This window comes from Pedobacter punctiformis, from assembly GCF_027213715.1.
Classification (GTDB): Bacteria; Bacteroidota; Bacteroidia; order Sphingobacteriales; family Sphingobacteriaceae; genus Pedobacter; species Pedobacter punctiformis.
In genome coordinates, this window is the sequence record NZ_JAPWGM010000001.1 from 692,058 (window position 1) to 749,728 (window position 57,671).

Consider the following 57,671-nt stretch of genomic DNA (forward strand, 5'->3'; position numbering starts at 1 on the left):
TAGAGCTATATAATGCCCGCTTAAATAAAGGTGGCAAGGCAACGCTTAGTTTTCCGGCTAATTTTAATACAGGCTTCGTTATTATTGAAGGCACAGTAAAAATTAATGATGAACAGGAAGTAAAGGTTAATGATTTTGTTCATTTTAAAAATGAAGGAGAAGAAATTACCATTGAAGCCTTAGAAGATAGCATTATTTTGGTTTTAAGCGGTGAGCCTATTAATGAACCCATCAAACAATATGGTCCATTTTTAATGAATACCGAAGCAGAAATTCATCAGGCAATTTCTGATTATAACCAGGGCAAATTTGGATACCTGGAAGAATAAGGAAGGTTTAATAAATTATATATTTTCAGCCGGCATGTTTTTAATGTGCCGGCTTTTTTTATTTCCCTATATGATGAGTTGACATTTAGATTGTGCGTTAACCAGAACATCGGTTTAAAACCCAAGCAAACCAATGCTTCATTCAATCTTCATCTGGTTTATTCAATTTTGTTAAATAAAATCAGATCAGAAAAAATGTCCGGAAAACAAATCTTTCAAACTGAGACTAAAAGACGCTGGCATACTTTTACCTGGGTAAGCAGAACTTTATTTTTAGTCTTCATTATCGCCATCATTTGCGTTGCTTATACCCTATCTTCTGTACAAGCCCCGAATTTACCTTTTATCAATACCAATACACCGCTTACTCAAAAGCAATTAGACCGCTTAAAGAAATCGCAACAGTATAAAGATTTTAGCATTCTAAAATCTAAGCTACAGAAGATCAAAAAAGATCGTGAACATAGAATACTGACTAAACACGGCGACAATAAACGCATTAACATGGCCTTTTACGTAAGCTGGGCTGGAATTAAAGATAAATCTTTGTCTAACCTAAAGCGCAACATCGGTCATTTGGATATGGTTGCAACAGAATCTTTTTTCCTAAACGGCGATTCTATTGTAGATAAAGCCGACACTGCGGCATTAAGGGTTATTAAAGAAGGAAAAAAAGCTGCAATTGCGGTTGTATCCAACTACCATACAGATCACTGGGATGGTGAAGCAGTTAGAAGACTTTTAAATAATTCAACAGCCCAACAGCAACTCATTAGCAACCTGATTAAAATTACAAAGAAACATGGTTTTAAAGGTATAAACATTGATTTTGAAGAACTAAATCTTGAAAACAGTAATGCCTTTAACAACTTTATGAAAAATCTGTACACACAGTTTCATAACGAAAAGCTAATTGTTTCTCAGGATATTTCACCAGAAAACGATGATTATAAGCCGGAAATACTACAGCATTACAATGATTATATTGTTTTAATGGCTTATGATCAGCACAATGATCAAAGCAATGCCGGCGATATCTCTCATCAGGAATGGGTTGAAGATAAACTGGATGACATTTGCAGTAAGGTAGATGCCAGCAAAGTTATTCTGGCACTGGCTTGTTATGGCTATGACTGGCCAAATAAGAGCGTTGGCGTCCCTGTTACTTATGAAGAGGCCATAACCAATGCTGTTAACTATAAAAGTACGATCAATTACGATCCTGCTTCGGCAAATTTAAATTACAATTATAAAGATGCCAGCGGAATAAGGCATGATGTTTATTTTACTGATGCTGCAACAAATTTTAATTTAATCCGTAAAGCAGATGACTGGGGTATTGCCGGTATTGCATTATGGCGCCTGGGATCAGAGGATAAACGATTGTGGCAGTTTATTTCTGACGATTTAAGTTTAGATTCTTTAAAAAAGAAACCTGTTGATTTACGCAAAATTTCGGCTTTGGTTATGGGTGGTATATCTTACGTCGGTAATGGAGAAATTCTTGATCTGGTATCCACACCAGCTCCGGGTAGTGTTAAGTTTACTTTAGATAAAAGCAATTTTACTATCGCAGATCAGAAATACACCCGCCTGCCTTCACAATATGTAATTAAACGTTTTGGTGAAGCAGATAAAAAAATTGCCTTAACCTTTGATGATGGACCCGATCCGGTTTATACGCCGCAGGTATTGGATATATTAAAAAGAGAAAAAGTACCCGGCTGTTTCTTCGTAGTGGGCATTATGGCCGAAAAAAACATGGAACTGCTCAGACAGGAATATAACGATGGTTATGAAATTGGAAACCATACTTTTTTCCATCCTGACATGTCGGCAATTGGCCCGCACAGGGTTAAGTTTGAATTGAATGCCACACGCCGCATCATTGAGTGCGTAACCGGACATAGTACTATTTTATTCAGAGCACCTTTTAATGCGGACGCCGAGCCACAAAATATTTCAGAAATTTTACCGGTAGCACAAAGCAGAAAGGAAAACTACATCAATATTGGGGAATATATAGATCCTGAAGATTGGGAACCGGGAAAAACAGCGGATCAAATCTTTAATGAGGTTGTGAAACAGCAAGATAACGGTAATATTTTATTATTGCATGACGCTGGTGGAAACCGCGAAGCGACTGTTGAAGCTTTACCAAGAATTATAAAATTCTTTAAACAAAAGGGTTATACTTTCACTACTGTTGGTGATTTAATGGGTAAAAAAAGATCTGAGTTAATGCCTGCGGTTAAATCAAGCGCCAACACCGGTTTTACAGGTTCGAGCGATTACCTGTTTCTTAGTTTTTTTTATTATGCCAATATCTTTTTAAATATTGTTTTTACCATTGCAATTGTACTGGCTATACTGCGTACCATTTTCATTGCCTACCTGGCAATCAGGCAAAAAAGAAAAGCTAAATTGAATGCACATTTGCTTGTTAAAAACCCATCAGAGAAAGTGAGTATCATTATTCCAGCCTATAACGAAGAAGTAACCGCTATCCAAACTATAAGAAGTTTATTAAAAACAACTTATTCTAATTTCGAATTAATTTTTGTTGATGACGGATCTAAGGACAGCACATTTGAAATGGTGAACAACGAGTATGGAAACCATCCTCAGGTAAAGGTTTTCCGCAAAGAAAACGGCGGCAAGGCTTCGGCTTTAAACTATGGTATAACTCAGGCCAGCGCCGATTATATTGTTTGTATTGATGCCGATACTCAGCTTAAAACCGATGCCGTTACCGAGCTGATGCGTTATTTTTACGATGAAAAAATTGCCGCCGTTGCAGGTACCGTTAAAGTTGGTAATGCGCACAATATCATTACCAGATGGCAGTCTATCGAATATATTACTGCTCAGAATATGGATAGAAGAGCATTCGACCTGTTAAACACCATTACGGTAGTTCCGGGTGCAATTGGTGCTTTCAGAAAATCCATGGTACTGGAAATTGGTGGTTTTACCATCGATACCCTTGCTGAAGACTGTGATTTAACCATGCGTGTTTTAAGAGCAGGTTATACTGTTAAAAACTGCTCAACAGCTGTGGCTTATACCGAAGCACCCGAAACGGTAAACATGCTTTTAAAACAACGTTTCCGCTGGAGTTTTGGGGTAATGCAAAGTTTCTGGAAAAACAGAAAAACATTGCTGAATAAAAAATATGGTTATTTTGGAATGATAGGAATGCCGAATATATTGATCTATCAAATTATTCTGCCGCTATTTTCGCCATTGGCAGATTTCTTTATGCTCATTTCTTTAATTAGTGGTCTGTTTTCACTTGGCGCAATTAATAACCTAACGCTGACTGGTTTCTCCGGAATACTCAGCCTTCATAATGGTTTTGGGCAGGTATTATTTTATTACATCATCTTCATTATTGTAGATATGGTGTTTGCTGCCATTGCTTTTAAAATGGAAAATGAAAAGTATAAAAATTTGCTTTACATCTTTCCGCAAAGGTTTTTCTGGAGACAATTGATGTATATCGTTTTATTCCGCTCGTTCCGTAAAGCGATAAAAGGAGAACTGGAAACCTGGGGAACTTTAAAAAGAACAGGAAATGTAAAAGAAGCTGTAGCCTGATCTGTAAAAGAATTATTCCTGATGAAAATCGGGATAAGTAACCTAAACGGATAAGTATTGATTAAGTCTTTTTGTGAAGCAGGGCCTGGCTTTCTTTTGAAAGTCAGGCCCCGCTTTATGCTATATCCCCGAAGAAAAATCGGGGGATGCCGCTTCAATCGTGTTTAAATAACGTTGGGTAGTACAAAAACATTAAAGCGGTCGTCATTGCGAGGCACGAAGCAATCTTAAAGCGGTTGTTTGTAAAGCAGCAACATTGTTTATAAACCCGATCTGAGTGGATGTACCGATTCTTCCATCGGGACAGAAACGGGAGCGGGACTACATTAAGCGAAAAGCTAGTGTCTGTTCATTTCCTAGTTATTATTTAAATTGGAATTGTCAAACAGTTTTTCCGTCCATAAACTCCTTCAACAAGCATCAGGATAACCAATCTATATTTACGAGAGTACTTTGATTCTAATTTATGGCCGCTCTATCAGGCAAACTGCATAAGCAACTACACCTTCTTCCCGCCCGATAAAACCCATTTGCTCATTAGTGGTCGCTTTGATGGAAATATCTTCTGTAGAAATGCCAATCGCATCTGCAATGTGTTGTTGCATTGCCGGAATATGCGGATTAATTTTTGGCGCTTCCAAACAAAGCATTGCATCTATATTACCCACCTGCCAGTTTTTCTCGGTCAATAATTTTACAGTCTCTTTTAATAAAACCAGGCTGCTGATTCCTTTCCAGCGGTCATCCGTATTTTTAAAATGAAAACCGATATCACGCAGGTTTGCGGCTCCTAAAAGGGCATCACAGATGGCGTGCAGTAAAACATCGGCATCAGAATGACCAAATGCACCTTTATGATGTTCTAACGTTACTCCGCCAACCACAAAAGGGTGCTGATCTTTTAATTGATGGACATCAAATCCAAAACCGACTCTAATTTTCATAAATAAATATTATTTGTGGTCAATAAGCTTAATAATTAAGCTCGCCAAAACCACTGGAACTTACTTTTTTAATTCCTTTTTGTCGCCAAAGTTAAACAAAAGACTAAAACGTAAGGTATTGGCCAAAGGACTTGTTTGTGAATTTGCTACGAGATAGGCAAAATCGATATTAAAAACATTGTATTTTAAACCTGCGCCTAAAGTAAAATAGCGGCTATCGCCCTTCATTGGGTTCTGATAATTATAACCAGCCCTTAATGCAAATTGCTGATTATACCAGTACTCTAAACCTGTAGAAATACCTACTTCTTTTAATTCTTCATTAAAGCCGCCCGGCGCATCACTAAATGAACCAAAAATACCGGCAGGAACTGATCTGTTTGGATCTTTTCCACTTATAATGTTATTATTCGAATCGTATATAGGTTGCGTGGGTACCAGCAGTTTATTAAAATCAAGTGCTAAAGTAAAGGTACTCAAATCGTCAATAGCAATGGTTGATGCCCCGCCAAGTTTAAAATTTGTTGGCAAAAAGAAATTTGCCCCCCCATCAGAATAACTCATTTTGGTGCCAATATTTGAAATATTTGCCCCGGCAGATAAGATCATATTCTTACCGAACATCATGGTCGATGTTTTGTATAATCCGGCAATATCTACCGCAAGCGCATTGCCGGCATGAACCTGCCCGGTGGAGGAGAATTGTCCGCTGGCGAGGTTAGAATATATGTACCTTACAGAACTGCCCAGTGAAAACTCCTTTCCAAAAGTTCGTGCAAAGGTTACATCAAAAGCCAGTTCATTGGGACTCGAAATACCCAAATCCTGCTGATTAATATCTGTTAGCTGAATTTGCCCTAAAGAAAAATACCTTAAAGAAGCGCCTATTGTATTGCGGTCATCTAGTTTATAAAAACCACCTAAATAAGCAAGGTTAATATCCGGAACCAAACTTTTTAACCAGGGACTGTATGAAATAGAGAAACCGTAAGGCTTATCTAAAAACGCAAGTTTGGCAGGATTGATACTTGCGGAATTTACATCACCCGGTACCGCAACACCTGCATCGCCCATTGCACCTGCCCGCGCATCAGGTGTGATGAGCATAAAAGGTACGGCTGTAATGATGTTATTTGATTCACTCCCATTGGTTTGGGTACCTCCAATAGTAACTTGTGCATTTGATTTACCAAACACCAAAACCATTGAGATTGCAGAAAAAGCAAGTTTACTGAGGTACTTGAGATTCATCCTTGAAGGTACGTATATTTTAGATCTTGGTATTAGTATTAATTGGGGATTATTTAAGAAACGTAAATTAATAATTAATATTTTAATTTGCGTTTACAATTCGTAAAAAAACACTAACTAAACCTACAACTGAAACTAACCTGCTGAATGAGTGGTAATTACAGCCGACCATGCATTTAAAAGATTAAGCGTAATTAGTTTATAGTCATTTCAGGAATGCGATTATAAATACAAATCGTTACACCGCATAAACAATCACATTCCTGAAAAGGATCAGATTAATTCTTTTTTCTAAACAAGCCGTTCAGTTTATCCGCTATTGCATCTTTCACTTTCTCAGTAGCTTTAGCTTTTAGAGTATCTGCTTTGGCCTGTCCTTTAGCCTGAAGTTCGGCTTTCTTATCTGCAATTATGCTATTCACAGCATCTTTAGCTGCTGTTTTTGTATCACCCGCACCATATTTCAAATTAATGGTAGGCTTTAAAAAAGTTCCGCCTAAAACCGCATTTACTTTAATCGTTTCGCTCATGGATACATTGGTACCTGCCTTGCTGTTTAATTTGGCAATCATAGCATTCGCCGTTTCATTTGCTTTTGCACCCAGCATGGCACGTGGTAAATTTAAGCCCAGGTTATAATCCATCGTTTGATCCAATCCGTTAGAACCTTGTACATTCATCACTACGCCATCTTTTTTAATATCAAACGGGGCAACATTTAAACGGCCATCTTTTATTTTAAACTTAGTGATTACATTATTCAGTTCCAGTTTTTTAAATTTATCTGAGCTCAGTGTTGAAGCCAGTTTATTTAAAGGTTCAAAACCATCAACAACGGCCTGGATAATATTGGTTAATCCATCTGCATTAATTGTAGAATAAACCGGCATCATATGCTGATCCAAATCTGAATTAAATTTAAGGTTTGTAGAGAAAACCCCTTTAGCAAATTTGGCTACCGGAGCAAGCAATTTTACCGTATTGAAAGCACCAAATGCTTTTTGAATATCCATTTTCTCAATACCAAAATTAATATCAACCTTTGGCGATTTAGGATTAACGGTGGCATACGAGCCATTCATTTTCACGGTACCATCTAACATATTCATAGACATGTTTTCAAAATGAACTGTTTTATTTTTTACCAGCAAAGTACCTCTGGCGTTAGAAATATCATAGTTATCATATAAAATTCTACCCGCATTAGCAGCCATAGTAAAATCTATATTGCCCGGTACTTCAAATACTGAAAGTTGAGATGAAGTTTTCGAATCTGTCTTTTCTGTTGCGGCCTTAGGACCAACCAACTCATTAACATCAAGCAAATTAGATCTTAAATTAAAATTACCCTGCAGCGGTTGGTTCTTTTTAAAGAAATAACTTAAATAATTATTAAGTGATCCATTGGCTGCAAAATCACTTTTACCCACTTTAGCGGTCAAATTGCTTAAAGTAATGTTTTTAGGGCTAAAAACCATTTTTGCTGTTGGTACACTTACGGGCATTGGTACATTTTTACCTGAATAATTAAAATTACTAGCCAAAACTTGTCCTGAAGCTTTAAAAGCATCATACTGTCCTTTATCTATCGATGATTTTCTTCCGGCCGCTTGCACATCAGCATCTAAAATTCCGCTCAAAGTCATATCTTTCATCGGAAAAATAGTGGTTAATTGCTTTAAATCTAATTTTCCTTTTAAAGCCATATCCACAAAAGGATCTGTTACCGGGTTTTTCACCAACAACCTCCCATCTACCGGAACCTGCCCAAATTCTAAGTGAAATGCGGGTACGTTAACAACAGTGTGATCGATTACCCCATCAGGATTACTGATTTGAGATTTTACCTGGATATTATTAATTGCCGAAGGCAAAGAAGGGTATTTTATTTTACCATTTTCGATAGACAAATTCACATCGAACGCCGGCAGCGACTTATCATTATAAATACCTTTTGCCGTTCCGTTCATGGCAAACTTTCCGGTAGCCTCCATATCTTTGAAATTGGCTGCATAAATTGCCGGAATTAAAGAAAGGAAGTTTTTTAGCTCAGATTGCTTGGCGTCAAATTTAAAATCCATCACCATATCTTTTTCATTTGGCATAGCCAGATAACCCACAGCAGATAAGATGAGTTCATTCAGTTTAATTTTATTTTCAGCAAAAGTAAACTTCATGTTTTTCATATCCATTTCAATCGGCAAGTCAGCGTCAAGCTTTACTTTGTTTAAATATGGAATACCACCATATTTAACCGTTAATTTTTCAATATCTGATTGCGTTTTTAGAGTGAAAAGATCCTGAGTAAAATCTCCTTTTCCGGTATGGTTTAAATTATTCAGTTCCATAAAGAAACCCATAGAAGCATCGTCATAAATTACATTTCCGTTTTCGATGGCATATTTTTGTAAAGCAACCTTAAAAGCCGTTGCAGCAGTGTCCGTTTTAGCGGTAACACTATCTTTCTTCATAATGTCCCAATTGGCTTTACCACTTTTTAAAACCTTTGCTAAAATATTAGGTTCATCCAGATTAATGGATTTAATCTGATAAGTTTTTCCGCTTAACACGCTTAATAAATTAACATTTAATTGCAATTGTTTAACATTTGCCAATGTATCTTTAGCAAAACTATCTACACCAACAATGGTGAGGTTGTTGATTTTAATGCCCAGATTGGGGAAAGAAGTAATCAAACTTAAATCAAGATCTTTAAAATCGACCTTAGCATTTACGCGATTATTGATAGAAGATTTGATTTTAGCATCTATTTCCTTTTTAAAAAACATTGGAATAGCGGCTGCAACAATGAAAAGGAGCGCAAATAAGGTGATAAGTACGATGGAAACTTTTTTAAGCATGATATAATCTTTATACGAAATTAATATTTGGATGTAGATCAACACAATAAACGAACCAAAACATATAAGCCTTATTATTAAAAGGTTATAAAAAAACACATAAAGAACGGCCTTAACACAATACCGGATAAAATATTACGTTATGGGTTAAAAATTATATTCAATATTTTGTTATCGCAAAGTTTATTAAAATCGTATAAATTTGCTTAATTTTATCAATTGATTGCCTACAGGCAATATTCCATAGTATCATATGAAAAAACTATTACTATATTCTTTTACTTGTTTATCGCTTATCGGCATGCTTTCGGGTTGCAGTAACTCTAAAAATGCAAATAGGTCCAGTAAAACGGGTATTCCTTATGCAGATAAGAAAAACAAAACCTATGGCAGCTTTGCTGTTGCTACGAAATACAAACGTGCTCCCGGACCTGGATTAATTCCGATTGAAGGTGGTGTGTTAGTTGTAGGTGGTAGTGCAATTGAGGTTGCAGGTGTAGAGCCAAGCATTTACAATTACAAAAGACAGGTTACGGTTCCTTCATTTTATATGGATGAAACGGAAGTTTCAAATACCGATTGGTTAGAATATTTACACTGGATTAGAGTAAGTTACCCTGAAGACCGTGAGTATTATTATAATGAATTACCGGATACTTTGGTATGGCGCAGAGCTTTATCTTATAATGAACCTTATGTTGAAAATTATTTAAGACACCCTGCGTATCGTGATTATCCGGTAGTTGGTGTTTCCTGGGAGCAGGCTTCGCGTTTCTGCGAATGGAGAACTTCTCAGGCAAATGAGTTTATTTTACGTGAAAAAGGCATCTTAACAGACTATAAAACACTTGCAGGTGGCAATACCGGTCGTGGAAATAACAGCACTACCGCTGCAACCACCAGACCAGATAAACCTTTCAATACTGACGCGTACTTAAACGGTCAGTATGATGACAGAGGTAAAAATGCCCCTAAAGATTATAATGCCGCTGCCGGTGCTTCAATTGGAGCAGCAGGAGGCCGTGGAGGTGCAGTTCCTACCAGAAATGCAACTTTAGAAGATGGTGTAATTATGCAACCTTACCGTTTGCCAACGGAGGCTGAATGGGAGTATGCTGCTTTAGGTTTAATTGGTAATACGGAATATGAAAACATCAACCAAAATAAAATTTACCCATGGAATGGCTTGGGCGTTAGTTCTCCTAAGAAGAAAACCAGAGGTTTGATTCAGGCCAACTTTAAAAGAGCATCAGGAGATTACATGGGTGTTGGAGGCTCTTTAAATGATAAGGGAGATTTAACTGTTCCGGTTATTTATTATGCTCCAAATGATTTTGGTTTATACAATATGGCTGGTAATGTTAACGAATGGGTTAATGATGTTTATCGTACGGCTACATTTACCGATGCTGACGCTTTTAACCCTTATCGTGGTAACCAGTTTCAGGATAAACAATTAGTTGATGCTGCTAACGGTAAAATTGCTTTAGATAAATATGGCAAACCGATTAAAGAAAATGCTTATTCAGGCAAAAAATTAACCTGGGCTGAGAAACAAGCACTTGCAAAAAGAGCAGATTCTATTGCTAAATCTCCGGATCCGAAAGCACCTGTTACCGCGTATCAGGCTGACGAAAGGGGTTACCGCGACAGACAAAACAAATTGTTAAACGAAGAAGGTGTTTCTTTAGTTAACGATAAATCGAGAGTTTATAAAGGTGGTTCATGGAATGACATGGCTTACTGGTTAAACCCTGCAACCCGCCGTTTCTTACAACAGGATGAATCATCAGCAGAAGTTGGTTTCCGTTGTGCAATGACAATGCTTGGTGCACCTGAAATTAGCACCAAAGGCAAAAGAGAATTTAAAAGTGCTGTGCCCAAACCTTTCAGGGTTAGCAAAAGCAGATAATATAAAAGCCCCGATTTTACGTCGGGGCTTTCTTTTTTAAACAATATTTAAAATCCGTTTTACTTGAACTGAATTAAAACCTGGTTCTTTTCTACTTTATCACCTTGTTTTACCAAAATCTTTTTAACAATACCATCCGTTGAAGATTTAAGGATATTCTCCATTTTCATGGCTTCCAGTACCAGTAAGTTATCTCCTTTTTTCACTTCTGCACCCTCTGCAACTATTACATTTAAAACCAGACCGGGCATAGGTGCCTTAATCTCCGAAACTTTGCTGGTTGCCAGATTATCAAGTCCAAGTTGTTTCAAAAGCTGATCAAATTGATCCTCTACTTTAATTTTGTAACTGTTGCCATTTACTTTAATAATGCAGGTCTTTTCAGCTCTGTCTACTGCTGTAATTTCGGTATTAAAAGATTTATTCTGATACAAAACATGAGTTAAACCATTTCCTAGTGCACTCCTATCTATTTCTATAGGTGCACCATTAATTAGTAATTCTGCAGATTTAGCTTCAACCTCAAATTGAAATTTATTGTTAACTTTTACTTTATGCATGGTATTATTGTGTTAAAGCATATTGCACTAAATTTGCGCCCATTTTAAGCGCTTTTGTCCTTGTTTCCTGCGTGTCTTCCGGATAGGTACCTAAATCTTCCCAGCCATTCCCTAGATCGCATTCAAAGGTGTAATAGCAAACTACCCGTCCTTTATAAATTAAAGCAAAACCCTGAGGCCGTTTGCCATCATGTTCGTGTATTTTAGGTAAACCTCCCGGAAATTTAAATTTTTGATTATAAATGGCATGATTAGCCGGTAATTCTACAAAGTTCAGTTCAGGAAAAACCTTTTTCATTTGAGGCCTTATAAACTTATCCAAACCATAATTATCGTCTATATGCAAAAAACCTCCGCCAATTAAATATTGTCTTAAATTTTTAACTTCCTGATCGCTAAAAACAACATTTCCATGCCCGGTCATGTAAATAAAAGGATAGTTATAAATTTCTTTACTTCCAACATCAACAATGCTTTCTTCGGGATAAAAATTGGTTTTAAGGTTAGAATTACAAAAAGCAATTAAATTCGGAAGCGCTGTTCTATCGGCATACCAATCACCTCCGCCGCTGTATTTCAATTTCGCCATGCGGTAAGTTGGCACAGAACTGAAAGCTAAAAGCAAAAAACTGAAAGTGCATAGCAAAAAACAACAAAGCAAAAGCTTTATATTTTTGTTTGAAAAATGAAAATTAAAAATTGGAAACTTCAAACTAACTACCTATTAATATAATTGACCTCAAAACAAGCACTTAAAGCCGCAGTTTCGGTTCTAAGCCTGTTATCTCCTAAAGTTATGGCTTTATAGCCTTTATTCAAAGCTAAATTAACTTCATCGGGCGTAAAATCACCTTCAGGTCCAATTAATATTAAATATTTTTGATGCGGTTTTACAAGATTTGCAATAAATTCTTTTTCACCGGTATTTATACAATGTGCAATTAGCTGATCGCCTTCAAACGGAAGTTTAAGAAAATCGTTGTAGTGTATGGCTTCATTAATTACCGGATGATAAGCCTTAATTGACTGTTTTACTGCTGAAGTGATGACCTTGCTCAGGCGATCTGTTTTAACCACCCTGCGCTCAGAACGATCACAAATTAAAGGTGTAATTTCATCAATCCCCAGTTCGGTTGCCTTTTCAAGGAACCACTCCAAGCGATCGTTATTTTTTGTTGGCGCAATTGCAATGTGTAAGTAATGGTTTTGTTTGCCATACCCCAGTTCGGCCTTAACAATATTAAGCTGTACCTTTTTAGGGTTATCAGAAATAATCTCGGCGGTATAAAAACCACCTTTTCCATCTACCAGGTAAATAAGAGCACCAATAGGTAAGCGTAAAACTTTAATGCAATGTTTACTTTCTTCTTCGTTGAGTGCGTAAACGGGTTGAGTAATATCTGGCGTATAAAAAATATGCATTGTTGAAATTAGTGATTATCAACCATATCTTCTTTATTAATAACCAATTCTAACTTGATCGTTTCGATATTTTGTTCGGTCTTTTTAAGGATTGTAAACAGATAACCATAAGACTCATTGTTTTCTCCAACCTCTGGAATGCGGCCGAAAATGTGGGACACCAAACCTCCTACGGTATCGAAATCTTCATCTTCAGGCAAATCATGTGGTAAATGCTCATTTACATCATAAACCGTTGCAAAAGCATTTACGATAAATTCGTTGTCAGAAACTTTTTCTACCAAAGGTTTTTCCTCGTCGTACTCATCCTGAATTTCACCAACCAATTCTTCTACAATATCTTCTAAGGTTACCATTCCGGCAGTTCCCCCAAATTCATCCAAAACAATAGCAATTTGAATGCGGTTTAACTGCAACTCGCTCATCAAATCGTTAATTTTTTTGGTTTCCGTTACGAAGTAAGGTTTACGGATAATGTCGCTAACTGTCCAATGCTGATTACCGGAAGCCACCAAAGGCAAAATATCTTTAGCGTGGATAATACCGATAATCTTATCCATGATTTCATCATAAACAGGTAATCTCGAATACCCTTCTTTAATGATGGTATCAATCACTTCCTCTTTTGGCGAATTTAGTTCAATACCCGAAATCTTGGTTCTTGGAACCATGATATTTTTAACAACACGTTCGTTAAAATCAAAAACGTTTTTAATTAACTCGTGTTCGTTAGTATCTAAGGCTCCACTTTCTTTACCCTGATCTAATAAATATTGCAGTTCTTCGGTACTGTGCAGGGATTCGTGACCGCCCGCAGAATTAATTCCGAAGCCTTTTAAAATGATGGATGCAAAACCGTTTAGCATCCAGATAAAAGGTTTAAAAACAAAATAGAAGGCCTGTAGCGGAACGGAGATAAACAATGTTGTGGCTACAGGTCTTTGAATTGCAAATGATTTTGGTGCCAATTCACCAAAAACAATGTGCATAATCGTTATAATAGAAAAGGCAACAATGGTTGACACTGAAGTAATATAAGCTTCAGCAATACCAAGATTTGCCATTCCATCGTGAATAATTTGGTGCATTACCCTTTCTCCTACCCAACCTAAGCCAAGTGAAGCCAAAGTAATACCTAACTGAGTTGCTGCCAGGTATCCATCTAAATTGTGAATAATATTTCTGGCAATTTTACCTACCCTGCTTCCGGTCTTTGCTTTAATCTCTATTTGAGAACCACGCACTTTTACTATTGCGAACTCAGCCGCAACAAAAAACCCATTTAAAGCTACTAAAAAGAATGTCCAGAATAAGTCCCAACCCATTAAGCTAATTCTCTAAATGTTGTATTATAAAGTTCTATGCTTTCTCTAATTACCTTGTGCGCATAACGAACACCAAGTAAATGCTCGATAGTTACATTTTTACCTTCTAATGCTTTGTAGTCCTGAAAGAAACGAACAATTTCTTTCATTTGATGAGGAGGGAGTTCCTCTAAGTCGTTTATGTAATTAACAGACATATCGTGAGCTGCAACAGCGATAATTTTATCGTCCTGCTCCCCGTTGTCTACCATGTGCATTACACCAACAACTTTAGCTTCAATAAGCGTCATTGGATATACGTCAACAGAACAAAGTACCAAAATATCTAATGGATCTTTATCATCGCAATAAGTTTGCGGAATAAAGCCATAGTTAGCCGGATACATTACTGATGAGAAAAGAACCCTGTCTAATTTAATTAAACCAGAATCTTTATCTATTTCATATTTTGCTTTTGAACCTTTTGGAATTTCAATAATTGCATTAACCGTTTCTGGAAGGTTACTGCCTGGTGATACGCTATGCCACGCGTGATGATCGTCTTTGCCCATTTCTAATTTAAATCTGTTTATCCTCGTCCGGATCTTTAACCACTTTATTTTTTACAAAGGTAATTAATAATGGTATAGTTGTGATGATGATAAACCCAATAATAATATATAATAAATAATCGTTTATTTCTTTCTCAAATCTTTTGCCCAAAAAATAACCCAGCAGTGTTAATGAAGTAATCCATAAAACACCACCCACAATATTGTAAAGTGCAAATTTTTTGAAATCAAGTTTTACTACACCAGCAAAAATCGGTGCAAAAGTTCTAACTATCGGTACAAACCTGCCCATTATTAATGCAAATGCTCCTTGTTTGTTGTAATAATCTTCTGCAGCTTTTAAATATTTCTTTTTAAAGAAAAAACTGTCTTTTCTATGGTACAATACTGGTCCTGTTTTACGTCCAAACCAATAACCGGTAAAATTACCCATGATGGCCGACACGCATAAACCGGCGAGCAGCACCGCAATATTAACATCGAGCTTGCCCGTAGCCACGAACATACCCGCTAAAAACAATAAATAATCGCCGGGAAGAAAAAAGCCAAAGAACAGACCTGTTTCTGCATAGATTACAAAAAGCACTAGATAGAATCCGCCTTCCCTCAATAATTTTTCGGGATCAATTAGTTGCTGCAGGTTACTCCAAAAATCGTGCATATTTCAATTATTCATAAAACTACAAATAATTATCAATATCAACATGATGTTAAATCAGGTTTAAAATAATTGCCGGATAAATACCTATGACAATCGTAATTACTACTGAAATCAACAAAACAACCTTGTATTGAACCGGTGTGCTTAGCTCTGTTTCTGCACCATCTTTAAAATACATAGCCACAATTACCTTGAAATAGTAATAGAAGCCTACCAATGCATTTAAAATAGCGAAGGCTACCAAAAGAATCTGGTATTCTTTCATCACATTTAAAAACATTAAGTATTTACCTATAAAACCTGCAGTTAAAGGAATACCGGCTAATGACAACATGGCAACGGTTAAACATAAGGCAACTAAAGGATTACGTTTTCCTAAACCATTAAAGCTTTCAAAGCTATCGCTTCCTGTTTTTTGCTTAACCAATATTAATACGGCGAAAGCAATAATTGAAGCAAATGTATAAGCGGCCGCATAAACCAAAACATTACTGCCTGATTGCGGGGTTAAAGTAATTAGTGAAAATAAAAGATAACCTGCGTGCGAAATACTTGAATAAGCAAGCATCCGTTTGAAGTTCTTTTGGAACAAAGCCGTAACGTTACCGATAAATAAGGTTAAACAAACGATAACCAATAGTGGTGCCATCCAGAACTCGTGTAAAGGAGACAAAGCACCAGCAAATAACCTTAAGAAAGCAGCAAAACCAGCAGTTTTAACCACTGTGCTCATAAAAGCTGTAATTAAAGATGGTGATCCTTCATATACATCTGGTGTCCAGAAGTGAAAAGGTGCTGCACCCACTTTAAAACTTAATCCAATCATCATCAAAATTACTCCGGGATAAAAAATTGGAGAAATGGTTTGAGGATTTGCAATTAAATAGGCTTCGATTTTATCCAAATCAAATGATCCGGTTGCACCGTAAATCAGGGTAATACCAAATAACAGGAAGCCTGTTGAGAAGGCACCCATTAAGAAATATTTTAATGAAGCTTCATTTGAAGCAAAATCTTTTTTTCTGATTCCGGCGAGGATGTATAAACTTACCGACATGATTTCTAAGCCAACAAATAACATCGCCATGTTTTTGTAAGAAACCATCATAATCATACCCGCCAGCGCAAAAAGAATCAGGGCATAATATTCAGCGATATTATCACTTTTAGAATGAAAGTAGTTTTGGGTAAGCAGGAAAATAAATAAAGTACCTACAATACAAATACCTGAAAATGCCAGTGCAAAGTTGTCTGTCTGCATCATGCCATAATGAACGGCATTGCCACCCCAGGCACAGAAAGTAAATCCTAATGCAGTAAGTAAGCCAACAACTGTAAGCGGTAGTAATGCTTTATTTGCTTTAAACAAACCTGCATAAAGCACTAAAAAAGCTGTTATACTAATGGTTATAATAATATTCATTGCTTAATTTACTGTGTTTAGTTTTTGATTTACCTGTTCTAATAAATGTTGTACAGATGCCTCTGTTAAGTGCAATAATGGTTTAGGATATACCCCTAAAACAATAATTAATGCACAAATTATATAAAGAACTAATTTCTCAGTTCCGTTAATATCAGTAAAACTGATGGTTAATTCGTTGGTTTTGCCAAGCATTACATTTTGGTACATGCGCAACATGTAAACAGCGCCGAAAATAATGGTTAAACCTGCAATTGCTGCTGCCCAGATTCCATAATTATAAACACCCATCAGCAACAGAAATTCGCCAATAAAACCATTGGTACCCGGTAAAGCTACTGTTCCTAAAACAATAATCAGGAAAACAATTGCCAATTGCGGCGCAACTTTAGCAATACCTCCTAAATCTTCTATTTTATTTGTTTTTAAACGGGCGTAAATAATATCCAGTACAAAGAACAAACCCACCACATTAATACCATGACTTAACATTTGCACCATTGCACCTTGCATACCTTGTTGGTTCAGGGCAAAAATACCTGCTGAAATTAATCCAACGTGGGCAATAGATGAATAAGCAACCAAACGTTTTGCATCCTTCTGGGTAAAAGCAATAACTGATGCATAAACAATACCTATAATTGATAATGCGATTGCAACATTAGCCCAATCGTGTACACCTTGCGGTACAATTGGCAATAACCATCTGATTACACCATAAATACCCATTTTTAACATAATACCAGACAAAAGCATAGTTCCTTGCGTAGGTGCCGCTGTATAGGTATCTGGCTGCCAGGTGTGGAAAGGAAAAATCGGCATCTTAATCGCGAAAGCAATAAAGAAAGCCCAAAACAGCCATCCCTGCTGGTACGAGTCAAGATTTAAAGCATAAAAAGCATTGATATCAAAATTGTGTGCCGGGTTTTGTAAATACAAATAGATAATGCCCAGCAGCATAAATAAAGATCCGGCTATGGTATAAACAAAGAACTTCATGTTAATACGAATGCGATCTTTACCACCCCAAAAGGCGCAAATAAAGTAAACCGGAATTAACGCGGCCTCCCATCCAATGTAAAACAAAAATGCATCCATTGAGGTAAACACAAGCAGTAAACCACTTTGCATAAACAGAATTAAAGCGTAAAATGCAGATGGATTTTTATAGTCGTGCTTATAACTCGATAAAATGATAATCGGAATTAAAATATTCGTCAGTAAAACCACAAGCATGCTAATGCCATCAATACCCGCATGGAAACGAATACCTAAATCAGAAATCCAGGGTAAGTTGGCTTCAAATTGAGTACTTGCATCAGGAATAAAGCTGCATGCCATAAACAGAGCCAGGCCTAAAGAAATCACCGCAATTACGGTAGAAATTATTTTGGCCGACTTGCCTGAAAATGCTGTGATAACTGCACCTGCAAGCGGTAGAAATATAAGTAGTAAAAGTTGTTCCATTATTTAATTTTGAACCCTTTTTATATGTATAAAAATGTATATAACAGCAATGCGATGATACCGAATACCATCATAAAAATATAGAAACCAACGTTTCCACTTTGTAACAAACGAATCCCTTTACTTGCTTCATTTGTTCCCCAGCCTAAACCATTTACAATTCCGTCGATAAATTTACTGTCCAATATTCTGTAAAAGAATTTTGAAAGTGCATCTAAAGGTTTTGTGATTAAGAAATCATAAACTTCATCTAAATAGAATTTATGGTAAGATAATTTTGCCAATGCAGAACGCGGTGCTTCATCAGCAACCGGAACATGAGCGCCCTTAACATATTTACTATAAGCATAAATTGTAGCCGCTAAAGCAGCCAGTACAGAAACACCCATTAAAGCATACTCAGTCGCATGATCCAAACCTAATTCGTGCTGTGCTACAACTGGCGATAACCAGTGTTCTAACCAGGCATTGCCACCAAATACATGAGGAATATTGATTGCTCCACCAATTGCTGCTAAAACAGCTAAAATAATTAATGGAATAGTCATTGCTTTTGGCGATTCGTGAATGTGGCTTTCTGCATGATGTGTTCCTCTATATTTTCCGGAGAAAGTAAGGAACATCATTCTGAACATATAAAATGCTGTTAAGAATGCCGTGAATAAACCAATTGCCCAAAGTACTTTATTGTGTTCGTAGGCGTTTGCTAAAATTTCATCTTTTGAAAAGAAACCAGAGAACGGCGGTAAACCTGCAATTGCAATGGTACCAATCATCATGGTTAAAAATGTAACCGGCAGTTTTTTTCTTAATCCGCCCATGTGGCGCATATCCTGCTCATGGTGCATGGCGTGAATAACTGAACCCGCTCCTAAGAATAATAACGCTTTAAAGAATGCGTGGGTTAATACATGGAAAAAGGAACCAGTGTAAGCACCAACACCTAAACCTAAAAACATGTATCCCAATTGAGATACCGTTGAATAAGCCAGTACTTTTTTAATATCTGTTTGTGTTAAAGCAATAATTGCAGCAATTAAGGCTGTTGCTGTACCAATAATTGCAATAATATTTTGGGTAAATGGAGCAAGATCAAACAATACACTTGAACGTGCAATCATATAAATACCTGCTGTTACCATTGTTGCAGCGTGAATTAAAGCAGAAACGGGGGTTGGTCCGGCCATTGCATCGGGTAACCAGGTAAATAAAGGTAGTTGTGCGGATTTACCACAGGCACCGATAAATAATAAGATGGTAATTAAAACAATGGTATTATTGCCCGGCAACATATTAGCGGCCTGAGGGAATATTTTAGCAAACTCAACACTTCCAAAAAAGTTAAACATTAAGAAAACGCCTAGCAAAAAGCCTAAATCACCAATACGGTTCATTACGAAAGCTTTTTTAGCTGCTGATGCATAAGCGCTGTTGGTATACCAGAAACCGATTAAAAGATATGAACATAATCCAACACCTTCCCAACCGATAAACATAACGATATAGTTTGATCCTAATACCAGCAAAAGCATAAAGAAAACAAACAGATTAAGGTAACTAAAGAATTTACCAAAACCTGCATCATCGTGCATATAGCTTGTAGAATATAAGTGGATTAGAAAACCAATACCTGTTATAATTAAAAGCATTATTGAACTTAGCGGATCAACCAGAAAAGATAATGGAATGTGCAATTTACCAGCACTTATCCAATCAAATAAAAATACTTCGTGAGATTTTTGTGCATCGCCATTTAAGCTAAAAAAGATAAAAAGGCTGATGATAAAAGAGGCCAGAATTACTCCGCTTCCAATAACACCAACAAGCCCTTTTGATAAAGAGTTTCTGCCCAGTCCATTAATTACAAAACCTAAAAAAGGAAGTAATGGAACCAACCAAATCAATTGTTCTATTGTCATTCTTAGTATATATTTACCACTTAAGGCGATTTAAAACATTAATATCTATAGATTTCGTATTCCGGTAAACCATTACAATGATACTCAAACCAACAGCAACCTCCGCTGCAGCCAGTGCCATAATAAAGAATACGAAAACCTGTCCTGACGGATCGTTACTGTGCACAGAGAACGCAGTTAAAAGCAGGTTTACTGCATTTAACATTAACTCTACCGACATAAAAATTACGATCGCGTTTCTACGGGTTAATACGCCAATTACACCTATTGTGAAAATGATTGCACTTAAATAAATGTAATGGTTAAGCGGAACACCCTGAAGTTGTGTAGTTAAATTTCCCATTATGCTTCTACCTCATCTTTTTTAGATAATAAAACGGCTCCAACCATTGCTGCCAATAACAATAGCGACGACAATTCGAAAGGCAATAAGAACGGGCCAAAAAGTTCCTTTCCTAAATTTTCGACCAATCCTAATCCCGGGTTTTTCAGGATTAAAGGACTTGAAATGGTTGCTGCTTTTAACGATCCGATTAAAGTGACCACTAAGCAACAGCCTGCAATAACACCTACTATTTTAATCAGTGGCGATTTAGATGGCTCGGTTTCCTTATTCAGGTTAAGTAGCATTAACACGAATAAAAATAAAACCATGATGGCTCCCATATAAACAATGAAGTTTACCACAGCTAAAAACTGCGCATTTAACAGCACATAATGCACCGTAAATGTGAAAAAGGTAAGGATTAAGTATAGAACACTGTGTATTGGATTTTTTGCAAAAATCACCATCAGTGAAAAGATGATACTTAATGTGGCTACGAAATAGAATACTTGTGTACCCATTAATTTGTTATTTATTTACTTTGTTTCTCCATACCATATGAGGCACAGAGCAATCTTATTAATTTAACGTCTATTGCATCAGGCCCCGACCAGTCGGGAGACGGAATGGTTTTATTATTTTTTCATTTCTAATGGCGCCTCTACCAGCTTATCTTTTCCGTAAATAAAATCTTTACGTAAATAATCTGCCGGTACGATCGGACCATCAAGATAAATCGCTTCTTTAGGGCAAGCTTCTTCACATAATCCACAGAAAATGCAGCGCAGCATATTAATTTCATAGGTTGCAGCGTATTTTTCTTCACGGTATAAATCCTTCTCTTCTGGTTTACGTTCGGCAGCAATCATAGTAATCGCTTCAGCAGGACAAGAAAGTGCGCACAAACCGCAGGCTGTACAACGCTCTTTTCCGTTTTCATCACGTTTAAGTGAGTGCATACCTCTGAAGTTTGTTGAAAACTCACGCTCAACTTCCGGATATCTTACCGTAGCTTCTTTTTTAAATAAGTGGCTAATGGTGATGCCCATTCCTTTTGCAATTGCCGGAAGGTACATTCTTTCCATAAAGCTTAAAGGCTTTTGCTCCAGTACTTTTTTCTTATTACTTAATGATTCCATAATTAAAACTTCTCAATAATCGCAATCACAATTCCTGTTATTATAATGTTGGCAATTGCCAAAGGTATCAATCCTTTCCAGCCTAAGTTCATCAATTGATCGTAACGGAAACGAGGAATTGTCCAACGCACCCACATGAAGAAAAAGATGAAGGCAAATATTTTAGCAAAGAAAACTGCAGTTCCAATCAATGGTGCCCAGGTTGTACCTGCATGTGCAGCTACCCAATCCATTCCAGGATAATTGTAACCTCCCCAATATAACGCGGCCATTACTGCTGATGATACAAACATATTGATGTATTCAGCGAAAAGGTAAAAACCTAATTTCATGGATGAATACTCTGTATGGTAACCACCGATTAACTCGGTTTCGCATTCAGGTAAATCGAAAGGTGCACGGTTAGTTTCAGCAAAAGAGCATACCATGAATATTAAAAAACCTAATGGCTGATATAAAACATTCCAGTGCCAGCCATGTTGCTGATCAACAATTTCTTTTAAACTTAAGGTATTCGTCATTAAAAGCAAGGCGATGATCGATAATCCCATTGCAATTTCATAACTGATGTTTTGTGATGCCGCACGGATAGCACTCAACAATGAATACTTATTATTTGATGCCCAGCCACCAATCATTACGCCATAAACCCCTAAAGAAACTACACCAAAGATGTATAATACACCAACATTGATATCAGAAACCTGTAAAGGAATTACTCTGTCGCCAATAACCATTGGACTTCCCCACGGAATAACCGCGGTACCGATACAAGCACAAAGTAAAGCTAAACCAGGACCAGCAATAAATAACCATTTGTTTGATGTTGTAGGAATAATTTCCTCTTTCATAAACATTTTGATACCATCGGCCAACGGTTGTAAAATACCAAAGGGACCAGCACGGTCAGGCCCCAAACGATCCTGTAAAAATGCAGCCACTTTACGCTCTGCATAGGTAGAGTACATGGCAATTAATAAACTGATGCCGAAAATTACAGCTACCAGGATAAATTTTTCTATAACAAAACCGCTATCCATTAGTATTTAACTGTTTTATGTAATTCAATTTCATTCGCTGCCTGTAATGCCGCATTTGGCTTAATAACCGGAAGCGGAATTAAAGTTTCGTAGTGGTTTGATGCAATTACCGAAGTATCATCAATATGTGTCGGGTGTTCAATTGTCCAGTCGGAAGTTGCTTTTTTATCAAATCTGCATGTATTGCAAATAAATTCTTCAACCTCTCCAAACTGGTCTTTACGGGCCGTAACACGTAAAACATCTTCTCCTTTATACCAAAGTGTTACTTTACCGTTGCATTTTTCATGATCGCAGTTGCGGTGTGCATCAACGGGTTTGGTAAACCAAACACGATTTTTAAAACGGAAAGTTTTATCAGTTAAAGCGCCAACAGGACAAACATCAATTACGTTTCCTGAGAAATCGTTATCAACAGCATGCTGGATATAAGTAGAAATTTCTGAATGATCACCACGGTTTAAGATGCCATGAACGCGTTTATTGGTAATTTGATCAGCTGTAAAAACACAACGGTAGCACAAAATACAACGATTCATGTGCAATTGAATTTTATCACCAATATCGATACGTTCAAATGTACGGCGCTCAAATTCGTAACGGGTTTTTTGTAAACCATGTTCGTAACCTAAGTTTTGAAGGTCGCATTCTCCTGCCTGATCACATACCGGGCAATCCAGCGGGTGATTAATCAATAAAATCTCTACAACACCTGCACGTGCTTCCAAAACTTCCGGTGAAGTAATATTCTGCACTTCCATCCCATCCATTACTGTTGTACGGCAAGATGCAACCAATTTAGGCATTGGACGGGGATCTTTTTCAGAACCTTTGGTAACCTTAACTATACAGGTACGGCATTTACCACCACTGCCTTGTAACTTGGAATAATAGCACATGGCCGGCGGAACAATATCACCTCCTATTTGCCTTGCAGCATTCAGAATGGTGGTTCCGTTATCAACCTCTACCGTTATTCCATCTATCGTAACCTTAACTTTTTCACTCATGGTTAATGATAATCTTTATTTTTTATTTCTCTTTCGAGATTTTATAACCAATTTCTTTTCTTGGTTTTTCTTTTTGTTCTAGTAATTCATCAAAATATCTGAATATAACTTCAATATTTTTATCCTGATTATCTACTTTCTTTTTAATTTTCTCTACTTCCAATCTTATTTCTGTATTACTTAAAACCATTGTTCTAAGTTGTACAAAGACATCTATAATTTTAATACTTACCTCTACCGCCCGCTTACTTTTTAAAACGTTTGATAATTGCAAAATACCATGTTCGCTAAATGCGAACGGGAGATATTTTGAATGTTGTCCATGTTTTAAGGTCACAAATTGTGACCTTAAAACTTCATTTTCTTCTCTGCTCAATTCAAACATAAAGTGTTCCGGAAAACGCTCTATATTTCTTCTAACCTGTTGTTTAAGCTGTTTAGTTTCAACCCCAAATAGTTCTGCCAAATCAGAATCTAACATCACCTTAACTCCCCGAAAAAGATATATTTTATTAACTATTACTTCATTAGGGATGATTGCCGGCGATATTTCATCTTTCATTTACATATCTTTCTAGTGTTAAGTAAGCTGTCTAAAGTCGCAAATTGCGACCTTAAGTTCTTTATTTTTCTTCTGTTACCGGCGCTTTTTCTATTGGCACAGCATAATTTGCAATGCCATAATTTTGTTGCTGACTTTTTACCGGCTCTTTAATGTGCCATTCAAATTCATCTCTGAAATGACGGATTGCACTTGCCACTGGCCATGCTGCTGCATCCCCTAGCGGGCAAATGGTATTTCCTTCAATTTTACGTTGAATATCCCAAAGTAAATCCACATCTTCCATGCTGCCATGGCCGTGTTCGATTTTGTGTAATACTTTTTCCATCCATCCGGTACCTTCACGACAAGGTGAGCATTGACCACAGCTTTCGTGATGATAAAATCTGGAGAAATTCCAGGTATTACGAACAATACACTGGTCTTCATCAAAAGCAATAAAACCACCTGAACCCATCATAGTTCCTGTAGCAAATCCACCTTCAGATAAAGATTCGTAACTCATTAAACGGGGTTCGCCGTTTGCGTATTTCAATGTTAAGTTAGCAGGCAAAATTGGCACAGATGAACCACCTGCAACCGTTGCTTTTAAACGTTTTCCATTAGCAATACCGCCACAATATTCGTCAGAGTAGATAAATTCTTCTACTGGTAAACCCAGTTCGATTTCGTAAACACCAGGTTTAACTAAATTACCCGATGCAGATATTAATTTTGTACCTGTACTTCTACCGATACCAATTTTTGCATATTCATCCCCGCCATCGTTGATAATCGGAACAACTGCGGCAATGGATTCAACATTATTTACAACTGTTGGGCAACCATATAAACCTGCAATTGCCGGAAATGGTGGTTTTATACGAGGATTACCTCTTTTGCCTTCCAGTGATTCTAATAAAGCCGTTTCTTCACCGCAAATATAGGCTCCACCACCCGGCTGAACGTATAATTCCAAATCATAACCTGTTCCTAAAATGTTTTTACCCAACCATCCCGCAGCTTTTGCTTCAGCAATTGCTTTTTCCAGAATACGGATTTGAGGCATCATTTCCCCACGAACATAGATGTATGAAACCTTTGCACCCAGGGCAAAACTCGACACAATCATTCCTTCAATTAAAGCATGAGGAATATAGGTCATTAAATAACGGTCTTTGAATGTTCCCGGTTCAGATTCATCAGCATTACAAACCAAGTAGCGTGCAACACCTTCTGGTTTTGCCAAAAAGCTCCATTTCATCCCGGTTGGGAAACCCGCACCACCTCGACCGCGTAAGCCTGATTTCTTAACTTCTTCAACAATCTCTTCAGGTGTTAAAGTTTTAAGAGCTTTTTCCACGGCACGGTACCCGCCTTTTTGGCGATAGACTTCAAGTGTATTGATGCCTGGTACGTTTATATGCTCAAGTAACAGTTTTCGAGACATTTTAATTAGTCTATAGTCTGCAGTCTATAGTCCTTAGTCCTGAATCAAAACGACTCATGGCTTAAGACTTTGGACTTAGGACTTATTTTTCAAATCTTCAATCAATTTATCTACACTTTCGGTAGTCAGGTTTTCGTAGAAAGTATATTCCGGGCTAATTTGCAAAACCGGACCAAAACCGCAGGCGGCCAAACATTCAACTCCTCTAAAGCTGAATAAACCGTCGGCAGTAATTTCGCTTTCTTTAACACCTAACTTATTTTCTAAGTGGCTCAATATTTTTTCGGCACCAACCAGGCAACAAGGACCAGTACGGCAAACCTCCAAGGCATATTTACCTTGTGGTTTTAAAAAGTACATGGTGTAAAAAGTTGCTACTTCGTAAACTTCAATGGGCTGAATGTTTAAATATTCTGCAACTTTATCCATTGCAGGTGTGCTTACCCAAAGGTATTCTGCCTGCACCAGGTGTAAAAGTGGTAACAAAGCAGATTTGTGTTTTCCTTCCGGATAACGGCTTTTTACTTCATCAAACTTGGCAAGCAATTCTGATGAAAATTCTACAGGTGTTTGTTCTTCTACTTTAAGCATCTAATTCTCCTGCAATAATGTTCATACTACTCATGTTTATAATGGCATCAGACAATAACATGCCCTCGCTCATTGGTGCAAACATCTGGTAATTTATAAAACTTGGTCTGCGGAAGTGCAAACGATAAGGCGTACGGCCACCATCATTAATCAGATAGAAACCCAATTCTCCATTTCCGCCTTCAACCGCATGATAAACTTCTGCTTTTGGTGCATCAATTTCGCCCATCACAATTTTAAAGTGATAGATTAATGCTTCCATATTGTTGTAAACTTCTTGTTTTGGAGGAAGATAAAATTCAGGAACATCGGCATGGAAAATACCTTTTGGTTCTGATTTTAATTTCTCCAGTGCCTGTTCAATAATGCGGACACTTTGCCACATCTCTTCATTACGCACTAAATATCTGTCGTAAATATCTCCACTTGTACCTACCGGAACTTCAAAATCGAAATCCTGATAAGAAGAATACGGATCACTTACACGAACATCGTAATCTACACCGGTAGCACGTAAAAGCGGACCAGTCCAGCTGTATTCTAAAGCAGTTTCTTTTGTTACCTCAGCAACACCAGCTGTTCTGTCTATAAAAATACGGTTACGGGTTAAAAGGTTTTCAAACTCTCTTAATGCAACTGGAAATTCTTTTAAAAATTTATTGATTTTCGCAAATGCAATATCATTGAAATCTCTTTCGAAACCACCAATACGACCAATATTTGTCGTTAAACGGGCACCACAAACTTCTTCAAAGATTTCGTAAATGTGCTCACGAAACTGAAAAAGATATAAGAAAGTGGTGGTTGCTCCTGTATCCTGACCAATAATCGTGTTACAGATAATATGATCGGCAATACGTGACAATTCCATCACGATTACGCGAAGATAATCCACACGTTTTGGCAACTGGATATTCAACAACTTTTCAACCGTCATATGCCATCCCATATTATTAATGGGCGAAGAGCAATAGTTTAAACGGTCTGTTAGTGGTGTAATTTGATAAAATGGGCGATGCTCAGCAATTTTTTCGAAAGCACGGTGAATGTATCCAATGGTTGAAACACCGCTCACAATACGTTCGCCATCTAATTGCAAAACGTTTTGGAAAACGCCATGCGTAGCAGGGTGTGTTGGACCTAAATTTAAGGTTACCAGCTCACTTTGCGGGTCGTTATCTGTATATACCGGATGGTTATGATTCATATTTTACCTTCCAAAAAATTCGTCTTTTTTATCTACCCTGTTTGGGTCTTCTAATGGATATTGTTTAAGCATTGGGTGAACACCTAAATCATCCATATTTAATATTCTGCGTAAATCCGGATGACCTTCAAACTTAACTCCGAAAAAGTCATAAGTTTCACGTTCCATCCAGTTTGCACCTTTCCAAACCGTTGTTGCAGTAGGAATAGCAGGATTTTGCTCAGAAATAAAAACTTTAATCCTTATCCTTACTTTCTCCACCATGTTGTGCAGGTGATACACAACGGCAATACCATGATCCTTTCCGGGATAATGAACCGCCGTAATATCTGTTAAGAAATTAAAGTTTAAATCGTTTTTAAGAAACGAAAGTACATTTACAATAACATCTTTTGTGGTTGCAAAAGTTAATAAACCATAAGGCTCAGAAACCGCAGTTACCTTATCCCCAAACTTATCACTAAGCTTGGCTAAAATATTGCTATTTAGAGTCGTTTCTTCCATTATTTAATGCCGTATTGACCTAAAAGTTCTTTATAATAATCAGAGTTTCTTCTTCTGCCAGATTCGTTTTTAACTAAATCCTGAATGCGCTGAAAACCATCTAAAATAGCTTCCGGTCTTGGCGGACATCCCGGAACGTAAACGTCAACCGGAATAACTTCATCAATACCTTGTAAAACAGAATAAGTATCAAATATACCTCCACTACTTGCACAAGCTCCAACAGCCATTACCCAACGTGGTTCGGCCATTTGGATATACACTTGTTTTAATACCGGGGCCATCTTTTTAGCAATTGTACCCATTACCATTAAAACATCGGCCTGACGTGGGGAGAAACTTAAACGCTCTGCACCAAAACGACCTAAATCGTAGTGAGAACCCATAGTTGCCATAAATTCGATTCCACAACAAGAGGTTGCGAATGGCAGAGGCCATAAGGAGTTTGAGCGAGCCAAACCAATCACTTTATCTAAAGAGGTGGCAAAGTAGCCTGGTCCTTCAGTTCCGGGCGGCGCATCTACTATATTAATTTCACTCATGTTTATAAACAAAAAATGCTCACCCTTTTACAGAATGAGCAACAAATTTACAATATTTTAAAGGCAATCAAACTAGCTTAACCTGATTTAGAACCTTTCTAAATAATTAAATGTTTTTATAGCTAAGTGTAATTGATACACTTTAATTTTCGACGGTTAAATAGTGGTTTTAAATCCTTATAACTGCCAACTGAAAATTAACAATTGCTTAAGTCCAGTCTAAAACTTTCTTTTTAATAACGTAGATAAAGCCTAATAAAAGTGTTCCCATAAAGATGAACATTTCAATCATTCCATCCATTTTTAATGCTCTGAAGTTAACTGCCCAAGGGTACATGAAAATTACCTCCACATCAAACAAAACGAAAAGAATAGCGACCACAAAATACTTAATAGAGAATGGCTGACGGGCATTACCTACTACCTTAATACCGGCTTCAAAAGTTTCAAGTTTATCACTCGTTTTACGTTTTGGACCTAAAAAATGTGTGGCAACCAGGGTGGTAACCACAAATCCTAAAGCAACGATTACCTGAAATATAATGGGTAAGAAATCTATTGGAGCACTTTGCGCTTGCATAATCTTTTATTTTTCTCTGCAAAAGTAAAAGAAAAAGGCAGGATAACAAAATCCTGCCTTTTCTTATTCATATAATTATTTAAACTACTTGCCTTTTCCTTTTGGAGCCGGTGATTGCAAATCTTTCAATTTAGCAGCAGCGTAAGGTCCTGTTGGATCTATTTCAACACTTTTCTTTAAGTAATCAATAGCTTTTGCTTTATCCTTATCAGCATACCAACCGCCCAAAATATCATAAGCAACACTTAAATTTCCTTTATTCGAAGCTGCTTCTTCAGGCTTGATCATGCTAACATATTTCTCATAAAGAGGAATAGAAAGCCCTTTAGGATTTGTTTTATCATCAAGTAAACCATTAATTCTCGCTCTGAACAACACGCCTAAAGCAAAGGTTGAATCTTTAGTTGCAAGGAATTTTAAAGCTTCATCGGCTTCAGTTAAACCTGCTACATTTAATGGTTTATTTTCTTTTTGTAAAGCATAAGACTCAAAAAATCTTGCGTAACCAATATAATAGTAGTTGGTTAATGATCCTTTACCCAGTGGGTTATATTTTGTCGCCAGTTTATAAACTTCTGCTGCTTTAGCATATTTTTTAGCTTTAACTAAAGCCAAACCCGCTTCAGATAACGCATCTGCATTTGTAGAATCTAATTTTGCGGCTTCGATAATATTACCAACAGCTAAACTATCCTGACCTGCTTTTAATTGAGCTTTACCTAAATAAAGGTAGTCATTACCTAATGCCTTAGATTTATCTTTATTTTTTGCAAAAAACTCTGTCATATAAGTCAATGCCTGAGGATAATTTTTATTCTCATAAGCTGCCCATCCTTTCATTCTGGCTACAACAACACCTTTAGGGTCATTAGCCGGAACTTGCATAGATGAAGCTACCTGCTCTAAAGTTTGGTAATCTTTTGCGTAGAATAAGAATTGAGCATAGCGTAATTGAGATTCAAGAGATTTATCTGTTAAATCCATATACTTTTTGTAAAACTCAACGGCTTTAGTGGCTTTTTCTTTATCCACACCAAAGCTACTCCACCATAAGTATAACTCTCCTAACTCACGATAAGCAGGGCCATAATTAGGATCAGCAGCAATTACATCCTGTAATTCTTTTTCACCTTCTGCAAAAGCTTTTGATTCTTTATACATTCTGCCAATTTGAGTTTTAGCTCTTCTATTGGTAGGATCAACATCATTAACACGGAAATAAGGACCTAAAGCTTCAGAATTTTTTTTCTGCAAAGCATAAGTATCCCCTAAAGCTAAGAACACCTCAGCATCTTTATCTTTAGTATCTAACTCGTCTGCTTTAGTAACATTAGCTAACGCATTTGCAAAATCAGGTTTAGATGTTTCATCATCTGGTTTGTCCTGTGCTAAATACGCTTTACCAAGTGCTAAATAAGTTTTGTAATCTTTTGGAGCCATTGCTACGGCTTTATCAAAATTACTTTTAGCTGAAGTTGGATTATTAGATAATAAATCTGCTTCGCCTAAACCAATCAGATTTAGATTGTTTTTTGCATCAGCTGCTACACCTTTAGTAAATACTGCTCTTGCAGAATCAATGTAGCCGGTTTTTAAATAAACAAGACCAAGGTTATAATAATTATCACCATTAGATGCTTGTGAGCTCACCAATGATTTAAGCATTGATGATGCTTTCTGATACTGTTCAGCGTCAATGGCTTTTTTCGCGTCGTTTAAATTTTGAGCAAAAACTGCAGAACCCATCAACACTAAACCTACATTTAAGGTTATTGCTTTCTTTGAAATTTTCATTGGATATTCTGTTTTTTTAAATAATTATGAAGTTTCTAAATTTAGCTACTTCGTGGTTCAATTTATAATTTACTATTTTTTAGTTAAGTTAATTTCTCTGGGCATCAGCTTATGTGGTGCAAGTCCAGATTTAAGTACAATTAACTGTCCCCTCTGACTTCTTAACCATGTTGCAAATCCTGTGCCTAAACCGTTCCGTCCCTCGCAATCAATAATATTAATATTTCTTAAAAAAGGATAAACACCATTAATTAAGTTATCCTGGGTTGGTTTATAAAATTGGTCATCTCCCGGTTTCCCCTTTATATTTTTAACACCAAGCATTTTTATTTTTCCCAGCTCACTTGTCATTTTTGTATTTCTTTCAGAAATCCAGTTTACACCTAAAATACCGATGAAGCTTTTATCTTCGGCAATAAGTTTAATAACATCGTTACTGGAATTTTTGGAATAAACGCCGCTTGCAGGGAATTGACTAATATTGGCTAAAGTTTTAAAATACTGAAAAGTACTCGAATAGGTATTCTCGAATACTAGTTTTTTATCAGATTTTTTGCCTTGCAATATATCAATAACCTCACTAACGTTAATTGTACTGTCAATATTGTCTTTATTCGTAATTAAAGCAATTCCATCAATCGCAAAACGGGAAGTATTGATTTTAATATTACGTTTATTATAATACTTTTCTTCGGCTTTAGTCAGCATTCTTGGCAATACAATTACACGAATGCTATCATTTAAGAAAGCAGGCAGGATTTTTTCTTCGGGCTTGTAAGTTGTTTCGAACTTCGCCTCAGGGTAATCCAAACTAAAAATATCTATTTGCTGCTGAACAATCGGCCCTACACTTTCGTCGACCAACATTTTTAAGGTACCGCTTGTACGTGTTTCCTTAACGGCTTCCTGTTTGTCTTTTCGTTTACAGGAAACAAATGCAAGTAAAATAAATATATAAAGGATATTTTTCATCAATAATTAATCACGTCTTCCGAGACTTAGTAACCTAACAAAAGCATAAATAATTAAGAAGATTCCTATTGCTATCCTGCCCCATTGCGGAATTGTATTTAGGCGTAAGGCGATAGGTTCCCAAAAAATAAATGCAAAACCCAATACCACGTAAAATACAAACATGATAAGGCCTAAAATGAGCAAAAACCGCTGTTTAGGCGATTTTTGCTTGAAGATATCAAAATTTAACATCTAATATTCTACTAGTTTAAAGTAAAGTTAACATTGATGTTGAATTTTACCCTTACTGGTTTACCATTTTGAATACCTGGATCCCAACGAGGACTTGCCTTAAGTACGCGAACAGCTTCTTCATCAGTTCCACTACCCAAACCACGGGTAACCTGGATATCTGTTAATTTACCATCTTTCTCAACAACGAAAGATAAAAATACTTTACCCTGAACGTTATTTTCCTGCGCCATTGGCGGGTATTTCATGGTTTTTTGAAGGAAAGAGTAAAACTTCGGCATACCACCCGGGAAACCAGGTTGTTTTTCGATACTAACAAAGTCATAAACTTTATTATCGTCTACTGCTACTGCAGCCTCTTTTTTTGGTCCTTCACCTACTGGCTCAGCGATAACAATATCAGCCGTAGGATCACCTTTAATATCTCTTTGACCTGGATCAGCCTCTTTCAACTTTTCAACGGTTGGTGGCTCCTCGTCACGTACCAATTCATCCGGCTTCACAATCGCAGGTGGCATTTTTACCTGATCCACTTTTGGTGGCGGTGGCTCTACCGGTGGCGGAGGTGGGGTTTTTGGATCCACTGGTGGTGGCGGTGCTATAATTACCTCCTGCGCTTTTTGCTGATCATCCTGTGTATCTATTGATCCTTTAATAAGGCTATAGATTTTAGGTGAAAAAAATAACACTAAGAAAATTATAGAACCAATGATCAAAGCTTTAGTTGTGTTAGACCCATTGGTCTTACGCAACTGATAGGCTCCATAGTTTTTGTTTTTATCAGCAAAAACTACCTCAAGCCATTCTTTTCTAAAAATATCTAATTTTGACATGGTTTCTGTTTTTACTTATTATAAAATACCTTGTTCTTTCATGGCCTGTTTCTCATTGTCAAGGATATTTTCATCGTCAATCTGACGAACCTTAACCTTAAGAATTTCTAAATCGTCCATAATATCTACAAAGTTTTTAAAGGTAGAACCACTTGTTGGCTTTACAAGCACAACAAATTCACCTTTAACACCCGATGCATCGGAAACTTTTCTGTTCGAAATAATTGATTTATCTACTTCAGATAAATTTTCAACTGTTGGAGCTGTTTTACCAGCTTCTCCCATATACCATGCAACTTTATCTTTTTTACCTAAAAGGATGGTCATGGTTTTTGAAGCTTTTAACTCCAGCCTGTTATCTTTATTATTGTCGTCTTTATCTGGTTTTACAATATCCATTGCCTGTGGCGTAGAGATTGAGGTTGTTAAGATAAAGAAAGTTACCAAAAGAAACATCAAATCCACCATCGGAGTCATATCAACCCTTGGTGTGGCCTTCTTCCCGCCTGTATTTAATTCTGCCATTTCTTATTTCTTTTTAGCTTCAGCGTTAGTAACCAACAAAAATTTATTCACTTTTTGTTTCTGAAGCACATCAACAATCTTTTTAATTACAGGGTACTCTTCTTTTGAATCTCCTTTAATACTTACACGCATTGGCTGTTGATTAATCTCAGCTGTTGCAGTACGAGCCTGTAAAACCCATGAGTTTAACTGGTTATCAGTAGAATCACTTGGAATACCTGTTTGTACGCCTTTCTTCATCCTGTCAGAGCCAGACATTGCGATAAACTTTTTCAACTCTGAAACCGGCACACCAAAAGTTGAGATTACAGAAAAACGTTTTATTTCTTCTGGTGTAAAATCAACGTTGTATTGTTTACCAATTAATTCAAGAGTTCTCGCTCTTACTTTATTTCCTGCTACTTCAAAGAAAACCTTTCCCTGTCCAATTGTTAAAATGGCATTATTTTCAGCCGGAACTTTAAACTCATACGTAGAAGTAGGAGTTGTTACAGCCAGTGGTTCGGGTTGCCTTGCAGTTGCAGTTAATATGAAGAAGGTAAGCAACAGCGACGCCACATCACACATGGCAGTCATATCTGTTACCGTACTTGTTCTTTTAACTTTTATTCTAGGCATAATATAAAATTACTAGTTTTTAATAATGATGATCTTTTTTCCGGTTTTCCATAAAGCCGGTAAAAATTTTTTCAAAATTTTTATTTATGCGAACTAGCGTATGTTTGAACGATACTGAAACCAGCTTCGTCGATTGCGTAAGTTAACTTGTCAATTTTAGAAGTTAACACATTGTACATGATAATTGCTACAGTTGATACCAAGATACCTGTTGCTGTATTGATAAGTGCCTCAGAGATACCTACTGCTAATGCTGACTGATCTGGAGCACCAGAGTTTGCTAAACCGGCGAATGCACGGATCATACCTGTTACTGTACCTAATAAACCTACTAATGTACCGATTGATACTAATGTTGCAATTACAGTTAAGTTTTGCTCTAACATTGGCATTTCTAAAGCTGTAGCTTCTTCAACCTCTTTTTGAATAGCAACGATTGATTGCTCAACATCCATATTGGTGTCAGCTTCAACTTCGCTATATTTTTTTAATCCTGATTTAATTACGTTTGCAACAGATCCTTGTTGTTTATCGCATTCTGCTTTTGCAGCGTCGATGTTACCTGCGCTTAATAATCCTTGTACTTTACGGATGAAAGTATCCAGGCTGCTTTTACCACTTGCTTTACCAATTACGATAAAACGCTCGATTGAGAATACGATTACTACTAATAATAATCCAACTAAGATGGCAACAATTGGGCCTCCCTTATAAGCTGTTCCAAGATAGTTTCCAGGTAGAGGTAACTTCTCTCTATCGCCATCAATAAAGTTAGTGCCTTCTCCGAACACGAATCTCCAAACACAGAATCCAATTACGATACAGATTGGAATAACGAACGTTGCAAATAAATTTGCTGCACTTGAAGAGCTCTCTTTTTTAACAATTGTTGGTTTTGGTGCGTTTGCCATTTTTTTTAAATTTTTAGTTTTTAGTTCTTGTTTTTAATTTTTAGCTGTTTTTTTCTCTTTTGTAATACTCACAACGTTTGTTTATCTTGATTTGTTGCGAAAAACAAATTTATAAATTGATTTTAAATTACAAATTAATAAATCAATAAACAATTAAATCGTTACTTAATGCTTTTAGTTTTACGGTTCATCACTTTGGCGTATAACAAAAAAATTGCCTCAGCCGGAGGCAATTCTTTCACAATAAAAACTAAAAAAAAACCTAATTGCAAATTTTTCGATGAAAAAATGCATTTTAAAGCATAATTAGCACAATTTTAACTCTTCTTTGGAAGAATTGGAGTGTTTCACTCCTTCAAATTGCTTAAAGTTCTCTAAAAATGCGGCTGCTAATTCTTTCGCTTTAAAAGTATATTCTTCTTTATTTGCCCACGTTGCCGAAGGGTCTAAAATTTCTGATGGAACATCCGGACAACTAACCGGCATCATCAGTTTAAATATATCATGCTCTTGGTAATTAACATGATTTAAACTTCCGTTTAATGCAGCAGTAATCATAGCCCGTGTAAAGCTTAGCTTCATTCTTTTACCTGTTCCGTAGGCGCCACCAGACCAGCCCGTATTAACCAGCCAAACATTTACCTGATGTTTTTGCATTTTTTCGCCCAGTAAATCCGCGTATTTAGCCGGATGCAAAGGCAGGAAAGCTTTACCAAAACAAGCAGAAAAAGTTAACTGGGGCTCTGTAATACCAGTTTCAGTACCTGCAACTTTAGCGGTATAACCACTCATGAAGTGAAACATCGCTTGCTCTACATTCAATTTTGAAATTGGAGGAAGCACGCCAAATGCATCTGCAGTTAAAAAGAATATATTTTTTGGAACTGCTGCAACAGATGGTAAAATTGCATTATCAATATAATCAATTGGGTAAGCAACACGCGTATTTTCGGTTTTTTCAATGTTTGAAAAATCGACCTCCCTGCTGTCTCCAAAATAATTTATGTTCTCTAATAAAGAGCCAAATTTTATTGCTTTATAAATTTGCGGTTCTTTTTCAGGTGTTAAATCAACACATTTTGCGTAGCAACCACCTTCAAAGTTAAAAACAGAATCCTGCCCCCAGCCATGTTCATCGTCTCCGATTAAACCTCTTTCCGGATCAGCGGATAATGTAGTTTTTCCAGTACCGGACAGTCCAAAAAAGATTGCCGTATCGCCTTCAGCACCAACATTAGCCGAGCAGTGCATTGATAATGTATTTTTATAAACCGGCAGAATAAAGTTAAGAACAGAAAAAATACCTTTTTTAATTTCGCCTGTATACCCTGTTCCGCCAATCAAAATCATTTTTTTACTGAAATTGATCACCGAGAAATTTTCTTGTCTGGTGCCATCAACCAACGGATCGGCTAAAAAGCCCGGTGCTGCTATAATGGTCCATTCCGGATTTGAGCCTAAAGAACCTTCTTCCGGGCGGATAAATAAGTTATTTGCAAATAAGTTTTGATATGCTGTTTCTGTAATTACTCTAATGGATATAGAATAATCAGGATCGGCACAGGCAGATGAATCTCTTACATAAATCGCTTGATCAGCCAGATAGTTTGTAATCTTGTTAAATAACTGGTCAAAATTTGCAGGACTGATTTTAATGTTAACATCGCCCCACCAAACTGTGTTTTCAGTTACTTCATCACACACTATAAAGCGATCTTTTGGTGATCTGCCGGTGAATTTTCCGGTGTCGATAGCTAAGGCACCTGATGATGCCAGGCTCCCTTCTTTATTCAACAATGCCTTCTCAATTAGCTCTGCGGGAGACAATTGGTAATGTACAGCAACATTTTTCCCTAAATTTAAATAGCTTAAATCGGGCGTTTGCAGTTTCTTTATGCTCATAACAATAAGTTAGTTAGTGGAGCAAAGGTAAAAAGATATCTTTCAAAAAACCGAGCCTTTTTTGCTTATTTTTTACATATTGTAGCAAATACACTATCAATTAACAAACTTATAGTCAGTTAATTATATTCAAAATAATAGCTTTAAAAAAATCGATTTTTACACTAAGTCAATAAATTTATCCGCCTGCTTTTTTTACTTTGTAACCTTCTTTTTGAAGAATACCAACCACTTTGTCTCTAACATCTCCCTGGATCAATATTTCTCCATCTTTAACTGAACCTCCTACGCCGCATTTGGTTTTAAGCATTTTTCCTAAAACATCAAGGTCTTCACTCTTCCCTTTAAAGCCCGTAATTAAGGTTACGGCTTTGCCGCCCCGATTTTTTTTATCAAGCTGTACTCTAAAATCCTGCTGCTGATTTGGAAGCGTTACGGTATCATCAACCTCTTCTTCATATTCAAATTCTGGATTTGTAGAGTACATAATTCCACCCAAATCGCTTAAACTATTTTTCTTTGGTTTCATGACTATAAATTAATTGGAACCTGGATAGATAACGTATCCTTTAAGGAACAATTACCTGCAAAGATAACGGCTTGATATTGATTTCTAAATCTTTTCCCATGTATAAAGGTTCGCCGTCTACATGTACAGCTGATTCTTTTTCACGAACGATTTTAATGTTTTTCCCTTTTATAATTTCAATCATGTCCGAAGTTTCAGCAGTGCCTCTTAGCATGACATAACTTAGTACAGGTAATTTAAAGAGCGAAAAGGGTTTAATGATGCATACATCTAATAAACCATCTTTTACAGAAGCTGTTGGCGCTATAAATACATCATTGCCATATTGCGATGAATTGGCAATGCTAATGGCAAATGCTTTTCGTTTATATTCTACCCCATCAATATCAATCAGGTATTGTTGCGGCTTATAGTTAAACACTTCCTTAAGCCCAAGTTTTAAATATCCGGTTAGCCCTCTTTTTTTATCATTGGAAAATACCGAGCTTAAATGTGCATCAAAACCCATTCCGGCCAGATTAAAAAATGGCCTTCCATTAAATACGGCAGAATCTATTTGTTCTATTTTTTGGGTATTCAGAAGTAATATGGCTTCTTTTAAATCTTTAGGAATATTAAGAAACCTGGCCAGACCATTGCCTGATCCTAAAGGTAAAACACCAAGTACTTTTTGATGCTGCATAACTTTGGTAGCCACCTCATTAATGGTACCATCGCCTCCTGCTGCCACAATTATGTCAAAATTTTTGCCTGCAGCCTCATCCGCTATCTCCGATGCATGCCCAACATATTCAGTAAAACTAAAGTTAGGGCTAAACTTTTCTTTGTCCAAATACCTATCTATAAGTGCCGGGATGCGTAATTTTCCTTTCCCACCAGAGATTGGGTTTATAATGAATAGAATATTGGTTTTGACTTGCAAAGCTTTTGAATGAGGCCACAAAATAATCTATAATTTTTGAAATAAAGAAAATATGCTAATTTTGCAGCATTAAAAAGTGGACTGATTTGCTACTCTAATTAATTGGAGCCGGATTGCAACCACTTAAAAAAAAGTGCTAATGCCACCTTCAATCATTTTAAAACCTGTTTCCAGGGGTCATTGGCAATTATTAATTTGTTTATTTATATTGTTAATTTTTAATAAATGTCGTATTTATTTACATCAGAATCCGTTTCTGAAGGCCACCCGGATAAAATTGCTGATCAAATTTCGGATGCATTGATTGATAACTTTTTAGCTTTCGATCCTGAATCGAAGGTTGCCTGCGAAACGCTGGTTACCACAGGCCAGGTTATTTTAGCAGGTGAAGTAAAATCTAAAACTTATTTAGACGTGCAACAAATTGCCCGTGATGTGATCAAAAAAATTGGTTACACTAAAAGCGAATATATGTTTGAGGCAAATTCTTGTGGTATTTTATCTGCCATTCACGAACAGTCTCAGGATATTAATCAGGGTGTTGACCGTACCACTAAAGAAGAACAGGGTGCCGGAGATCAGGGTATGATGTTTGGCTACGCAACCAACGAAACTGAAGATTTTATGCCTTTGGCTTTAGATCTTTCTCATAAACTTTTACAGGAACTTGCCGTTTTAAGACGCGAAAATAAAGAAATCACTTATTTACGCCCGGATGCAAAAAGCCAGGTTACTTTAGAATATGATGATAACAATAAACCTGTTCGTATTGATGCCATTGTAATTTCTACTCAGCATGATGATTTTGATGAAGAAAGCACTATGCTCGCTAAAATCAAAAAAGATTTAGTAGATATTCTGATCCCGAGAATTATTAAAAATAATCCTCAATATGCACATTTGTTCAACGATAAAATTGAATACCACATTAATCCAACCGGCAAATTTGTTATTGGTGGACCACATGGCGATACCGGTTTAACCGGAAGAAAAATTATTGTCGATACTTATGGTGGTAAAGGTGCTCATGGTGGTGGTGCTTTTTCAGGTAAAGATCCAAGTAAAGTAGATAGAAGTGCAGCTTATGCTACCCGCCATATCGCTAAAAATTTAGTAGCAGCAGGTGTTGCTGACGAAATTTTAGTACAGGTGTCATATGCAATCGGTGTTGCAAAACCAATGGGAATTTATATTAATACCTACGGTACAGGTAAAGTGAACAAAACAGATGGCGAGATTGCTAAAATTGTAGAATCTATTTTTGATATGCGCCCTTACTTTATTGAGCAGCGCTTAAAATTAAGAAATCCTATTTATAGCGAAACTGCTGCTTATGGTCACATGGGTCGTAAGCCGGAAACCGTTAATAAGACTTTCAGAACACCAAACGGTGAAGAAAAAATGCTTTCGGTTGAATTGTTTACCTGGGAGAAATTAGATTATGCAGATCAGGTTAAAACTGCTTTCGGCATTTAATTGATTCTATTATAATATTAAAAGACCCTTTCCGATATTCTGGAAGGGTCTTTTTGCTTTATAACCCTTTGCTTTTCATGAAATCTTTTTCCCGGTCCGAAATATGATCGTCATCTATAGAATAAGATTTTATATCCCCTATTTTCATTTCGTCCAAAACATCAACAAAATCCTGAAATTTTGAGGTTTTGGTTGGTTTAATAATTACAATCATATGTTTTGCTGGATTATTATGATGTGTTTTGGCAACCAGTTGCTTGTTTGCATTAATTTCCTGTTTCATATTTTTTATAGAAATGGCTTTCATTTCCGCCTTTTCCATCTCGCCCATGTAACAGGCCGCTTCATTATTTTTACCCAGCAAAATGGTCATTGTCCTCGATGCGGGATAAGGCATAGCCTCATCAGCAGGAATTGGTTTTGCTATTTCTGCGGCATTTAAACTCCCCAGCGACGTAGTAAGCATAAAAAACGTAGTGAGTAAAAACATCAGATCTACCATAGCTGTAAGGTCTACCCTTGGGGCCGATTTTTTGGTTCTTCCTTTAACAGCCTTGCCATTTTCAGGAGCATTTAATGTTGCCATATAGTTTAGTTTTTTTTAATGATGATGACAACATGAAGCGAATTACATAAAGCAATTTGAATTTAACTTTTAATTAATGATTTGATAAAAACCATTTGCTTAACCACTTGTTTAATTAATACTTAAAATCATATAACTATGGAACAGTCAACCGCAATGAATACCTTAAGTCAGATTTTAGAAAAGCTGAGGTCAAAAGGAAAAGATAACGAATTAAAAATGTCTGATCATGGTAAAATGCAGGCGTTAAGTTTAGGAAAAATTTACAAACCAGAAGATTTAACTATTGTTAAAACATACCGCTTTGAAGGCGACTCTGATCCGGCAGATAATTCTGTTTTATACCTGGTAGAAGATCAGGATAAAAATATTGGATACATTTTAGATGCTTATGGTATTTATTCTGATCATACAGGATCGTCATTTGACGATTTCTTAAAAAAAATACCAACCGCTGATCGCGATGAACAAGAGTTGTTCTCTTAAAAGACTCAAAAATTAATAACAGGGGTTTGTAAACGTGGCATTTGCAAACCTCTGTTTTGATTAAAAAGGCCTAAATATTGATCAAATGGCTTAATGTGTCATTAAATTAACCTTTCAGGGGTTTGAATTTGGTAACTTTGCCCGCTCAAAGATCAAACCTGTTAATGAAAAGTAAGTTACTCAATATTCCTCCACTTCCTGCAGTATTATTAGCCATTTTAAGTGTTCAATTTGGTGCAGCAATTGCCAAAGGTTTATTTCCTTCTATCGGCGCAGCGGGTACTGCTTCATTAAGAATTGGTTTATCGGCTATTATTTTACTGATTGCTTACCGCCCAAACTTAGGTAAACTCTCTGCAAAACAATGGAAAGCCGTAATTCCTTATGGACTTTCTTTGGGGGCTATGAATATGATTTTTTACATGGCCATCGAAAGAATTCCCATTGGATTAGGCGTAACGCTTGAGTTTTTCGGGCCGCTATTGGTGGCTATCCTGGGTTCAAAAAGAGCGATAGATTTCCTTTGGGTAATCCTTGCAGGTGCAGGTATAGCATTAATTGCACCGTGGACAGGTAAAGGCGTTGATCTTGTTGGAGTATTACTGGCACTTACCGCTGGAGGTTTTTGGGCAGCCTATATTTTACTTGGGGGCCGGATTTCGAAAATTATGAACGGCGGCGAAGCTGTAACTGTTGGAATGCTGTTTGCAACAGCACTGATATTACCTTTTGGCATTTTTAGTGGCGGGTTAAGCAACCTCAATCTAAAATTATTAGGCTTGGGCGCTGCTCTTGCATTATTATCAAGCGCTATTCCCTTTACCCTTGAAATGAAAGCTTTAAAACAACTCCCTTCGCGTACTTTTAGTATTTTAATGAGTTTAGAACCTGCAGCGGCAGCAGTTTGTGCTTTTATCTTTTTACAGGAAAAACTCAACTTTACTGAGTGTTTGGCGGTTGCCTGTGTAGTTATTGCCAGTGCAGGTTCAACGCTTACCGCCAAAAGGGTTAAGTTGTAATGTTAAATAAATAAGCCACAATTGTTCATCACGCAATTGCAGCCTATTAACCTTATAATTGATTATCTTTATTAAGCTAGTTTTTTCGTGCTGTAAATCACGATATCATCTGCCAGATCTTTGGATTTTTCTACAAATGCTTTAATATAACTTTGTTCATTGTGCGCATCCAATCCGGCCTGATCTGCCCACTCTTCATGGAAAATAAATATGTTTTCTTCAACCTCATGATGCAAATCGTATTGTAAACAAGCGGTTTCTTTCCTTGAATTTACAACCATATCCAGTAAAAGTGATTTTAGCGCTTCTGTTTTTTCCGTTTTACCCTTAATGGTTACTGTCAGATAAATGCTCATATTCTTTTAAATTAATAAAGTTTTGGGTTAAATGCGCTTTGTACAATTCCATATCGTTTATCACATCCGCATTTTTCTCTACATCATGAAAGTGGATTCCCGGAATAGGCTCCATCCCGGTAAATGCATTCATTCTGTGGAAGCCAAATAAAATACCCTGGTCTACACTGGTTTGATTAAAAAATTCGCCTGGCAATGTAAATGCCTCTTTTGGTGCATTCCATGATGTCGTTACCATATATTTTCGACCATGCAACATGCCGCCTGTTCCATAATTTATTTTTGGATTTGCTGATGTACGGCCATCGCTGTGGTAAATTCCATTTTTATGCCCTTCACTAAAAACAACATCAATATATGCTTTAAACCCATGTGGCACTTGAAACCACCAAATTGGGGTATGATAAATTACAACATCGGCCCAAACATATTTTTCAACTTCCTCTTTTGGATCGTAATCGTCGTTAATATTAGTAGTTTTAACTTCAAATTCTTCTAAGCCTGAAAAAAAATCTGCCGTTACACCTGCGATGGTTTCATTAAACCTTCCACCAGAGTGCTCAAATTTTTGTCCTCCATTAATGATGAATATCTTTGTCATATCGTTTTCTTTTTTTGATAACACAAAATTACCACCGTATTTCTTATCATAAAAATAAGTTAAATCATATCTTTGTATCATAATTATAATAGCACATGGTCAATTTAGAATGGTACAGAAGTTTTAAGGCGATTTACAAAACCGGGACTTTAACAGGCGCCGCCGAAAGCCTTTTTATCTCGCAGCCGGGCGTGAGCTTACATTTAAGCTCGTTAGAAAGTTATGTGGGTTACAAATTATTTGAACGCACCGGGCGAAAAATGTTACCAACAGAAAAAGGTAAGGTATTATACAATTTTGTAACAGAACCTTTAAGCAAGTTGGAAGAAGCAGAAAAACATTTCCAAAAAAGTACAGAGAAACACACCCCAACCATCAGTGTAGGCATGTGTTTCGAAACGTTTCAAATTACCCTTGAGCAATATATTTCTACCCTTCCATTTAATGTGATTATCAAATTTGGAGAATATCCTGAAATGTTAGACCAATTGGATAAGGGCATTCTGGATTTAATTATTACTCCTCAAAAAGGCAATTCTCCTAATATTGAACACGAGGCTTTTTCGTCAGAAACCATTGTTCTGGTTGGTGGGAATGGAACCGATGATGAGGCCTTTAAAAAAATTGTAAAGAAAAAAGATAGCTTCGCTATTGAGGAATGGTTAAAAAACCAGAAATGGTACGGAACTACCGGAGATATGGAACATTTGCTGCGCTTTTGGCAATTAAATTTTGGTAAACATCCCGATTTCAGGCCTAATTATATTGTTCCAAATTTAAATTCTATTGTGCGTTGTCTTTCTGGCGGTAATGGTTTAGCCATTATTCCAGATTTTTTATGCAAAAGAGAAGTGGATAAAGGCCAGATTAAAGTAATATGGGAAGGATCTGTTAAACTTAAAAATATCCTTTATTTTGGTTGCAGAAAGAAAACCCAATACTTAACGGAAATCGATTTAATTAAAAATTTATTTAAAAAAGTAATGGCCAGAATAGAAGGTTAACAATTTTTGATCGTCTGAAATCTCTTTTAAAAAGCATTAAACATACATTTTGCCTATAAATTGATAAATTATTTAATAAAAACTTTAAAAGTTGTCCTATTTCCAAAAGTTCAGTTGTCATTCGGTTTTAACAATTAAAATTAATGAACATGAAACAGAGAATCAACCTACAAGAAAAAGGACAAGGTGCTTTTAAAGCAATGTTTGGTTTAGGCAGTTATTTAGCAAAATCAACCATTAAAAAATCAATTTTAAATTTAATTTATTTCAGGGTATCTCAAATTAACGGTTGCGCTTATTGCCTGGATATGCATGCGAAGGATTTGAGAGCAGAAGGTGAGACAGAGCAACGTTTATATGTATTAGATGCATGGCGGGAAGCCCCATTTTATTCGGAGCAGGAGCGTGCCGCATTGGCTTTTGCTGAATCGCTTACCAGAATTGAAGGCGGTTTAGTGCCTGATGTGATTTATGATGAGGCAAGCAAACATTTTTCTGAAGCAGAATTAATAGATTTGGCTATGGCAATTGTTGCCATAAACGGTTGGAACAGAATAAACATTGCCTTTGGAGCCGCTGTTGGCACTTACCAAGTGGGCCAGTTTGGTGGTTAACTTAATTCTTATTTCTATAACGGACTAAAAAATAAACGAAAATGAAAGATTTCTTATTAATATTTAGAAATGATTATAAATCTACGTCCCAGCACTCGCCAGAAGAACTCCAGGCCGTTACTAAACGTTGGATGGACTGGATTGGTGGTATTGCCGCACAAAATAAACTAACAGATAAAGGAAATCGCCTTGAACCTTCTGGAAAAGTAGTCCGTTCAAGCGAATTGATAACAGATGGACCTTATACCGAAACAAAAGAGTTTGTAGGTGGTTATATCGCCATTAAAGCGGCTTCTCTTGATGAGGCAACGGAAATAGCAAAAGAATGCCCGGGTTTAAGCATTGGTGCAACTGTAGAGGTTAGAGAAGTAAGCGTATTGTAAGCTAAAAATGATAAAGCCTTTGTATTAAGTGCAGAGGCTTTATTTAAAATATGGAACAACAAGAATTTATCCCTCATTTATTCCGGACAGAGTACAGAAAAATAACTTCGGTGCTGTGCAAATTATTCGGTATTGATCATATTGAAATTGCGGAAGATATTGCAAGCGATACATTTTTAATGGCCACAGAATTATGGAGCATCAAAGGTTTGCCGGAAAATCCTACAGCCTGGCTTTATACCGTGGCAAAAAACAAAGCCAAAAATTATTTTAAGCATAATCAGATTTTCAGGGATAAAATTGTACAGCAGGTACAATACTCCACTTCTGAGATCCATGAAATTGAAATCGATCTTTCTGAAAAAAACATTACCGATAGTCAGTTGCAAATGATGTTTGCGCTTTGCCACCCGGCAATTTCTACTGAAGCACAAATTAGCTTATCCTTACGCATCCTTTGTGGTTTTGGCATTACTGAAATTGCAGATGCATTTTTAAGCAACAAGGAAACCATAAACAAACGCCTTTTCAGGGCAAAAGAAAAGTTGCGTATTGCGCAGGTAAAGATTGAGTTTCCGAAGGAAAAAGAAATAGACGAAAGACTGGAAACGGTATTAACTACGCTTTATTTATTGTTTAATGAGGGCTATTATTCTTCCAGTCAGGACACAAGCTTACGTAAAGACCTTTGTTTAGAAGCGATGCGGTTAACTTTTTTACTCGTCGAAAACAAACAGACCAATACGCCCCCGGTCAATGCCTTATTGTCATTAATGTGCTTCCACTCTTCAAGGTTCGAAGCCAGAACCGATCAGTATGGGGCTACAATTTTATACCAGGATCAGGATAAATCACTTTGGAACGAAGAACTCATTAATAAAGGCAAATATTATTTAAGCGAAGCCTCTCAAGGCAACCGGGTTTCTAAATATCATCTGGAAGCAGGCATCGCTTACTGGCATACCCTTAAAACCGAAACTACTGAGAAATGGGAAAGCATTTTACAACTTTACAATCGGCTTTTATTAATTGAGTATTCTCCAATAGCAGCACTAAACAGAACGTATGCACTTTCTAAAGCCAACGGGAATGCTGAAGCAATTATTGAAGCGGAAAAATTAAAACTAACGGATAATCATTTGTATCATTCGCTGCTTGGCGAATTGTATCGGGGGGTGGATGCCACTAAAGCTATTTTACATTTCAAAACGGCTTTATCACTTGCTAAATCTCCGGCAGACAAAATGCTTATTTCAAATAAAATTCTGGATTTTGAAAAAAAAGCCTGACCTATTCTTCATCAAGTTTATGGCTGTACAAAAGTAAACCGAAAGGAATCTTTGGCTCTATAAAAGTAGATTTGGGGGGTAAGGTAACGTGCTTTTCTACCTGCCCGATTAACTGGTCTACACTCATAGGATAAAGACTAAACACCACTGCAGTTGGATTATTTTTTGCTTCGGTTAACATTTCCTCCCATCGATTGGTTGGGAAAGAATGTAAACAGGGATTTGTTGCAGGATTATCAATACCAAACAGCGGCTGCAAAATTTTATGTTGTAAAATAGCAACATCGGTTTCCTGCTTAAGCATAGCTTTGTCTTCTTTTAAATCCAGCTGATACCATACCCCATCAAAGCAAACACCAAAACAATGTTGCTTATTTGGCCGAAACGGGACATTACCGGGAATTGGTGAGATGTAAAAATACGTTTCAATCGCACTAAATAATTCTGATTTCGACACTTTTTTTTCTGGAATAACAACGCGGTTAAATTCACTTATTTTAATCTGATCACTCGACACGTACAAAGCAGTAATCCACTGTGGTTTAACCTTATGCAGTTCCTCTGCAGCAGCGAGTCGATGGTGCCCGTCGGCAACATAAACGCGGTTAACTTTTTGAAAAGCATTTTTAAACTTTAAGATAAAATTCACTTCATTAACTTTCCATAAACGATGTGCTATCCCACCGATTGAAAATATTTCTGCCTCCCTGCTTTTTACAATCTGCTCAATTAAAACATTAATTTCAGCCTGTGGCCGATACGTTAATAATACCGGAGACCCCTCCAGGCCAATATCTTTCCTGTACTCGTGCAAACGGGCTTCCCTGTCTGCTAAAGTATTTTCATGGGTAATCATAGCACCATTAAGCAAATCCTGAATATCCGTCATTACCCAAACCCCATATTGCCTACCCTGGTTAATTTGCAGCTCGTATATATAAATTGCCGGTTCTTTTTCCTGATGATATAATCCCGAATCAATCAGTTCATTTAGGTTATCATCGTAAGTTTGAATGGTTCCCAAAACCAGTGAGCTACCCTTTTTGGGCACTAACATCCGTTTTATTTCAAGCATTTCTTCTCCTAGCCCAACTTCTGCATGCTCAATAAACCGGTTATTAATCCGGCTGCCATTAGGATGCAGAGCCTTGAATGCTTTTATATTTGCCATGATTTAAGTTGTTTTTACGTTTATTGAGTTTGTAAGGCTTCAAATTCCTGCATTACTTTTACTAATGCTTTAACGCTATGCAAAGGCAATGCATTGTACAGCGATGCCCTAAAACCACCAACCGTACGATAACCTTTAATCCCAACCATGCCCCTCTCTGAAGCAAACGCTAAAAAGTCCGATTCAATTTCAGGATTACGCATTCTAAAGGTAACATTCATTCGGGAACGGTGTGCTAAATTCGCATTACCAACAAACAAGGAATTCCGATCAATTTCAGCATACAACATTTGCGCTTTCTTTTTGTTTTGAATCTCAATTCCCTCTACTCCGCCTTCATTTTTTAACCAAAGCAGGTTTAGCATAGATACATAAATGGCGAATACCGGAGGCGTGTTAAACATACTTTGATTATCCCTATAAATGCGGTAATCAGACATAGATGGCACCTGATGTTTGACGCTGTCCAACAGATCATTTTTTACAATAACCAAAGTCATACCTGCAGGCCCCATATTTTTCTGGGCACCGGCATAAATCAGATCGAAGTCGCGGACATTAATTTTTCTGGAAAAAATATCAGATGACATATCGCAGATTAGCGGAACACCTGTATCATGAAAATCGAAAATTTCGGTTCCCTCAATTGTATTGTTAGAAGTAACATGTAAATAGGCCGAAGCATGCTGTACATGGTAATGATCGGGGATATAAGCATAGTCTTTATCACGTGAAGAACCTACGATTTCAACATCGCCAAATAAACGAGCTTCTTTAATTGCCTTTTGCGCAAAATATCCGGTATCCAAATAAGAAGCTATCGTTTTTCCCTGCAAAAAATTCATAGGGATCATTGAAAATTGTGTGCTGGCACCGCCCTGCAGACACAAAACCGAGTAATTCTTCGGCACATTGAGCAGTTCTCTAACCAATAACTGGGTTTTAAGCACAACTTCTTCAAATTCGGGAGACCGGTGAGAGACTTCCAGAATAGAAAGACCTGAATCATTCCAGTTTAAAACTGCATCAGCCGCTTGTTGCATTACTGAAGAAGGCAGAATACAAGGTCCTGCTCCAAAATTATGTTTCACTAAGGTTTGTACACTCATATTTGGTTAAAATTTACTCCGTAAATATCAGTGGTTTAAACATTTAAAGATTATAGACTCAAAATTTTGATTAAAAAAACTATTTTATGTCACTCCAACCTTTCGTTTATTTGGTTTAGAATTAATTCTTTTAATTTGCACAGAATTAAATTCTTTTTTACTCCGGCGTAAAGTGATATTTATTGTATAATTTACACTAAGAAAACAATCGGTTTTTGGATATTTTATTGCTTCACAATAAAGAAAATCTAATTTTTAGGTATATTTGAAAAGCCTTAAAAAAATGAAAAATAAACACTAAGTCAAACATCTATCTATGAGTGCTAATACATTGGATCAAACGGATATTGCCATACTAAACCTTTTGCAAAAAGATGGATTAATGACCCAAAAAGAAATGAGTCATCAGCTTCAAAAAAGTATAACTTCAGTTGTAGAGCGGGTAAAAAAATTGAAAGAGGCTGGTTTTATTAAAAATACAGTGGCTTTGGTTAACATCCAAAAGATAAAGTCGCTTTTTATTGCTTTTCCACATATACAGCTTACCAATCATTCGGAAGAGGTATTGCGTCAGTTTGAATTGGAAGTTGTGAAATTGCCCGAGGTGATGGAGTGCTATCGGTTAACGGGTAATTTTGATTTCATGCTGAAAATGGTAATGCCGGATATGGTTTCCTACAATGAATTTTTGCAGGGAAAATTAAGATCACTCCCGCATGTGGGTAACATACAAAGCTTTTTAGCATTATCTGAAGTTAAACATCAAACCGCCTATCCTTTGTAAAGTTCAGATATTATAAAAAGGGGTCATTTAAATTTGGTTTAAATGACCCTTTTTTATTTTTATTAACTGGCTGGAAGTTTTATTTTTTCTTCACCAAACTGATCAGAAAAAGAATTACCCATGCTCCACCTGCAGCAATTATAATTTGCCATAGCAAACCTCCGCCTCCGATACCAAGCTTACCGGCTATCCAGCCGCCAACAACACCACCAACTATACCGGCAATAATGTTACCAAGCAAACCAAAGCCTGAGCCTTTCCAGAGCTGACCAGCCAACCAGCCTGATACTGCTCCGATTAAAAGAAACCAAAGAAAATCCATAATTTTTTTATTAAATGTTTAGTTAATGTATAAATGAAATTAGCGATTTATTTTAATAAAAATTCTTTTTATATGGATTAAATAATTGGTTTAAAAGCAAATTCGTGTGAGCAGATGGTTTAAAGTCAGCATACCCTTTTTCAAATATGTCTATAGATATCACATTTATAAAAGCATTTAAACCAAAAAAGCCTCAACTTTTTCAAGTTAAAGCTTTTGTTGCGGAATGGACGGGACTCGAACCCGCGACCTCCTGCGTGACAGGCAGGCATTCTAACCAGCTGAACTACCACTCCTTTTGTTCTCCTTTAAAGTCAGAACCTCTTTCCCCTTTCGGGATTGCAAATATAAAGACTATATTTTGTTTATTGCTATAGCAGGTCACAATTTCGCTGAAATTTATGTAACCTACTGAACCTCATTTCAAATGCTTTAATTAAATTTTCTGAAAGAAAGATTATTGGGAGTTGTTTTTAAAAAATTTCTCCCAATAAGACTTTAAGGTATTTTCCCATTTATTCAATAAGATGAGGAGCTTTTATTTTAATTTAGTTCTCGTTCCTCTATTGTCTGTTGTATAGAAATCTCCTTTCTCGTACCATAGTGCAAACATCTTTCCTTTGTCTGAATTTGCTTTATGCTCCAAATCAATGTCGATAACTTTTTGCTTATAAAGATATTTTATTTCATCAACGATGGTATGTCCGATAATCATTTTATCTGCCTTATAATTCAACAGCGTTTCATCAACATCTTTTTGTGTTTCTTTTTCTGTTGAAATGCCTCTATACCAAACAGGGCTTTCTTTTCCTATAAAAATATCATTTGCCTGTTCACTTCCTGCAAATACTTTGTCTATGCCATTTCTGATCTGCTGATTGATTTCTTCTATGGTATATTTTTTAGGAAAGTCTTTGCTTATACCTGCGTGAACAAATAAGAAACTTCCTATTTTTTCAACTCCGTTCTTTGTTCTTAACCACCTTCCCAATTCGGCATTTTTAGCATACCAATTTTGATAATCTAATTTTAATGTGTCAGAATTTTCCTGGTATTTATCTCTCAAATATTTTGTCTGGCCCTTCAAGTTCATCATTTCGTGATTTCCCAATATAAAATGGACTTTTCCCCCTTGTCTTTCTGCTTCATCTTCCAATTTATAAGTTAACCAAAGACATTCGGTAACATTTAAATTTCTGTCAAAAAAATCTCCAACCAAAACCAGATGATTCTTTCCAAATGTCCATTTAAAGTTTTTATCAATAATATTATTCCCAATCAAAATGGACTTAAATCCATTAAAGTTGCCTTCAATATCTGAGATTACAAGCATTTTTTCTGGTAAAATATATTCACTTTGTTCGTTTTTCAAACTGTCTTTCAGTTTAAATCTGAAAGTGTCTTTTGTTTCATCAACATAACAATTAAGCGTATCTTTTTTAGTAATTTCTCCTTTGACTAACGAAAATTTATTCCCGCTGGGAATAATTTGATATTTAATTATTTTTCCATTTTCATATAAGATTATTGGCCCATCACTACTCACGGTCGAATCGTCTTCATCAGTTGCACCATGTTTTATTGACCAGCCTGGAAAAATATAAAGCCGCTGAATGACCTCATAATTCAAGAGCAATGCTCCAATTCCAAGGTATACAAAGATCGGCAAGAATAAATAGAGCGTAATTTTTTTTAATTTCATTGTTTGTTTTTTTAGAAATACCTGATGGTTTTGAATATGATCAGCGAAAATCTCTTAACACCAATACATATTTTAAATATTTAGTATCAAAAAGTCAAAATTTGTTACATTGACTTAGACCTATTTACTATGCTTGTTTTTCAGACGAATTTCTAAACAATAAACATTGGTATGATTATAAATCATTCTGTTAGGAACCACTGATACCTGATTGTCAGTTTAATTTTACCGCCTAATTTATATTTACCCACCATTGTTTAAACTGTTGATTGCTCTTATTTAGCAAAACAGACTCTCCAATCATTGGTGTTGCCAAACGGTAGGGCTGGTGCACGGATAGTTTGGTTATTCTGATCAGAGGTTCATCCCAGGGATGTTTGCCCAATGTAAATTTGGAATGATGTACAGGAATAACATTTTTCGCCTTTAAATCCAGGCTTGCTTTTACCACTTCTTCGGGTAAATTATGTACCGATTGCCAGGCCTTATCGTATTGCCCGCATTCCATAATTGCCCAATCTATTCCTCCATATTTTTTCCCTATTTCGATAAATCTATTGTCGTAACCACCATCACCACTAATATAAATCTTTAAATCAGGCGATTGAATTAGATATGACATCCACAAGGTTTGTCCTTGTGTAAAACTCCGTCCACTTTCATGATGTGAGGTTTCGGTAAAAAGCACAAAATCTTTTTCTATCGCTATTTTTTCGTTCCAGTCTTTTTCTAAAAGTTGTTTGGGTAAATATCCCCAGCGTTCAAAATGTGCACCTACGCCCAATCCGCAAACCACAAATTTAACTTTGTCTTTTAGGGCAACAATGGTTTCATAATCTAAATGATCGTAGTGGTCATGAGAAATCAGTAAATAATCTATTTCAGGCATATCATCGGCGGTGTAAATATCGCTTCCTTTATACGCCTTTACCGAACCGGGCAAAGGTGATGCCTGGCCGCTAAAAACGGGGTCAATCAAAAAGCGCTTTTTATTAAGCTGAATAAATACCGATGAGTGCCCAAACCACACCACCACATTGGTATCAGGCGATAATGTTTTCAAATTGGTTTTAATAGAAGGCAAACTATCAATCGGAGTACGTCTTGGATGGCTTTTGAAAAGCGTATTATACGTTTCACCCCAAATGCTATACCCTTTCGATAAGGTTGGCGTTTCAATTAGATTGTGAAATTTGCCGTTTTTATAATGGATAGATTTCTCAATTTTTGCCAGCCTGTCACCAGAAGGCGCTTGCCCGAACTGTGCCTGTTTAAGGTAAAGAAAAGTAGCCATTGCAAGCAATGCGACTAAGCACAAAAGTACAAGTCCTATTCGTTTTAAAATCTTAAAGGAACGTTTCATAGACTTATAACTTTGCCAGTTTTTTAATATCGGCAACCTCAATAATTTGTTCAGGATACCCCTTTAGCACACTGTTAATCATGGCCTGCCCTACTTCCTGCATGGTACAAGTCCAATTGGGTAAAAATGTAATCCATAAGGGATATAAAGCTGCAAAAACCTTATAAATAGTATTTATATTTTTTTGCCCTTTAATGGGCTTCATAAAGCCCGGACGAAAATTATACTGTGCTTTAAAGGGCAAATTCATCAGCGCATTTTCGGTTTTACCTTTTACACGTGCCCACATCACTTTTCCTTGCTCCGTACCATCTGTTCTGCGACCCGACACATAGTTAAAAACCATGTTAGGGTTTATGCCAGAAAGTGTCTCGGCAAAAGGTACGGTAATGCCATAAGTTGCCTTTGTAAAATCATCTTCTGTTACACCTACAGAACTTATACCAGCACAATAAAAACAAGCATCGTAACCCCTTAACTGCTCTTTAAATTCATCCAGCCTCGAAAAATCGGGCAACAACAATTCCTTTAATTTAGGATCATTTCTATCCAAATGTTTCCTGTTGATAATCAGCACCTCAGCTACATTCGGATTTGCTAAACAGGCCAGCAAAACCCCTTCGCCAACCATACCTGTACTTCCTGTTATTATTACTTTTATTTGCATTGTTTTATTTTTTAAAAGCCCTAACCTGATCAGTTATACGGACTTATCGTTTCTTTTTATTTTTAATTAAACAAAGATCATTTAAAATAATGAACAATTAGTTTGTTCAAAAGTCCAAATTTATCATTTTGGGAAATCCAGGAATTAGATCGAAATATAAATGAGGTACTTCCTGAATGTAGGGATGGGCGAATTTTATTTCATTAAAACAAAAAAGCCTCAACTTTTTCAAGTTAAGGCTTTTGTTGCGGAATGGACGGGACTCGAACCCGCGACCTCCTGCGTGACAGGCAGGCATTCTAACCAGCTGAACTACCACTCCTTTTGTTCCTCTTTAAAGTTAGAACCTCTTGTCTCTTTCGAGGTTGCAAATATAGAGACTATATTTTTATTTGCAAACTTTTTTTTCAAATACTTTCAACTGATTAATTTACAGCACCTTCCTGCATTTTCTCTGCATTTTCTGCAAACTGTAAAGCAGAAATAATCTCCTGGATGTCACCATCCATAATAGTTGGCAGGTTATACATGGTTAAACCAATACGGTGTTCGGTAACCCTTCCCTGAGGATAATTGTATGTTCTGATTTTTGCTGAACGGTCTCCCGTAGATACCATTGTTTTACGTTTAGCAGCAATATCACCATTCTTTTTTTGCAATTCGATGTCATATAACTTGCTGCGCAACATTTCCATCGCAATAACACGGTTACCCAATTGCGAACGCTCCTGCTGGCACACAACAACAATACCCGATGGTTTGTGTGTAAGCTGAACTTTCGTTTCAACCTTGTTTACATTCTGTCCACCCGCACCACCTGAACGCGAAGTCTGCAATTCAATATCGGCAGGGTTGATGTATAAATCAATTTCTTCTGCTTCGGGTAACACCGCTACCGATGCCGCCGAGGTATGTACACGCCCCTGCGTTTCCGTATCAGGTACACGTTGCACACGATGTACTCCACTCTCGTATTTTAACTGGCCGTAAACATCTTCGCCGCTAACCTTTAAAATCACCTCTTTATATCCACCAGCGGTACCTTCGGTAACATCAACAGTTTCAACTTTCCAGCCTTTAGTTTCAAAAAAGCGGGTATACATGCGGTATAAATCGCCTGCAAAAAGCGCAGCTTCATCTCCACCGGTTCCTCCACGGATTTCAAAAACGGCATTTTTAGCATCTTCGGGATCTTTTGGAATCAACATTAACCTAATGTTTGCCTCCATTTCCTCCTGCTGCTTTAGTAACAAGTCTAATTCTTCCTTTGCCATATCACGCATTTCAGGATCTTTTTCAACCGATAAAATCTCCTTATTTGCATCAATATTGCTCATCACATTTTTGTAGACTTTATATTCATCTACAATTTTGCCTAAATCTTTATATTCCTTGTTTAAAGCTGCAAAGCGTTTCATATCCTGTATCACATCAGGATTACTCAATTGCTCTTCTACATCTTCCCAACGCAGCTTTATGGCCTCTAATTTATCTAACATATTCTAATTTCAATTTGAAAACGCTCTTCATTGCATAGAAACAAATAAGTTTCACTTTTTGTTCCTGGGGTTTTACACCAAATTAACGGGTAAGGATTTAGTTTTACTAAACACCTGCAATAAAAGAAATGCAAAAATAAGGAAAAAAGCTGAATTAGTTTGGAGTAGAAATAATCGGTTTCAACCTGTTTTTTAGTTTTTACGGGAAATAAGTGGTTCGGTAAAATAAGGGCAGCCGAAAGTCCCGCTATCCCTTCTGCCAATGAAAAATTGGCATCCGTACTATCGGGTTTAATAACAAGGGCATTTCCTTTTCAAAACATCCAGTTGCAATAGTCGCGATTGCCGCGGTTAATAAATGGGATTGAAATGGCAGCTTCCGGTTTTTCAATCGGAACTATAATGAAAAGCAAGGCTAATTTAAATAGTTGCACAAATAATGCTTTCAAAAAAAATAAAAAAGCCTTTTAACTCCCCTGCTTAAAATATTCCAATTTTAAATCCTGCCCATCAAAAATACCATATGAAAAATAATTTAACCACTCACCAATATTCACATAGCGACTTCCATTGCCTAAATTTATATCCAAAGGCAAGTGCCGGTGTCCGAAAATAAAATAGTCGAAATGTTCTTTTTTAAGTTGTTCTTTGGCATAAATGGCAAGCCACTCGTTTTCTTCTCCTAAAAAAACTTCTTTCTCATCTCCAGCTGCACGGCTGCTTTTACTCCATCCATTGGCAATGCCAATACCCAAATTTGGGTGCAAACGGGCAAATAACCACTGACAAAGTCTACTTCTGAAAATTTTACGCAAAAATTTGTATTTCGCGTCACCTGGCCCCAAACCATCACCATGGTGCAGATAGAATTTCTTCCCTCCACGCTCCATAATTAGTTCATCACTTATAATTTCAAGGCCTATTTCTTTGGTAAAATAATCCCGAACCCACATGTCGTGGTTGCCTTTAAAAAAGTAAATTTTAATTCCGCCATCAGCCATTGCAGCAAGCTTACCCTGCAAACGGATAAAACCTTTTGGAACTACCTTGCTGTATTCAAACCAGAAATCAAAAATATCACCCATTAAAAATAACTCGGCACAATTGGGCTCAATAAAATTAAGCCAGTTTACAATGTGTGCTTCACGCAAGCGGCTTTCGGCATAATTGGGTGTGCCTAAATGAAAATCAGAAGCGAAATAAATGTTCTTGCCCATGTATAACCTCAAAGGTAAAGAAAAAGAACAAAGCAGGAAGCAAACATGCGCCGTTCATTAAGTTGCAAAATCATATATTAGTAAATAAATATGAATCAAAATGAAAAAACCACTCATTTTAGGCTTATTTGCAATAAGTCTTTTTGCCTGTAAACAAAGTCAAAAACCTGCTGAAAAAATTACTTTAATGACATATCCTGAAACTAAGAAAGATGCAACAGCCGATAATTATTTCGGTACAACCATAACCGATCCTTATCGCTGGTTAGAAAACGATACTTCTGCCGAAACAGCCAAATGGGTTATAGCAGAAAATAAGGTTACTCAAAATTATTTAGATCAAATCCCGTATCGGGCAGATATAAAAAAACGCTTGACCGAAATATGGAATTACCCAAAAGAAACTGCGCCTTTTAAAGCTGGAGCATATTATTTTTTCACCAAAAATGACGGCTTGCAAAACCAAAACATCTGGTATATTAAAAAAGGACTCGATGGGAAAGAAGAATTATTTCTTGATCCGAACAAACTTTCTTCTGATGGAACGGCTTCTGTTTCTCTGCTCGGACTTTCGCACGATAAAAAATACATCGCTTATTCAGTAGCACAATCCGGATCAGACTGGAGCAATATTTATGTAATGGATATTGCCTCTAAAACTAAACTAGCGGATGAATTAAAATGGACTAAATTCTCTGGCGCTGCCTGGAAAAATGATGGCTTTTATTACAGCAGATATGATGAGCCTGCGAAGGGAATGGAACTTTCGGCAGCGAATAAATACCAAAGAATTTATTTCCACAAACTGGGAGATCAGCAGAAAAATGACAAGTTAATTTTCGAAGATAAAACGAATCCGAACTTATATTTTGGCTCCAGTGTTACCGAAGACGAAAGTTTTCTTATTATTTATGCTTCAGCGGGCACCTCGGGCAATGCTTTATATTATCAGGATTTAAAAGATCCTGCTGGTAAAATCTCGCTTTTGGTAAAGGGTTTTGAAAACAACCACAGTATAATTGAAAATGTTGGCGATCAGCTTTTATTAAACACGGATTTAAATGCGCCGAATAAACAGGTAGTTTTGGTTGATCCTAAAAATCCACAACCGGAAAACTGGAAGAAAATTATTCCTGAATCCCAGTTACCTATCGAGGGCATTAGTACCGGTGGAGGCTTTTTATGGGCCAATTACCTCAAAGATGCGAGCACACATATTATTCAATTTGATTTATCGGGTAAGAAAATTCGTGAGGTAAAATTACCCGATATTGGTACGGTAAATGGTTTTGGAGGTTACAAAGATGAAACTGAATTTTTCTATACCTTCAGTAATTTCACTACGCCAGGAACAACTTATCGCTATGATGTGGCTAAAGCCGAATCAACACTTTATAAAAAATCGGAACTGAAATTCAATACCGAAGGTTATGAAACCAAGCAAGTTTTTTATCCTTCAAAAGATGGAACCAAAGTGCCCATGTTTATTGTGCATAAAAAAGGAATTAAGCTTGATGGCAACAATCCTGTTTTTCTGTACGCATATGGTGGGTTTCAAATCAGTTTAACTCCGGGTTTCAGTTTATCAAGAATGTTGTTTCTGGAAAAAGGAGGGATTTATGTTCAGCC

At 36.7% G+C, this 57,671-nt stretch carries 56 protein-coding genes and 2 tRNA genes (2 of these 58 cut by a window edge); 12 read left to right on the top strand and 46 right to left on the bottom strand.

The window, feature by feature from the left end:
* Both O0955_RS03115 and O0955_RS03120 read left to right on the top strand, forming a co-directional pair.
* Positions 1–329: the final stretch of a pirin family protein gene (locus tag O0955_RS03115; RefSeq protein WP_269426065.1), read on the top strand. Its footprint begins 550 nt before the window's first position; the window shows 329 of its 879 coding nt (coding positions 551–879); its start codon lies beyond the left edge, outside the window; it ends in the stop codon at positions 327–329.
* 195 nt (positions 330–524) lie between these two features.
* Positions 525–3,929, top strand: coding sequence for a trifunctional glycoside hydrolase family 18/polysaccharide deacetylase/glycosyltransferase family 2 protein (locus O0955_RS03120; RefSeq protein WP_269426066.1), 3,405 nt, complete (start codon positions 525–527; stop codon positions 3,927–3,929).
* A gap of 464 nt (positions 3,930–4,393) precedes the next feature.
* On the opposite strand, the gene ispF is transcribed toward O0955_RS03120, so the two are convergent.
* From ispF to O0955_RS03135, 3 genes are all read right to left on the bottom strand, one after another.
* Entirely contained in the window at positions 4,394–4,873 is a 480-nt protein-coding gene (gene ispF / locus O0955_RS03125) for a 2-C-methyl-D-erythritol 2,4-cyclodiphosphate synthase (RefSeq protein WP_269426067.1), read from the bottom strand.
* A 60-nt stretch (positions 4,874–4,933) separates the two neighbouring features.
* Positions 4,934–6,124: a type IX secretion system outer membrane channel protein PorV gene (gene porV / locus O0955_RS03130; protein ID WP_269426068.1), complete on the bottom strand. Its 1,191-nt coding sequence runs from the start codon at positions 6,122–6,124 to the stop codon at positions 4,934–4,936.
* A 278-nt stretch (positions 6,125–6,402) separates the two neighbouring features.
* Entirely contained in the window at positions 6,403–8,985 is a 2,583-nt protein-coding gene (locus O0955_RS03135) for an AsmA-like C-terminal region-containing protein (protein WP_269426069.1), read from the bottom strand.
* Positions 8,986–9,238: 253 nt separating this feature from the next.
* Between O0955_RS03135 and O0955_RS03140 the strand changes: the two genes are divergently transcribed.
* On the top strand, positions 9,239–10,897 hold the full coding sequence (locus O0955_RS03140; RefSeq protein ID WP_269426070.1) for an SUMF1/EgtB/PvdO family nonheme iron enzyme: 1,659 nt from the start codon (positions 9,239–9,241) through the stop codon (positions 10,895–10,897).
* Between the two features lie 59 nt (positions 10,898–10,956).
* Here the strand turns inward: O0955_RS03140 and O0955_RS03145 are convergent, their stop codons facing one another.
* From O0955_RS03145 to O0955_RS03290, 30 genes are all read right to left on the bottom strand, one after another.
* Entirely contained in the window at positions 10,957–11,457 is a 501-nt protein-coding gene (locus O0955_RS03145) for an acyl-CoA carboxylase biotin carboxyl carrier protein subunit (RefSeq protein WP_269426071.1), read from the bottom strand.
* A 4-nt stretch (positions 11,458–11,461) separates the two neighbouring features.
* On the bottom strand, positions 11,462–12,046 hold the full coding sequence (locus tag O0955_RS03150) for a DUF4159 domain-containing protein (protein ID WP_269426072.1): 585 nt from the start codon (positions 12,044–12,046) through the stop codon (positions 11,462–11,464).
* A 128-nt stretch (positions 12,047–12,174) separates the two neighbouring features.
* Positions 12,175–12,879 (bottom strand): 16S rRNA (uracil(1498)-N(3))-methyltransferase, encoded by a 705-nt coding sequence (locus tag O0955_RS03155; protein ID WP_269426073.1) that lies wholly within the window; start codon positions 12,877–12,879, stop codon positions 12,175–12,177.
* A gap of 8 nt (positions 12,880–12,887) precedes the next feature.
* Entirely contained in the window at positions 12,888–14,204 is a 1,317-nt protein-coding gene (locus tag O0955_RS03160; RefSeq protein WP_269426074.1) for a hemolysin family protein, read from the bottom strand.
* The gene (locus O0955_RS03165) at positions 14,204–14,755 is read right to left on the bottom strand and encodes an inorganic diphosphatase (RefSeq protein WP_269426075.1); all 552 of its coding nucleotides are present in this window, start codon (positions 14,753–14,755) and stop codon (positions 14,204–14,206) included. The genes O0955_RS03160 and O0955_RS03165 overlap by 1 nt, the downstream gene beginning before the upstream one ends.
* Before the next feature lie 7 nt (positions 14,756–14,762).
* Complete coding sequence (locus tag O0955_RS03170) at positions 14,763–15,416, bottom strand: DedA family protein (RefSeq protein ID WP_269426076.1); 654 nt, start codon at positions 15,414–15,416, stop codon at positions 14,763–14,765.
* A gap of 49 nt (positions 15,417–15,465) precedes the next feature.
* Positions 15,466–16,839, bottom strand: coding sequence for an NADH-quinone oxidoreductase subunit N (locus tag O0955_RS03175; protein WP_269426077.1), 1,374 nt, complete (start codon positions 16,837–16,839; stop codon positions 15,466–15,468).
* Between the two features lie 3 nt (positions 16,840–16,842).
* Entirely contained in the window at positions 16,843–18,306 is a 1,464-nt protein-coding gene (locus tag O0955_RS03180; RefSeq protein ID WP_269426078.1) for a complex I subunit 4 family protein, read from the bottom strand.
* Positions 18,307–18,326: 20 nt separating this feature from the next.
* Positions 18,327–20,219, bottom strand: a complete 1,893-nt coding sequence (gene nuoL, locus O0955_RS03185; protein WP_269426595.1) for an NADH-quinone oxidoreductase subunit L — start codon at positions 20,217–20,219, stop codon at positions 18,327–18,329.
* 19 nt (positions 20,220–20,238) lie between these two features.
* On the bottom strand, positions 20,239–20,568 hold the full coding sequence (gene nuoK, locus O0955_RS03190; protein WP_131538348.1) for an NADH-quinone oxidoreductase subunit NuoK: 330 nt from the start codon (positions 20,566–20,568) through the stop codon (positions 20,239–20,241).
* Positions 20,568–21,071, bottom strand: coding sequence for an NADH-quinone oxidoreductase subunit J family protein (locus O0955_RS03195; RefSeq protein WP_269426079.1), 504 nt, complete (start codon positions 21,069–21,071; stop codon positions 20,568–20,570). The genes nuoK and O0955_RS03195 overlap by 1 nt, the downstream gene beginning before the upstream one ends.
* Before the next feature lie 114 nt (positions 21,072–21,185).
* A complete protein-coding gene (locus O0955_RS03200; protein ID WP_047800899.1) occupies positions 21,186–21,689 on the bottom strand; it encodes a NuoI/complex I 23 kDa subunit family protein in 504 nt (167 codons plus the stop codon).
* Positions 21,690–21,691: 2 nt separating this feature from the next.
* Positions 21,692–22,729, bottom strand: coding sequence for an NADH-quinone oxidoreductase subunit NuoH (nuoH, locus tag O0955_RS03205; protein WP_269426080.1), 1,038 nt, complete (start codon positions 22,727–22,729; stop codon positions 21,692–21,694).
* Positions 22,729–23,739 (bottom strand): NADH-quinone oxidoreductase subunit G, encoded by a 1,011-nt coding sequence (locus O0955_RS03210; RefSeq protein WP_269426081.1) that lies wholly within the window; start codon positions 23,737–23,739, stop codon positions 22,729–22,731. Before O0955_RS03210 ends, nuoH begins: the two co-directional genes overlap by 1 nt.
* A 22-nt stretch (positions 23,740–23,761) precedes the next feature.
* Positions 23,762–24,301 carry an ORF6N domain-containing protein gene (locus O0955_RS03215; protein ID WP_269426082.1) on the bottom strand — a complete coding sequence of 180 codons (540 nt, stop codon included), beginning with the start codon at positions 24,299–24,301 and terminating at the stop codon, positions 23,762–23,764.
* A gap of 61 nt (positions 24,302–24,362) precedes the next feature.
* Positions 24,363–25,730 carry an NADH-quinone oxidoreductase subunit NuoF gene (gene nuoF, locus O0955_RS03220; RefSeq protein ID WP_269426083.1) on the bottom strand — a complete coding sequence of 456 codons (1,368 nt, stop codon included), beginning with the start codon at positions 25,728–25,730 and terminating at the stop codon, positions 24,363–24,365.
* A 75-nt stretch (positions 25,731–25,805) separates the two neighbouring features.
* Positions 25,806–26,321, bottom strand: a complete 516-nt coding sequence (locus O0955_RS03225; RefSeq protein WP_269426084.1) for an NADH-quinone oxidoreductase subunit NuoE family protein — start codon at positions 26,319–26,321, stop codon at positions 25,806–25,808.
* Positions 26,314–27,528 (bottom strand): NADH-quinone oxidoreductase subunit D, encoded by a 1,215-nt coding sequence (locus O0955_RS03230; protein ID WP_269426085.1) that lies wholly within the window; start codon positions 27,526–27,528, stop codon positions 26,314–26,316. Before O0955_RS03230 ends, O0955_RS03225 begins: the two co-directional genes overlap by 8 nt.
* Positions 27,529–27,531: 3 nt before the next feature.
* Entirely contained in the window at positions 27,532–28,032 is a 501-nt protein-coding gene (locus O0955_RS03235; protein WP_269426086.1) for an NADH-quinone oxidoreductase subunit C, read from the bottom strand.
* Positions 28,032–28,574, bottom strand: coding sequence for an NADH-quinone oxidoreductase subunit B (locus tag O0955_RS03240; protein WP_039472971.1), 543 nt, complete (start codon positions 28,572–28,574; stop codon positions 28,032–28,034). Before O0955_RS03240 ends, O0955_RS03235 begins: the two co-directional genes overlap by 1 nt.
* A 208-nt stretch (positions 28,575–28,782) precedes the next feature.
* Entirely contained in the window at positions 28,783–29,154 is a 372-nt protein-coding gene (locus O0955_RS03245; protein WP_269426087.1) for an NADH-quinone oxidoreductase subunit A, read from the bottom strand.
* 84 nt (positions 29,155–29,238) lie between these two features.
* Positions 29,239–30,948: a tetratricopeptide repeat protein gene (locus tag O0955_RS03250; RefSeq protein ID WP_269426088.1), complete on the bottom strand. Its 1,710-nt coding sequence runs from the start codon at positions 30,946–30,948 to the stop codon at positions 29,239–29,241.
* 72 nt (positions 30,949–31,020) lie between these two features.
* Complete coding sequence (locus O0955_RS03255) at positions 31,021–31,920, bottom strand: PstS family phosphate ABC transporter substrate-binding protein (protein ID WP_269426089.1); 900 nt, start codon at positions 31,918–31,920, stop codon at positions 31,021–31,023.
* Positions 31,921–32,165: 245 nt separating this feature from the next.
* Positions 32,166–32,987, bottom strand: a complete 822-nt coding sequence (locus O0955_RS03260; protein ID WP_269426090.1) for an energy transducer TonB — start codon at positions 32,985–32,987, stop codon at positions 32,166–32,168.
* Between the two features lie 18 nt (positions 32,988–33,005).
* The gene (locus O0955_RS03265; RefSeq protein WP_269426091.1) at positions 33,006–33,512 is read right to left on the bottom strand and encodes an ExbD/TolR family protein; all 507 of its coding nucleotides are present in this window, start codon (positions 33,510–33,512) and stop codon (positions 33,006–33,008) included.
* A 3-nt stretch (positions 33,513–33,515) separates the two neighbouring features.
* Positions 33,516–34,130, bottom strand: coding sequence for a biopolymer transporter ExbD (locus O0955_RS03270; RefSeq protein WP_269426092.1), 615 nt, complete (start codon positions 34,128–34,130; stop codon positions 33,516–33,518).
* Positions 34,131–34,210: 80 nt separating this feature from the next.
* Complete coding sequence (locus O0955_RS03275) at positions 34,211–35,041, bottom strand: MotA/TolQ/ExbB proton channel family protein (protein WP_131538333.1); 831 nt, start codon at positions 35,039–35,041, stop codon at positions 34,211–34,213.
* A 306-nt stretch (positions 35,042–35,347) separates the two neighbouring features.
* Positions 35,348–36,943: a phosphoenolpyruvate carboxykinase (ATP) gene (gene pckA / locus O0955_RS03280; RefSeq protein ID WP_269426093.1), complete on the bottom strand. Its 1,596-nt coding sequence runs from the start codon at positions 36,941–36,943 to the stop codon at positions 35,348–35,350.
* Between the two features lie 178 nt (positions 36,944–37,121).
* Entirely contained in the window at positions 37,122–37,472 is a 351-nt protein-coding gene (locus O0955_RS03285) for a translation initiation factor (protein WP_269426094.1), read from the bottom strand.
* Between the two features lie 40 nt (positions 37,473–37,512).
* Positions 37,513–38,394, bottom strand: a complete 882-nt coding sequence (locus O0955_RS03290; RefSeq protein ID WP_269426095.1) for a diacylglycerol/lipid kinase family protein — start codon at positions 38,392–38,394, stop codon at positions 37,513–37,515.
* A gap of 225 nt (positions 38,395–38,619) precedes the next feature.
* Here O0955_RS03290 and metK point away from each other — a divergent pair, with 225 nt between their 5' ends.
* Entirely contained in the window at positions 38,620–39,870 is a 1,251-nt protein-coding gene (gene metK / locus O0955_RS03295) for a methionine adenosyltransferase (protein ID WP_269426096.1), read from the top strand.
* A 58-nt stretch (positions 39,871–39,928) separates the two neighbouring features.
* On the opposite strand, the gene O0955_RS03300 is transcribed toward metK, so the two are convergent.
* Complete coding sequence (locus tag O0955_RS03300) at positions 39,929–40,456, bottom strand: ExbD/TolR family protein (RefSeq protein WP_269426097.1); 528 nt, start codon at positions 40,454–40,456, stop codon at positions 39,929–39,931.
* Positions 40,457–40,594: 138 nt separating this feature from the next.
* Between O0955_RS03300 and O0955_RS03305 the strand changes: the two genes are divergently transcribed.
* Both O0955_RS03305 and O0955_RS03310 read left to right on the top strand, forming a co-directional pair.
* Positions 40,595–40,942 carry a hypothetical protein gene (locus tag O0955_RS03305; protein WP_269426098.1) on the top strand — a complete coding sequence of 116 codons (348 nt, stop codon included), beginning with the start codon at positions 40,595–40,597 and terminating at the stop codon, positions 40,940–40,942.
* A gap of 164 nt (positions 40,943–41,106) precedes the next feature.
* Entirely contained in the window at positions 41,107–41,961 is an 855-nt protein-coding gene (locus O0955_RS03310; protein ID WP_269426099.1) for an EamA family transporter, read from the top strand.
* 71 nt (positions 41,962–42,032) lie between these two features.
* On the opposite strand, the gene O0955_RS03315 is transcribed toward O0955_RS03310, so the two are convergent.
* A complete protein-coding gene (locus tag O0955_RS03315) occupies positions 42,033–42,317 on the bottom strand; it encodes a putative quinol monooxygenase (protein WP_269426100.1) in 285 nt (94 codons plus the stop codon).
* The gene (locus O0955_RS03320) at positions 42,289–42,999 is read right to left on the bottom strand and encodes an NAD(P)H-dependent oxidoreductase (protein WP_269426101.1); all 711 of its coding nucleotides are present in this window, start codon (positions 42,997–42,999) and stop codon (positions 42,289–42,291) included. Before O0955_RS03320 ends, O0955_RS03315 begins: the two co-directional genes overlap by 29 nt.
* A gap of 14 nt (positions 43,000–43,013) precedes the next feature.
* On the opposite strand from O0955_RS03320, the gene O0955_RS03325 reads away from it, so the two are divergent.
* The 4 genes from O0955_RS03325 (at position 43,014) to O0955_RS03340 (ending at position 46,208) form a co-directional block, all read left to right on the top strand.
* The gene (locus O0955_RS03325) at positions 43,014–43,922 is read left to right on the top strand and encodes a LysR family transcriptional regulator (protein ID WP_269426102.1); all 909 of its coding nucleotides are present in this window, start codon (positions 43,014–43,016) and stop codon (positions 43,920–43,922) included.
* Between the two features lie 149 nt (positions 43,923–44,071).
* Positions 44,072–44,536: a carboxymuconolactone decarboxylase family protein gene (locus O0955_RS03330; protein ID WP_269426103.1), complete on the top strand. Its 465-nt coding sequence runs from the start codon at positions 44,072–44,074 to the stop codon at positions 44,534–44,536.
* 41 nt (positions 44,537–44,577) lie between these two features.
* Entirely contained in the window at positions 44,578–44,919 is a 342-nt protein-coding gene (locus O0955_RS03335) for a YciI family protein (protein WP_269426104.1), read from the top strand.
* A gap of 50 nt (positions 44,920–44,969) precedes the next feature.
* Positions 44,970–46,208, top strand: coding sequence for an RNA polymerase sigma factor (locus O0955_RS03340; protein WP_269426105.1), 1,239 nt, complete (start codon positions 44,970–44,972; stop codon positions 46,206–46,208).
* 1 nt (position 46,209) lies between these two features.
* On the opposite strand, the gene O0955_RS03345 is transcribed toward O0955_RS03340, so the two are convergent.
* Positions 46,210–47,379, bottom strand: coding sequence for a DUF1015 domain-containing protein (locus O0955_RS03345; protein ID WP_269426106.1), 1,170 nt, complete (start codon positions 47,377–47,379; stop codon positions 46,210–46,212).
* Between the two features lie 20 nt (positions 47,380–47,399).
* Positions 47,400–48,470 (bottom strand): 3-phosphoserine/phosphohydroxythreonine transaminase, encoded by a 1,071-nt coding sequence (gene serC / locus O0955_RS03350; protein ID WP_269426596.1) that lies wholly within the window; start codon positions 48,468–48,470, stop codon positions 47,400–47,402.
* Between the two features lie 334 nt (positions 48,471–48,804).
* Here serC and O0955_RS03355 point away from each other — a divergent pair, with 334 nt between their 5' ends.
* Positions 48,805–49,272, top strand: coding sequence for an Lrp/AsnC family transcriptional regulator (locus tag O0955_RS03355; protein WP_269426107.1), 468 nt, complete (start codon positions 48,805–48,807; stop codon positions 49,270–49,272).
* A gap of 79 nt (positions 49,273–49,351) precedes the next feature.
* Here O0955_RS03355 and O0955_RS03360 read toward each other — a convergent pair whose 3' ends face one another.
* The 8 genes from O0955_RS03360 to O0955_RS03395 all read right to left on the bottom strand — a co-directional run bounded on the left by O0955_RS03360 (position 49,352) and on the right by O0955_RS03395 (position 56,042).
* Complete coding sequence (locus O0955_RS03360) at positions 49,352–49,594, bottom strand: GlsB/YeaQ/YmgE family stress response membrane protein (protein WP_269426108.1); 243 nt, start codon at positions 49,592–49,594, stop codon at positions 49,352–49,354.
* Positions 49,595–49,816: 222 nt separating this feature from the next.
* Positions 49,817–49,890 (bottom strand) — tRNA-Asp (locus O0955_RS03365).
* A gap of 242 nt (positions 49,891–50,132) precedes the next feature.
* Positions 50,133–51,296: a metallophosphoesterase gene (locus tag O0955_RS03370; RefSeq protein ID WP_269426109.1), complete on the bottom strand. Its 1,164-nt coding sequence runs from the start codon at positions 51,294–51,296 to the stop codon at positions 50,133–50,135.
* Positions 51,297–51,528: 232 nt separating this feature from the next.
* On the bottom strand, positions 51,529–52,659 hold the full coding sequence (locus tag O0955_RS03375) for an MBL fold metallo-hydrolase (protein ID WP_269426110.1): 1,131 nt from the start codon (positions 52,657–52,659) through the stop codon (positions 51,529–51,531).
* Between the two features lie 4 nt (positions 52,660–52,663).
* Complete coding sequence (locus O0955_RS03380; protein WP_269426111.1) at positions 52,664–53,326, bottom strand: NAD-dependent epimerase/dehydratase family protein; 663 nt, start codon at positions 53,324–53,326, stop codon at positions 52,664–52,666.
* A gap of 248 nt (positions 53,327–53,574) precedes the next feature.
* Positions 53,575–53,648 (bottom strand) — tRNA-Asp (locus O0955_RS03385).
* Positions 53,649–53,751: 103 nt separating this feature from the next.
* A complete protein-coding gene (gene prfA / locus O0955_RS03390) occupies positions 53,752–54,825 on the bottom strand; it encodes a peptide chain release factor 1 (RefSeq protein WP_269426112.1) in 1,074 nt (357 codons plus the stop codon).
* 467 nt (positions 54,826–55,292) lie between these two features.
* On the bottom strand, positions 55,293–56,042 hold the full coding sequence (locus tag O0955_RS03395) for a UDP-2,3-diacylglucosamine diphosphatase (protein ID WP_269426113.1): 750 nt from the start codon (positions 56,040–56,042) through the stop codon (positions 55,293–55,295).
* A gap of 100 nt (positions 56,043–56,142) precedes the next feature.
* Here O0955_RS03395 and O0955_RS03400 point away from each other — a divergent pair, with 100 nt between their 5' ends.
* Positions 56,143–57,671, top strand: the 5' portion of a protein-coding gene (locus tag O0955_RS03400) for a prolyl oligopeptidase family serine peptidase (protein ID WP_269426114.1). It continues 598 nt past the right edge of the window; only the first 1,529 of its 2,127 coding nucleotides appear in the window; it begins with the start codon at positions 56,143–56,145; the stop codon falls past the right edge of the window.

Coding starts and splice junctions, on each gene's coding strand:
- O0955_RS03155 (WP_269426073.1), bottom strand. CDS start 12,879: ATGCATATTTTTTATACGCCAGATATTACTCAACCCGTTTACGCACTC.
- O0955_RS03335 (WP_269426104.1), top strand. CDS start 44,578: ATGAAAGATTTCTTATTAATATTTAGAAATGATTATAAATCTACGTCC.
- O0955_RS03245 (WP_269426087.1), bottom strand. CDS start 29,154: ATGCAAGCGCAAAGTGCTCCAATAGATTTCTTACCCATTATATTTCAG.
- O0955_RS03170 (WP_269426076.1), bottom strand. CDS start 15,416: ATGCACGATTTTTGGAGTAACCTGCAGCAACTAATTGATCCCGAAAAA.
- prfA (WP_269426112.1), bottom strand. CDS start 54,825: ATGTTAGATAAATTAGAGGCCATAAAGCTGCGTTGGGAAGATGTAGAA.
- O0955_RS03315 (WP_269426100.1), bottom strand. CDS start 42,317: ATGAGCATTTATCTGACAGTAACCATTAAGGGTAAAACGGAAAAAACA.
- pckA (WP_269426093.1), bottom strand. CDS start 36,943: ATGAGCATAAAGAAACTGCAAACGCCCGATTTAAGCTATTTAAATTTA.
- O0955_RS03310 (WP_269426099.1), top strand. CDS start 41,107: ATGAAAAGTAAGTTACTCAATATTCCTCCACTTCCTGCAGTATTATTA.
- O0955_RS03215 (WP_269426082.1), bottom strand. CDS start 24,301: ATGAAAGATGAAATATCGCCGGCAATCATCCCTAATGAAGTAATAGTT.
- O0955_RS03210 (WP_269426081.1), bottom strand. CDS start 23,739: ATGAGTGAAAAAGTTAAGGTTACGATAGATGGAATAACGGTAGAGGTT.
- O0955_RS03160 (WP_269426074.1), bottom strand. CDS start 14,204: ATGGGTTGGGACTTATTCTGGACATTCTTTTTAGTAGCTTTAAATGGG.
- O0955_RS03150 (WP_269426072.1), bottom strand. CDS start 12,046: ATGGCGAAATTGAAATACAGCGGCGGAGGTGATTGGTATGCCGATAGA.
- O0955_RS03300 (WP_269426097.1), bottom strand. CDS start 40,456: ATGGCAACATTAAATGCTCCTGAAAATGGCAAGGCTGTTAAAGGAAGA.
- O0955_RS03395 (WP_269426113.1), bottom strand. CDS start 56,042: ATGGGCAAGAACATTTATTTCGCTTCTGATTTTCATTTAGGCACACCC.
- O0955_RS03175 (WP_269426077.1), bottom strand. CDS start 16,839: ATGAATATTATTATAACCATTAGTATAACAGCTTTTTTAGTGCTTTAT.
- O0955_RS03360 (WP_269426108.1), bottom strand. CDS start 49,594: ATGGATTTTCTTTGGTTTCTTTTAATCGGAGCAGTATCAGGCTGGTTG.
- O0955_RS03120 (WP_269426066.1), top strand. CDS start 525: ATGTCCGGAAAACAAATCTTTCAAACTGAGACTAAAAGACGCTGGCAT.
- O0955_RS03240 (WP_039472971.1), bottom strand. CDS start 28,574: ATGAGTGAAATTAATATAGTAGATGCGCCGCCCGGAACTGAAGGACCA.
- O0955_RS03275 (WP_131538333.1), bottom strand. CDS start 35,041: ATGGCAAACGCACCAAAACCAACAATTGTTAAAAAAGAGAGCTCTTCA.
- O0955_RS03235 (WP_269426086.1), bottom strand. CDS start 28,032: ATGGAAGAAACGACTCTAAATAGCAATATTTTAGCCAAGCTTAGTGAT.
- O0955_RS03380 (WP_269426111.1), bottom strand. CDS start 53,326: ATGCAAATAAAAGTAATAATAACAGGAAGTACAGGTATGGTTGGCGAA.
- O0955_RS03305 (WP_269426098.1), top strand. CDS start 40,595: ATGGAACAGTCAACCGCAATGAATACCTTAAGTCAGATTTTAGAAAAG.
- metK (WP_269426096.1), top strand. CDS start 38,620: ATGTCGTATTTATTTACATCAGAATCCGTTTCTGAAGGCCACCCGGAT.
- O0955_RS03375 (WP_269426110.1), bottom strand. CDS start 52,659: ATGAAACGTTCCTTTAAGATTTTAAAACGAATAGGACTTGTACTTTTG.
- O0955_RS03255 (WP_269426089.1), bottom strand. CDS start 31,920: ATGAAAAATATCCTTTATATATTTATTTTACTTGCATTTGTTTCCTGT.
- O0955_RS03320 (WP_269426101.1), bottom strand. CDS start 42,999: ATGATACAAAGATATGATTTAACTTATTTTTATGATAAGAAATACGGT.
- O0955_RS03135 (WP_269426069.1), bottom strand. CDS start 8,985: ATGCTTAAAAAAGTTTCCATCGTACTTATCACCTTATTTGCGCTCCTT.
- O0955_RS03165 (WP_269426075.1), bottom strand. CDS start 14,755: ATGGGCAAAGACGATCATCACGCGTGGCATAGCGTATCACCAGGCAGT.
- O0955_RS03370 (WP_269426109.1), bottom strand. CDS start 51,296: ATGAAATTAAAAAAAATTACGCTCTATTTATTCTTGCCGATCTTTGTA.
- O0955_RS03260 (WP_269426090.1), bottom strand. CDS start 32,987: ATGTCAAAATTAGATATTTTTAGAAAAGAATGGCTTGAGGTAGTTTTT.
- O0955_RS03195 (WP_269426079.1), bottom strand. CDS start 21,071: ATGGGTACACAAGTATTCTATTTCGTAGCCACATTAAGTATCATCTTT.
- ispF (WP_269426067.1), bottom strand. CDS start 4,873: ATGAAAATTAGAGTCGGTTTTGGATTTGATGTCCATCAATTAAAAGAT.
- O0955_RS03265 (WP_269426091.1), bottom strand. CDS start 33,512: ATGGCAGAATTAAATACAGGCGGGAAGAAGGCCACACCAAGGGTTGAT.
- O0955_RS03345 (WP_269426106.1), bottom strand. CDS start 47,379: ATGGCAAATATAAAAGCATTCAAGGCTCTGCATCCTAATGGCAGCCGG.
- O0955_RS03355 (WP_269426107.1), top strand. CDS start 48,805: ATGAGTGCTAATACATTGGATCAAACGGATATTGCCATACTAAACCTT.
- O0955_RS03180 (WP_269426078.1), bottom strand. CDS start 18,306: ATGGAACAACTTTTACTACTTATATTTCTACCGCTTGCAGGTGCAGTT.
- O0955_RS03200 (WP_047800899.1), bottom strand. CDS start 21,689: ATGGAATCATTAAGTAATAAGAAAAAAGTACTGGAGCAAAAGCCTTTA.
- nuoF (WP_269426083.1), bottom strand. CDS start 25,730: ATGTCTCGAAAACTGTTACTTGAGCATATAAACGTACCAGGCATCAAT.
- O0955_RS03225 (WP_269426084.1), bottom strand. CDS start 26,321: ATGCTTAAAGTAGAAGAACAAACACCTGTAGAATTTTCATCAGAATTG.
- O0955_RS03330 (WP_269426103.1), top strand. CDS start 44,072: ATGAAACAGAGAATCAACCTACAAGAAAAAGGACAAGGTGCTTTTAAA.
- O0955_RS03230 (WP_269426085.1), bottom strand. CDS start 27,528: ATGAATCATAACCATCCGGTATATACAGATAACGACCCGCAAAGTGAG.
- O0955_RS03340 (WP_269426105.1), top strand. CDS start 44,970: ATGGAACAACAAGAATTTATCCCTCATTTATTCCGGACAGAGTACAGA.
- O0955_RS03140 (WP_269426070.1), top strand. CDS start 9,239: ATGAAAAAACTATTACTATATTCTTTTACTTGTTTATCGCTTATCGGC.
- O0955_RS03250 (WP_269426088.1), bottom strand. CDS start 30,948: ATGAAAATTTCAAAGAAAGCAATAACCTTAAATGTAGGTTTAGTGTTG.
- nuoH (WP_269426080.1), bottom strand. CDS start 22,729: ATGGATAGCGGTTTTGTTATAGAAAAATTTATCCTGGTAGCTGTAATT.
- O0955_RS03285 (WP_269426094.1), bottom strand. CDS start 37,472: ATGAAACCAAAGAAAAATAGTTTAAGCGATTTGGGTGGAATTATGTAC.
- O0955_RS03270 (WP_269426092.1), bottom strand. CDS start 34,130: ATGCCTAGAATAAAAGTTAAAAGAACAAGTACGGTAACAGATATGACT.
- nuoK (WP_131538348.1), bottom strand. CDS start 20,568: ATGGGAAATTTAACTACACAACTTCAGGGTGTTCCGCTTAACCATTAC.
- porV (WP_269426068.1), bottom strand. CDS start 6,124: ATGAATCTCAAGTACCTCAGTAAACTTGCTTTTTCTGCAATCTCAATG.
- O0955_RS03145 (WP_269426071.1), bottom strand. CDS start 11,457: ATGCATAAAGTAAAAGTTAACAATAAATTTCAATTTGAGGTTGAAGCT.
- O0955_RS03325 (WP_269426102.1), top strand. CDS start 43,014: ATGGTCAATTTAGAATGGTACAGAAGTTTTAAGGCGATTTACAAAACC.